This is a genomic window from Chitinophaga sp. Ak27, from assembly GCF_012726295.1.
Classification (GTDB): Bacteria; Bacteroidota; Bacteroidia; order Chitinophagales; family Chitinophagaceae; genus Chitinophaga.
In genome coordinates this window covers 57,672-115,342 of sequence record NZ_JABAOB010000010.1, presented here as the reverse complement: position 1 = coordinate 115,342, position 57,671 = coordinate 57,672, and the positions used below count along the sequence as shown (strand labels likewise).

Annotated in this window: 48 protein-coding genes (2 of these 48 cut by a window edge); 27 read left to right on the top strand and 21 right to left on the bottom strand. The window is 46.5% G+C overall.

Going from position 1 to position 57,671, the window contains the following annotated elements; all coding sequences use genetic code 11:
* Positions 1-1,401, top strand: partial view of a PAS domain S-box protein gene (locus HGH90_RS27280; protein ID WP_169192343.1) — the 3' portion only. The gene continues 1,035 nt to the left of window position 1, outside the view; the window shows 1,401 of its 2,436 coding nt (coding positions 1,036-2,436); the start codon falls outside the window, past its left edge; it ends in the stop codon at positions 1,399-1,401.
* On the opposite strand, the gene HGH90_RS27275 is transcribed toward HGH90_RS27280, so the two are convergent.
* Positions 1,393-2,271, bottom strand: coding sequence for a fructosamine kinase family protein (locus HGH90_RS27275; protein WP_168767210.1), 879 nt, complete (start codon positions 2,269-2,271; stop codon positions 1,393-1,395). The two genes, HGH90_RS27280 and HGH90_RS27275, sit on opposite strands and share 9 nt — an antisense overlap.
* Positions 2,272-2,286: 15 nt before the next feature.
* Between HGH90_RS27275 and HGH90_RS27270 the strand changes: the two genes are divergently transcribed.
* Positions 2,287-3,375, top strand: coding sequence for a DUF3810 domain-containing protein (locus HGH90_RS27270; protein WP_169192342.1), 1,089 nt, complete (start codon positions 2,287-2,289; stop codon positions 3,373-3,375).
* Here the strand turns inward: HGH90_RS27270 and HGH90_RS27265 are convergent.
* On the bottom strand, positions 3,372-4,319 hold the full coding sequence (locus tag HGH90_RS27265) for an arginase (RefSeq protein ID WP_145672811.1): 948 nt from the start codon (positions 4,317-4,319) through the stop codon (positions 3,372-3,374). The genes HGH90_RS27270 and HGH90_RS27265 overlap by 4 nt on opposite strands.
* Before the next feature lie 237 nt (positions 4,320-4,556).
* Here HGH90_RS27265 and HGH90_RS27260 point away from each other — a divergent pair, with 237 nt between their 5' ends.
* The 4 genes from HGH90_RS27260 (at position 4,557) to HGH90_RS27245 (ending at position 8,562) form a co-directional block, all read left to right on the top strand.
* Entirely contained in the window at positions 4,557-5,696 is a 1,140-nt protein-coding gene (locus HGH90_RS27260; RefSeq protein ID WP_168767208.1) for an acyl-CoA dehydrogenase, read from the top strand.
* A 126-nt stretch (positions 5,697-5,822) separates the two neighbouring features.
* Positions 5,823-6,512: a YggS family pyridoxal phosphate-dependent enzyme gene (locus tag HGH90_RS27255; RefSeq protein WP_169192341.1), complete on the top strand. Its 690-nt coding sequence runs from the start codon at positions 5,823-5,825 to the stop codon at positions 6,510-6,512.
* 4 nt (positions 6,513-6,516) lie between these two features.
* Positions 6,517-7,761 carry a peroxiredoxin family protein gene (locus HGH90_RS27250; RefSeq protein ID WP_169192340.1) on the top strand — a complete coding sequence of 415 codons (1,245 nt, stop codon included), beginning with the start codon at positions 6,517-6,519 and terminating at the stop codon, positions 7,759-7,761.
* A 498-nt stretch (positions 7,762-8,259) separates the two neighbouring features.
* Positions 8,260-8,562 (top strand): YtxH domain-containing protein, encoded by a 303-nt coding sequence (locus tag HGH90_RS27245; RefSeq protein ID WP_168767205.1) that lies wholly within the window; start codon positions 8,260-8,262, stop codon positions 8,560-8,562.
* 93 nt (positions 8,563-8,655) lie between these two features.
* Here HGH90_RS27245 and HGH90_RS27240 read toward each other — a convergent pair whose 3' ends face one another.
* On the bottom strand, positions 8,656-9,378 hold the full coding sequence (locus HGH90_RS27240; protein WP_168767204.1) for an SRPBCC family protein: 723 nt from the start codon (positions 9,376-9,378) through the stop codon (positions 8,656-8,658).
* A 230-nt stretch (positions 9,379-9,608) separates the two neighbouring features.
* Between HGH90_RS27240 and HGH90_RS27235 the strand changes: the two genes are divergently transcribed.
* Positions 9,609-10,463 carry a DUF1080 domain-containing protein gene (locus tag HGH90_RS27235; protein ID WP_168767203.1) on the top strand — a complete coding sequence of 285 codons (855 nt, stop codon included), beginning with the start codon at positions 9,609-9,611 and terminating at the stop codon, positions 10,461-10,463.
* 250 nt (positions 10,464-10,713) lie between these two features.
* Positions 10,714-11,934 carry a DUF4272 domain-containing protein gene (locus tag HGH90_RS27230; protein ID WP_169192339.1) on the top strand — a complete coding sequence of 407 codons (1,221 nt, stop codon included), beginning with the start codon at positions 10,714-10,716 and terminating at the stop codon, positions 11,932-11,934.
* Between the two features lie 110 nt (positions 11,935-12,044).
* Here the strand turns inward: HGH90_RS27230 and HGH90_RS27225 are convergent, their stop codons facing one another.
* Positions 12,045-13,790, bottom strand: coding sequence for a DUF885 domain-containing protein (locus HGH90_RS27225; protein ID WP_169192338.1), 1,746 nt, complete (start codon positions 13,788-13,790; stop codon positions 12,045-12,047).
* A 206-nt stretch (positions 13,791-13,996) separates the two neighbouring features.
* Here HGH90_RS27225 and HGH90_RS27220 point away from each other — a divergent pair, with 206 nt between their 5' ends.
* Positions 13,997-14,707, top strand: a complete 711-nt coding sequence (locus tag HGH90_RS27220) for an RNA ligase family protein (RefSeq protein WP_169192337.1) — start codon at positions 13,997-13,999, stop codon at positions 14,705-14,707.
* Positions 14,676-15,800, top strand: a complete 1,125-nt coding sequence (locus HGH90_RS27215; protein WP_248277077.1) for an ATP-binding protein — start codon at positions 14,676-14,678, stop codon at positions 15,798-15,800. The genes HGH90_RS27220 and HGH90_RS27215 overlap by 32 nt, the downstream gene beginning before the upstream one ends.
* A gap of 69 nt (positions 15,801-15,869) precedes the next feature.
* Here HGH90_RS27215 and dcd read toward each other — a convergent pair whose 3' ends face one another.
* A complete protein-coding gene (gene dcd, locus HGH90_RS27210; RefSeq protein WP_168767199.1) occupies positions 15,870-16,406 on the bottom strand; it encodes a dCTP deaminase in 537 nt (178 codons plus the stop codon).
* Positions 16,407-16,527: 121 nt separating this feature from the next.
* Here dcd and HGH90_RS27205 point away from each other — a divergent pair, with 121 nt between their 5' ends.
* From HGH90_RS27205 to lpdA, 7 genes are all read left to right on the top strand, one after another.
* Positions 16,528-17,148, top strand: a complete 621-nt coding sequence (locus tag HGH90_RS27205; protein ID WP_169192336.1) for a 4'-phosphopantetheinyl transferase family protein — start codon at positions 16,528-16,530, stop codon at positions 17,146-17,148.
* A 33-nt stretch (positions 17,149-17,181) separates the two neighbouring features.
* On the top strand, positions 17,182-17,676 hold the full coding sequence (locus HGH90_RS27200) for a shikimate kinase (RefSeq protein WP_168767197.1): 495 nt from the start codon (positions 17,182-17,184) through the stop codon (positions 17,674-17,676).
* Position 17,677: 1 nt separating this feature from the next.
* Positions 17,678-18,070, top strand: a complete 393-nt coding sequence (locus HGH90_RS27195; protein WP_169192335.1) for a DUF423 domain-containing protein — start codon at positions 17,678-17,680, stop codon at positions 18,068-18,070.
* 13 nt (positions 18,071-18,083) lie between these two features.
* Positions 18,084-19,496 (top strand): alpha/beta hydrolase family protein, encoded by a 1,413-nt coding sequence (locus HGH90_RS27190; RefSeq protein WP_169192334.1) that lies wholly within the window; start codon positions 18,084-18,086, stop codon positions 19,494-19,496.
* A gap of 105 nt (positions 19,497-19,601) precedes the next feature.
* Positions 19,602-22,253 carry an FtsK/SpoIIIE family DNA translocase gene (locus HGH90_RS27185; RefSeq protein ID WP_169192333.1) on the top strand — a complete coding sequence of 884 codons (2,652 nt, stop codon included), beginning with the start codon at positions 19,602-19,604 and terminating at the stop codon, positions 22,251-22,253.
* A gap of 134 nt (positions 22,254-22,387) precedes the next feature.
* On the top strand, positions 22,388-23,047 hold the full coding sequence (locus HGH90_RS27180) for a LolA family protein (protein ID WP_168740942.1): 660 nt from the start codon (positions 22,388-22,390) through the stop codon (positions 23,045-23,047).
* Positions 23,048-23,207: 160 nt separating this feature from the next.
* Positions 23,208-24,614: a dihydrolipoyl dehydrogenase gene (gene lpdA, locus HGH90_RS27175; RefSeq protein ID WP_169192332.1), complete on the top strand. Its 1,407-nt coding sequence runs from the start codon at positions 23,208-23,210 to the stop codon at positions 24,612-24,614.
* 71 nt (positions 24,615-24,685) lie between these two features.
* Here the strand turns inward: lpdA and HGH90_RS27170 are convergent, their stop codons facing one another.
* Together HGH90_RS27170 and HGH90_RS27165 are read right to left on the bottom strand one after the other, a co-directional pair.
* Entirely contained in the window at positions 24,686-26,902 is a 2,217-nt protein-coding gene (locus tag HGH90_RS27170; RefSeq protein ID WP_169192331.1) for a DUF6055 domain-containing protein, read from the bottom strand.
* Between the two features lie 364 nt (positions 26,903-27,266).
* Positions 27,267-30,074, bottom strand: coding sequence for a S8 family serine peptidase (locus tag HGH90_RS27165; RefSeq protein WP_169192330.1), 2,808 nt, complete (start codon positions 30,072-30,074; stop codon positions 27,267-27,269).
* A 553-nt stretch (positions 30,075-30,627) separates the two neighbouring features.
* Here HGH90_RS27165 and HGH90_RS27160 point away from each other — a divergent pair.
* On the top strand, positions 30,628-31,452 hold the full coding sequence (locus HGH90_RS27160; RefSeq protein ID WP_145672769.1) for a M57 family metalloprotease: 825 nt from the start codon (positions 30,628-30,630) through the stop codon (positions 31,450-31,452).
* A 102-nt stretch (positions 31,453-31,554) separates the two neighbouring features.
* Here HGH90_RS27160 and HGH90_RS27155 read toward each other — a convergent pair whose 3' ends face one another.
* Together HGH90_RS27155 and HGH90_RS27150 are read right to left on the bottom strand one after the other, a co-directional pair.
* Positions 31,555-31,722 carry a hypothetical protein gene (locus tag HGH90_RS27155; protein ID WP_168767190.1) on the bottom strand — a complete coding sequence of 56 codons (168 nt, stop codon included), beginning with the start codon at positions 31,720-31,722 and terminating at the stop codon, positions 31,555-31,557.
* A gap of 12 nt (positions 31,723-31,734) precedes the next feature.
* On the bottom strand, positions 31,735-32,796 hold the full coding sequence (locus HGH90_RS27150; RefSeq protein ID WP_169192329.1) for a sensor histidine kinase: 1,062 nt from the start codon (positions 32,794-32,796) through the stop codon (positions 31,735-31,737).
* 166 nt (positions 32,797-32,962) lie between these two features.
* On the opposite strand from HGH90_RS27150, the gene HGH90_RS27145 reads away from it, so the two are divergent.
* A complete protein-coding gene (locus HGH90_RS27145; RefSeq protein WP_211172692.1) occupies positions 32,963-35,125 on the top strand; it encodes a S46 family peptidase in 2,163 nt (720 codons plus the stop codon).
* A 90-nt stretch (positions 35,126-35,215) separates the two neighbouring features.
* On the opposite strand, the gene HGH90_RS27140 is transcribed toward HGH90_RS27145, so the two are convergent.
* Together HGH90_RS27140 and HGH90_RS27135 are read right to left on the bottom strand one after the other, a co-directional pair.
* Positions 35,216-36,109: a class I SAM-dependent methyltransferase gene (locus tag HGH90_RS27140; RefSeq protein ID WP_169192328.1), complete on the bottom strand. Its 894-nt coding sequence runs from the start codon at positions 36,107-36,109 to the stop codon at positions 35,216-35,218.
* A gap of 25 nt (positions 36,110-36,134) precedes the next feature.
* Positions 36,135-37,682: a methylmalonyl-CoA mutase gene (locus HGH90_RS27135; RefSeq protein WP_169192327.1), complete on the bottom strand. Its 1,548-nt coding sequence runs from the start codon at positions 37,680-37,682 to the stop codon at positions 36,135-36,137.
* 22 nt (positions 37,683-37,704) lie between these two features.
* Here HGH90_RS27135 and HGH90_RS27130 point away from each other — a divergent pair, with 22 nt between their 5' ends.
* Complete coding sequence (locus HGH90_RS27130; protein ID WP_168767186.1) at positions 37,705-38,688, top strand: M23 family metallopeptidase; 984 nt, start codon at positions 37,705-37,707, stop codon at positions 38,686-38,688.
* 3 nt (positions 38,689-38,691) lie between these two features.
* On the opposite strand, the gene HGH90_RS27125 is transcribed toward HGH90_RS27130, so the two are convergent.
* From HGH90_RS27125 to HGH90_RS27105, 5 genes are all read right to left on the bottom strand, one after another.
* Positions 38,692-39,216 carry a hypothetical protein gene (locus HGH90_RS27125; RefSeq protein ID WP_168767185.1) on the bottom strand — a complete coding sequence of 175 codons (525 nt, stop codon included), beginning with the start codon at positions 39,214-39,216 and terminating at the stop codon, positions 38,692-38,694.
* A 147-nt stretch (positions 39,217-39,363) separates the two neighbouring features.
* Entirely contained in the window at positions 39,364-40,557 is a 1,194-nt protein-coding gene (locus tag HGH90_RS27120) for a pyridoxal phosphate-dependent aminotransferase (protein ID WP_169192326.1), read from the bottom strand.
* 213 nt (positions 40,558-40,770) lie between these two features.
* On the bottom strand, positions 40,771-42,045 hold the full coding sequence (locus HGH90_RS27115; protein WP_168767183.1) for a hypothetical protein: 1,275 nt from the start codon (positions 42,043-42,045) through the stop codon (positions 40,771-40,773).
* A 239-nt stretch (positions 42,046-42,284) separates the two neighbouring features.
* On the bottom strand, positions 42,285-43,019 hold the full coding sequence (locus tag HGH90_RS27110; protein WP_168767182.1) for a hypothetical protein: 735 nt from the start codon (positions 43,017-43,019) through the stop codon (positions 42,285-42,287).
* 30 nt (positions 43,020-43,049) lie between these two features.
* Complete coding sequence (locus tag HGH90_RS27105) at positions 43,050-44,267, bottom strand: serine hydrolase (RefSeq protein ID WP_169192325.1); 1,218 nt, start codon at positions 44,265-44,267, stop codon at positions 43,050-43,052.
* A 214-nt stretch (positions 44,268-44,481) separates the two neighbouring features.
* On the opposite strand from HGH90_RS27105, the gene secDF reads away from it, so the two are divergent.
* Positions 44,482-47,637: a protein translocase subunit SecDF gene (gene secDF / locus HGH90_RS27100; RefSeq protein WP_168767180.1), complete on the top strand. Its 3,156-nt coding sequence runs from the start codon at positions 44,482-44,484 to the stop codon at positions 47,635-47,637.
* Positions 47,638-47,728: 91 nt separating this feature from the next.
* Here the strand turns inward: secDF and HGH90_RS27095 are convergent, their stop codons facing one another.
* The 5 genes from HGH90_RS27095 to nusB form a co-directional block, all read right to left on the bottom strand.
* Complete coding sequence (locus HGH90_RS27095; protein WP_168767179.1) at positions 47,729-48,031, bottom strand: HesB/IscA family protein; 303 nt, start codon at positions 48,029-48,031, stop codon at positions 47,729-47,731.
* A gap of 75 nt (positions 48,032-48,106) precedes the next feature.
* Entirely contained in the window at positions 48,107-48,703 is a 597-nt protein-coding gene (gene coaE / locus HGH90_RS27090) for a dephospho-CoA kinase (protein WP_168767178.1), read from the bottom strand.
* Positions 48,704-48,811: 108 nt separating this feature from the next.
* Positions 48,812-49,156: a preprotein translocase subunit YajC gene (yajC, locus tag HGH90_RS27085; RefSeq protein ID WP_247680038.1), complete on the bottom strand. Its 345-nt coding sequence runs from the start codon at positions 49,154-49,156 to the stop codon at positions 48,812-48,814.
* Positions 49,157-49,185: 29 nt separating this feature from the next.
* Positions 49,186-49,629 (bottom strand): DUF1573 domain-containing protein, encoded by a 444-nt coding sequence (locus tag HGH90_RS27080; RefSeq protein ID WP_145674869.1) that lies wholly within the window; start codon positions 49,627-49,629, stop codon positions 49,186-49,188.
* Positions 49,630-49,666: 37 nt separating this feature from the next.
* Positions 49,667-50,596, bottom strand: a complete 930-nt coding sequence (gene nusB / locus HGH90_RS27075; RefSeq protein WP_168767177.1) for a transcription antitermination factor NusB — start codon at positions 50,594-50,596, stop codon at positions 49,667-49,669.
* 356 nt (positions 50,597-50,952) lie between these two features.
* On the opposite strand from nusB, the gene groES reads away from it, so the two are divergent.
* From groES to HGH90_RS27045, 6 genes are all read left to right on the top strand, one after another.
* A complete protein-coding gene (gene groES, locus HGH90_RS27070; protein ID WP_079473337.1) occupies positions 50,953-51,234 on the top strand; it encodes a co-chaperone GroES in 282 nt (93 codons plus the stop codon).
* A 54-nt stretch (positions 51,235-51,288) separates the two neighbouring features.
* Positions 51,289-52,926: a chaperonin GroEL gene (groL, locus tag HGH90_RS27065; protein ID WP_168767176.1), complete on the top strand. Its 1,638-nt coding sequence runs from the start codon at positions 51,289-51,291 to the stop codon at positions 52,924-52,926.
* Positions 52,927-53,055: 129 nt separating this feature from the next.
* Positions 53,056-53,541, top strand: coding sequence for an FKBP-type peptidyl-prolyl cis-trans isomerase (locus HGH90_RS27060; RefSeq protein WP_168767175.1), 486 nt, complete (start codon positions 53,056-53,058; stop codon positions 53,539-53,541).
* 65 nt (positions 53,542-53,606) lie between these two features.
* Positions 53,607-54,083, top strand: coding sequence for an FKBP-type peptidyl-prolyl cis-trans isomerase (locus HGH90_RS27055; RefSeq protein ID WP_168767174.1), 477 nt, complete (start codon positions 53,607-53,609; stop codon positions 54,081-54,083).
* Between the two features lie 170 nt (positions 54,084-54,253).
* Positions 54,254-55,681, top strand: coding sequence for an L-serine ammonia-lyase (locus HGH90_RS27050; protein WP_169192324.1), 1,428 nt, complete (start codon positions 54,254-54,256; stop codon positions 55,679-55,681).
* A 154-nt stretch (positions 55,682-55,835) separates the two neighbouring features.
* A protein-coding gene (locus tag HGH90_RS27045; RefSeq protein ID WP_169192323.1) for a hypothetical protein crosses the window boundary here: on the top strand, positions 55,836-57,671 show its 5' portion. The gene runs 963 nt beyond the window's last position; 1,836 of the gene's 2,799 nt are visible here — the first part of the coding sequence; the start codon lies at positions 55,836-55,838; its stop codon lies off the right edge, out of view.

Here is a 57,671-nt window from a genome sequence, read left to right as displayed (position 1 = left end):
ATTCTCGATATTTCAAGGATAGAAGCCGGGGAAATACAAGTCAACCAACGCGAATTCAACCTCCGCGAACTGATTCAATCCCTCCGCCATACTTTTGAACTAAAACTGGGACGCCGACCCGTGAAAATTACCGCCGAACTGGATGCCAGCCTCAATACCTGGCTCATCGGCGACAACGTACTACTGAACCAAATACTACTCAATTTGTTAGGAAATGCAGAGAAGTTTACCAATGAAGGTGAAATTGCTATCAAAGCCACCCAGGAAAGCTGGCTGGATAACAAACTCTGGATACGGTTCCGCGTGGCAGATACAGGCATCGGTATCCGGAAAGATAAACTGGAACTGATCTTTAAAAACTATAAACAGGCAGAAGGAGATATCCGCGAGAAATATGGCGGCACCGGCCTGGGCCTCGCCATCGCCAAACAACTGGTGGAATTCCAGGGAGGCGCCATCGCCGTGGAAGAACTGCCTGGTTTTAATACCTGCTTCAGTTTCAATATCCCCTTTATGGATAGCCGGCGTCCACTCACCACCACCAACGCCGGAAAACTAAGCAGAAAGCTCTTGCAAAGATCCTTCGAACACGCCCGGGTACTTGTCGTAGAGGATAATCAAATGAACCTCCGATATATCATGAGCCTGCTCGAAAAATATAAAATCAATTACCAGCTCGCTACCAACGGGCCAGATGCTACCTATTTTCTGGACTCCAGGCAATACGACCTTATCCTCATGGATATCCGTATCCCGGGAACGAACGGACTGGAACTGGCGCAAAAAATCAGACTGGACGAACAACAACCTAATGTGGCTACTCCCGTTATCGCCACCACTGCCGTAGCCATGGAAAGCACCGCTACAATGGCCAGAGAAGCGGGAATAACCGATATTCTCACAAAACCGTATACGCCAGACCAGCTATTACAGATTTTTAATAAATATCTCAACGAAGACGAAACAGAACTTATAATGGAAGAAGTGCAGCACCTAAGTGGGTTTGAGTTTAATAGCGATTTGGACGTAAAATATCTCACAGATCTCTATGAGGGTAACATTTCCTATGCAGCCGACTTGTTCGAAATCTTTATCAGAACTATCCGCGATGAAATCAGAAAAATTGATGTACTGGTCGACCACCGCGACTGGGAACAAATGAAATTCCAGGTGCATAAACTGAAGCCCAACTTTGCCATGGTAGGCCTCACCTGGATTAATGCCAAAATGCAGGAGCTGGAAAATCAACTCCGCTTCAACCAGGAAACATACAGGACCGAAATCACCCAGCTATTTACCGAAATCAAGGAAGACCTGGATAAATACTACCCGCTGGTGGAAGAAGAATATCATAAAATGCGCGACTTTATCGACACACTCCCCGGTGAAACATCAATATGATTGCAAAATCTCCCGGATACTGTTGTAGTAATTACCGCCAAACAATAACAAATGCACCATTAAAGGATATAACTGGCAAATGCCTATTCGTTGCTGCCATCCCGGCGATAATGGATAGGCCGCCTGATAAGCATAATAAAAACGGGTATCAAATCCACCGAAAAGCCGGGTCATCGCCAAATCCATCTCCCTATGCCCGTAATATACCGCCGGGTCAAATACACAAACTTTCCCCTTGCTGCCTACCATAAAATTGCCCGACCATAAATCCCCATGCAATAAAGCAGGCGCTTCTGCCGGAAATATATGCGGCAACTGCCGGCATAAGGTTTCCACCTGCTGTACCATCTGCTTATCTACGATCTGCTGGTCATATGCCATCCGGATAAGCGGCAACAGCCGGTTAAACGCGTAAAACACGGCCCAACTGCTGTAAGGCGTATTGTATTGCTTTAAACTTCCAATATAATTAGGCCCGTTATAACCAAAATGAGGCTGCGTTACCTTGTGCTGCCGGGCCAGCGATACCGCAAAATCATCCCAGAACCCGCTAAGCGCCTGCCCCTTTGTTAAAAATTCCAGCAACAGGTAAGCCTGTCCATTCACCCGCCCGTAACCCAGCGGTTTCGGTGTGTCCAGCGCCTGGGCCGACTGCAACTCCAGTAAACCTGCGTATTCCTGCGCAAACATATCCGGGAAACGCACGCCATCATTCATCTTCACAAAAAAATATCCCTCGTTGGTGGCTATACGAAAAGATTTATTAATATCACCTCCATGAACGCTTTTTGCCTCATTTATATGTATTTTTACCTTCAATTGCTCGGAGAGTGCCGTACTCAACTGCATTTGTAGAATTTCATCTATCATGTTCCGCCACATTATATGGAAACAAAAATCCGGATTAAAAAGAAAATCATCCGTATTGTACTAACACTTACGGCTATACTGTTGTTAAAAATATTATTTGCCTGGAGTAATCATTTTAACGATTTCTACTTCCATAGGTGGTATAAGTGGAGTAGCTTGGCTTTCAGACATGTAACAGGTATAGTTCCATTCAGCATTGGCGATGTAATATATACTGCCTGGATTATTGGAGGAATATTTTATTTGTTAAATCTATGTTATAAACTCGTTCGCCTCGCCTGGGAAGATACCGGTATGCTGGTACTGAAAGGCATTCATTTCCTGCTAAAGGCCTACCTTTTTTTCCTCGTGTTATGGGGAGGCAACTATGAACGGAACCCGCTCACTGCCGACACCGGCGTTGTGACCACCCGCTATAATACACAACAGCTTTACCAACTTTCAGATACACTGCTTCAATTGGTCAACCTCGAAAAAGCCAATACCGGCGACACGATGGGGGTAATGAAGGCAGATACTTCCGCTACCCCGGTTTTCCAGCGGGCAATAGCTGCCTATGCCGCAGCTGCCCATACCTGGCCCGCCCTGCAATACGAGGCGCCCAGCATTAAACCTTCCTTGTATGGTAAATGGCTGAACTATACAGGGGTAACCGGTTACCTGAACCCCTTTACGGGAGAAGCCCAGGTAAATACGACGGTGCCCGCTGTATTGGTGCCCTTTATTACCTGCCATGAAATAGCCCACCAGCTGGGATATGCACCGGAAGAAGATGCCAATTTTGTAGGATACCTGGCGGCCACCAGTATTCCGGATAGCCATTTCCGTTATGCCGCCCATTTCGATATGTTTATGTACAGCGTGCGGCAATTAGCCTATCACGATACCACCCTGGCCAAAAATATCTGGAGCCGGGTGGTGCCTGGTGTGAAAGCCGACCATAAGGCCATCATCCGCTTCTATGAAGCGTATACCGGCAAAACCGATGAATTCTTTACGGCGGCGTACGACCGCTATCTGAAAGCTAATAAGCAAGACAAGGGTATTCGCAGTTATAGTGAGGTAACGGGTTGGTTGATCGCCTACTTTAAAATAAAGCCCTAATTCATCATCAGTACGTTTACGCTACGTTGCAGGATATTAAAGGCTATCTCCGCCATCAGGTTTTCACGGTCGAGGGTAGGGTTTACTTCGGTAATTTCAAAACAACAGATCTTACGGTGCTGCATGAATTTCGCAATCAGGTCCTCTGCCTCCCGCTCTCTTAATCCATTACTTACCGGCGTGCCGGTACCTTTGGAAATGGATGCATCCAGGCTATCCACATCAAACGATACATATATATACTCGCAGTCGCTCAGGTAGCGGAATACCGATCGTGAAATGTTTTCCGGCCCTTTGCGGCGTACCTCGCTGGTGGTAATCACCTTCATCCCGTATTGTTTGATCAGGTGGTCTTCTTCCTTTTCAAAATCCCGGAGGGAAATGAATACAATATCTTCCGGCAGTACTTTGGGAGCTATTTTACCGATGTTTTTAAGCGCATTCCACATTTTGGCGGTATTCTCGTCGATATCATGCACTTTACAGTCCATATTATCTTCTGCAATAGCGGTGGCCAGCGGCATCCCATGCATATTGCCCGATGGGGTGGTATAAGGTGTATGCAGGTCGGCATGGGCATCTATCCAGATCACGCCCAGCTTAGCTTTGGGGTGGGCCATCTTCAAACCGGCAATAGTGGCGCCTGCGGTGCTGTGATCGCCCGATAACAAAACCGGGAACCAGTTGGCTTTTACCGTTTCACACACACTTTTGCTGATACGCTCATACATATTGAAAGTGCCCTTGATCCGCTTAGCATAAGGGGATTCGATGGGCTCAAATAATAGTTTATTCTCCGTTTCAATTGCTTCGGTGGGGAAGTGCACAAAAAAATTGCTCATGAAATCCAGCGCCGCAATCTTAATCGCATCTACTCCTAAACTGGCGCCCCTGGTTCCTGCTCCGATTTCTGATTTTACTTCTATTATTTTAATATTCTTCATAAAAAGATCATTATAGGCAAGCTACAGGATTTTATGTGAACGCCCAAAGCAGTGGACAGTGCAATGGTGAAAAAGTTGTATATAATATCTGAACCAAATCCAATACAGTAGAGGTATTGTAGCGATTTGTTCAATATTTCCCCGAATATGGTTGATAACATTGAATTTTAATCGCGTCATTTTTTTAGGTGCTGATTTATAAATAATTTGGACACTATTACCTATAAAATTATAACCATGGATTTTCAATTGACGGAAGAGCATCTGATGATACAGAAGGCTGCTCGCGATTTTGCCATCAACGAATTGTTGCCCGGTGTAATAGAAAGAGATGAACACCAGAAATTCCCGGCCGAACAGATAAAGAAACTGGGAGAACTGGGGTTCCTGGGAATGATGGTAAGCCCTAAATATGGGGGAGCGGGACTGGATGCAATCTCTTATGTATTGGCCATGGAAGAAATTTCCAAAGTTGATGCTTCCGCTTCTGTGGTTATGAGCGTAAATAACTCCCTTGTTTGCTGGGGGCTGGAAACTTTCGGCACCGAAGAACAAAAACAAAAATACCTGGTTCCCCTGGCCACTGGCCAGATTATCGGAGCCTTTATGCTGAGCGAGCCGGAAGCAGGTTCTGATGCCACCTCCCAACGCACTACCGCCGAAGATAAAGGAGATCATTACCTGCTCAATGGTACCAAGAACTGGATCACCAACGGTAACTCCGCCAGCGTATACCTGGTAATGGCGCAAACCCACCCGGAAAAAGGCAGCAAAGGGATCAACACATTGATTGTAGAAAAGAATATGCCCGGCGTTACTATCGGTGCCAAGGAAAATAAACTGGGTATCCGCGGTAGCGACACGCACAGCGTGATGTTCCAGGATGTAAAAGTGCCCAAGGAAAATAGAATAGGAGAGGATGGCTTTGGATTTAAGTTTGCCATGAAAACCCTTGCAGGCGGCCGTATCGGCATTGCTTCCCAGGCTCTGGGCATCGCCAGTGGCGCCTATGAACTGGCGCTCAAATACTCCAAAGAAAGAAAAGCATTTGGCAAGGAAATATCCCAGCACCAGGCCATCCAGTTTAAGCTGGCAGATATGGCCACCCGCATTGAAGCTTCCCGCTTGTTATGCCTGAAAGCTGCCTGGGAGAAAGACCATCACCTCGACTATACGCTTAGCAGCTCTATGGCTAAGGTATTCTCTTCCGAAACAGCCATGTGGGTAACCACTGAAGCCGTGCAGGTGCATGGAGGATACGGCTACGTAAAAGAATATCACGTAGAACGCCTCATGCGCGACGCCAAAATAACCCAGATCTATGAGGGAACATCAGAAGTACAACGGATCGTTATCAGCCGCGGTATACTCGCGTAGGAGAGCAGAAAGCAAAAAGCTATTGAAGCGAATTATATAAGCGAATATTTAAATATTTATCGCGCTGATCATTCGCTTCAATAGCTTTTTGCTTTCTGCTTTCAGCTTTCTGCTTACTTTTGCAAAATGGCTATTAACTTAAAAGCGTATCAGGAGGTTCTTTCCCAGCTATCATTATACCAGGCAAAACTGGTGGCCGTATCAAAAACAAAACCCGTAAGTGATATAACGGCTTTGTATGCAGCAGGGCAAAGGATCTTCGGAGAAAACTATGTACAGGAATTAACCGAAAAACAGGCAGTATTACCGGCAGATATTGAATGGCACTTTATTGGTCACCTGCAATCCAATAAAGTCAAATATATCGCCCCTTTTGTGCATACTATCCATGCGGTAGACAGCCTGAAACTGTTGCAGGAAATCAACAAACAGGCCGCTAAATACCAGCGGGTAATCCATTGCCTGTTACAGGTACATATCGCAGCAGAGGAAACCAAATTTGGTATGGATGAACAGGAGTTACAGCAACTGCTTCAAACCTATGCGGCCAACCCGGCAGCTTTTTCGCATGTACGTATTTCCGGTATGATGGGTATGGCTACCAATACTACCAATGAAATGCAGATCCATAAAGAGTTCCACCAGCTCCACCAATTATTCGGATCAGTTAAATCCACTTATTTTAACCACGAAACGTATTTTAAAGAACTGTCCATCGGCATGAGCGCCGACTACCCCATCGCCCTGCAGGAAGGGAGCACGATGGTACGTATTGGCAGCCTGCTCTTTGGAGAAAGGAACTATTCACAAAAGTAAACGTATGAAGAAATTATGGATCTACCTGGCGGGTATCGGACTGGCGGCCTGCAATGGAAATACCGCCAAACACCTGTCTAATGGCGTATGGCAGGCGAAATTGCACCGTAAAGACGGCGCAGATATCGTATTCAACTTTGATGTAAGAGATAGCATCGGTAAACCGGTGTTATTCGTGCTCAATGCCATGGATAAACTACTGGTAGACGATGTAAAGCAACAAGGTGATTCCGTGTTTATCAAAATGCCTTTCTTTGACTCGGAGTTTAAGGCAAGGCTCAGCTCCGACAGCGCATTGGAGGGTGTATGGATCAGGCACCTGGCCGACAAAGATGTGAGCATTCCCTTTACAGCAGCGGCAGGCAACGCCGACCGGTTCCCGGTAAATAAGCCGGCTGCAGCGAATGTCACCGGCCGTTGGGCAACACAGTTTGTATCTTCGAAAGAGAAAGACAAGGCACCGTCTACCGCCATCGGCGAATTTAAACAGGTAGGTAACCTGGTACAGGGTACTTTCCTGACAACTACCGGCGACTACCGCTTCCTGGAAGGCGTAGTGGATGGCGATACCCTTCGCCTCTCTACCTTCGATGGTTCCCATGCATATCTCTTTACGGCACAGGTAGGGAATGACAGCATCTCCAATGGCCGCTTCTATGCCGGAATTGGCGACGGCCTCGAATACTGGTCGGCTGTAAAAAACGACACCGCCCGCTTACCCGACGAAAAGACCATTGCTACCATGAAGCCCGGCCATGAACAGCTGGATTTCAGTTTCCCCGACCTCAACGGCAATAAGGTAAGTCTCAAAGACGACCGCTTCAAGGATAAGGTGGTAATCATTACCCTCATGGGTTCCTGGTGCCCCAATTGCATGGATGAAACCGGATTCCTGAGCAAATGGTATGAGAAGAATAAAGACCGCGGCGTAGAAGTGCTGGGCCTCGCCTACGAACGTACCCCCGATTTTGAAAAATCAAAGAAAAGCCTGGAAGGTTTCCTCAAACGCTTCGATGTAAAATACCCGGTGCTTGTTACCGGCGTTACACCGGCAGATCCTGAAAAAGGAGAGAAAACATTGCCACAGCTCACTGGTATCAAAGGATTTCCTACCACCATCTTCATCAACAAAAAAGGTAAGGTACAGGAAGTACATACCGGGTTTTCTGGCCCGGGTACCGGTGAACACTATGAGCAGTTTCAGGCCGACTTTAACCGTCTCACTACCGATATGCTCAACGCAAAATAGGTAGCGGGAATAACGGCAATTTCCCCCGTAAAAATGGATGAGGGAGAATATTTGATTAAAATATAATATAGACGCCGAAAAGCGTAAATCCTCTCTGGTAGTTGATCTCCAGAGAGGATTTACTTTTTAAGAAAATTTATTATTTCATTTCTTTCAAAAAGGTTTGAAAAATACCAGAATGTAATTATTTTACTGCTCCGTTTGACTTTTATAAATTCCATTATCTAATACGCTTATCTTATCCACCTGCCGGGACAATGTCAACTCTGAGATTGTCCTGGATAGCGTTTCCGACGATGTTTTACGTTATTAAAAACTTATTTTACACTTCTTTCGGCAGGTGGTTTCTTCTCTTTATACTTCTCATACTATAACATTTTCTTAAGAACAACGCACGCAAGGTGTGCCATTAATGGCCTGATATTTGGAAATTCCGTCTCACAGTTCGGGATGAACCATGCACGCATTTCATTTGTTTAACCATAAAAATCCAATACTATGTCTACAACAAAATTTTTAGCAGGTGCTATAGCGGGATTAACTACCGGAATCGTCATTGGTATGTTAACGGCCCCGGATAGCGGTGATAAAACCCGCAAGAAAATTAAGTCTACCGCAGACGATTGGCGGCATAAAATCAATGGTTTAATCGGGCAGGAGAAAGAAGACTTATCTGAATTAAAAGAAGTCTTTGAACATGAAATCACCGGACTGCAGGACGATGTACGTCAACGCGTGCTAAAACTGATTAATAAAAGCCAAGGTGCTTTTAACCGATTTAAGAAGGAAGCATTGTCATAAAGATTTTTGCGATAAACAGCAGCTGTTAAAAAAATGAAGCGGAGATAAACAGGTAAGTCCTTTTATCTCCGCTGCGTTTTTTTAGGAATCAACTCAGGTGAGTACTTCCCCGGTTTCCATATAATTTTTGAACCGTTTGATATCCCCGACAATCATATTTTCGAAAGCAGGATTGAGCAACCAGGCCAGGCCAGAACCTACATACCCGGCAGGAGGGCGGTAACTGATCATCACGTCTACTTCAGTACCACCATTATAGGTTTCATGGAAAGTAACCCTGCCCGCTGTGGCAATGGATGATCCGGGTAAGGAACGCCAACCCAGCAATTGACCCGGTACCTCTTTCACAATCTCTGCATCCCACTCCAGCGTGCCAATACCACCAGGGCCTTTTACGATCCAATGCGAATGGAACGGGTCTTTTTCTTCTACCGACTGCAAATGCCGCATAAATACCGGCAAATTATTCAGCTGACGCCAGAAATAATATACTTCTTCCTTGGGGTTGTCGATCGTAATGGTAGTCCGGATATTCACTGCGCCAATATGCTTATCAGCTTTCCGCTTACCCAGCAACCCATTTACCAGGTCGTTGCCGCTGATGCCCCTGTAAAGCAGGTAACCCGCGCCGAGCAACTTCAGCAAACTTTGCATGGGTTTCTTATCTACCCTGGCAATGGCATTTCCCAGCAACCAGGCTCCTGTAAAAATGGATACAATTCTGCCTTCCGGCGTTACGTTGATGATGTTGGAACCATCGTATAGGGTTCCCCCCTGAGGTGGTGCAATGTTGTGTGCTTGTTTTAAGGCATTCATATATACAGTTTGGGGAACTACCAGCGAAAACCCTGCACATTTGTTTAGCTGCTAATAAATAGTTGACTGTTAGGGAGATAAATATATACGAGCCCTGTTTCGACCTGTGGCACATCGGGTACGGTGCGTATTTTCTTACACACTCTTAACAGGTATTTTAACCGGCATTCCTATTCGCCTTGTATTTCTCTGGCCGATCGTTTATCTTAACTCATTAAATAAAAGAACATATGAAAAAAACATTGACCGCGTTATTGTTGTTAGCTGGTCTCCAAAGCGCCGCCCAGAAAGAAATAGCACCTAATAAGTGGCTGAAACTCTTTAATGGGAAAGACCTGAAAAACTGGGATGTCAAAATAACCGGGCATGACCTGAATGATAACTTTGGCAATACTTTCCGGGTAGACAGCGGTATGCTTAAAGTAAGCTATGATCACTACGATGATTTCAACGGACAATTTGGACATATCTTCTATAAAAAGAATTTCTCCGCCTACCTGTTGGTAGTAGAATACAAATTTACCGGCGACCAGGTGAAAGGCGGACCGGGATGGGCTTACCGCAATAGTGGCGTAATGTTACACGGACAAACAGCCGCTAGTATGACGAAGGACCAGGATTTCCCCATCTCCCTGGAAGAGCAACTGCTGGGTGGCAATGGCACCGATCCGCGCTCTACCTGTAACCTTTGTACACCAGGAACCAACGTGGTAATGAATGGTAAACTCATCAAAGAACACTGCATCAGCTCTACTTCCAAAACCTATCACGGCGATCAGTGGGTACATATTGAAGCCCTGGTACTGCGCGATTCTGTGATTAAACATATCGTAGAAGGAGATACGGTCATCGTATATAATAAACCCCAGGTAGGCGGTGGCTCAGTGTCACACGCGAAACCCGAGTTACTGCAGGAAGGCCGTTTACTGACAGAAGGATCTATCTCCCTGCAAAGTGAAAGCCACCCCGTTGCTTTCAGAAAGGTAGAACTCTTCGACCTTTCTCCCTATATGAACGATCCCGTTAAACTAAATAAAATACTTCACCAGCTGCAAAACCGTAACAAGACAAAGCAGGGAAAGTAATAATATTCATTTGAAGACGAGGCCTTGGTGGTCTTGGCGGTCTGGAACGCCGGGGCGGTACACATGCTGCTGCCAAAAGTAATAAACAGACAGTCACGACTGGCAAGGTTTTGTTTTTCATATGTCCTAAGTTTATGATGAAGAAAATAAAATCCGCCGTTGTTTTCCTATCTACCTTTATCAAATAAAGGCAAATCCAATACCATTTATGCCCGCTTATGGCTAACTTTGTGCCCTCGAAAAGAATAGCATGGAAAATTGTACCCTCTACACGCATGAAACAAACATGCAGCAAGTGTTAACCCACCTGCAAACACATTTCGGAGAAAAAGGAGTGAAGATAACCGGCCCCGCCCATCAATGGGAACAGTTAATGGTTACCACCGGGAAAACACTCTTCCGTAAAGGCAATAGCCTCACATTTACTTATCGTCAGCGGGCTATCCCAGGCTACCAGCTGGAACACAACGATGACCCGGTAGTCACTAACCTGCGCGGTATGTACGGATTTGTACAAGGACTGCCTGCCGATAATTCGAAATTGAAAGAATTGCTGTTGGCAAAAATAGCCACGCTGAATACTGAAATCGGTATTGTGGGTGACCCGGCTTTCACCGAAGAAAACAAAACCGTAATCCTGGAGCTGGCCCAGAAGCTGGATGGCATTTTCTTTAGTGGAGATACCACCATTTTTAAAACAGACGTACAAGGCTTTTGGGATAAAACCGGGGCATTGTTGCTCGATGTAAATGGCCGCTCTACTGCTACAGCGCTCCCGGTAAATATCGATGCTAAATATTTTGACGGCGAGCGAACGGCTTCAAACCAGGCATTGGCGCGGCGGGAGCGCAATATTGCGCAACTTAATGCCATGAACGTGCCGACCATTGCATGGCTACCAGCCATTGAAGACGAGTTGACCGTGCAACTGCGCACCACCCGCGAAGTAGCTATCCGCGCAGCCATATTGGCGGCTATTAATACAGTGGCTTTTGGTTATATAGAAGCGCCGGAAATTATCGGTTACCTGCAACGTTACCACCTCTGGGAACACACCACGGCTGGTGAAAAAGCCTTCCTGGCCGATCCGCAGGAAGAATTAAGAAAAAGAGAAACCTGGAAATGTGAAGATATCTGGGTGCTGCTATGGGCATTGAAGAAAATACCGGCACTGGGGGAAATGGATGCACTCTGTGATCTCAATATGGTGCCACAGGACGTATTCCCATTCCGCGGACCCGACGTAGATCCGGCGGCCTTTTTAGATGCAGCAACGGAACTACGTTCGGCAACTGAAATACTCGATGCCAACGATCTGTATTACCGCGCCGATTGGGCCTGTGTGAATGCCCGTGTAAAAAAAGAGCCCTCGCCGCTACCACCAGGCCTGATTTATGAAAGACATTATGCGCTAAACTGGTTGATTACCTACAGGAACCAGGAGTGGGACGATGTTAGCTGCGATACTTGATAGAGCGGAAAGCATAAAGCAAAAAGCTATTGTGAAGAATGACCAAAGCGAATTTTAAATACTCGCTAAGTTCACACGCTACAATAGCTTTTTGCTTTATGCTTTCCTCTCTACATTAGCTGGCGAATATATTTAACTGGTGCACTACCATAACTCAGGAATTTTTCATTAAATGTTTTCAGGTTGTAGTCCTTGCCCTGCAACTTTTTATAAGCATCCCGCAGGTCCATGATTTCCTTGTACCCGGTGAAGTAGCTGGTCAGCTGTACACTGGTAACACTCACCCTTTTCCATTTTCCTTCCGCTTCAGCTGCCTGTTGGAAAGCTTCTTTAGTCAACAGGTGAATGGCGTCTTCTTTACTCATATCTTTCACGTGAACGCTGTAATCCAGTATCGTATTACATACCGTGCGCAGGTTCCATTTGTACCACATCAGCCACATTTCCGGCTCATCGTGGCCATAGCCATTGTCGAGCATCATTTGCTCGGTATACACAGCCCATCCTTCAATCATAGCGCCATTGCCCATCAGTGATTTAATGAGACTGGGTGATTGGTTGGCATATACCAGCTGGGTATAATGCCCTGGTATGGCTTCATGGATATCCAGGATTTGCAGGATGTATTTGTTGTACTCGCGCAGGTAACTTTCTGCTCTTTCTTTAGGCCACCCTTCCAGGCTGCCTACATTGTAATAAGTATTGCCACCCTTGTCGTACGGGCCGGGGGCACTGATGGAAGCACCGGCTACACCGGCCATATATGCAGGCTCTTTACGCACCACCAGTGGTTTGGTGGAATCTAAATACAAGAGGTTTTTTTCCTTGATAAAGCTTATCAGCACGGGTATTTGCTTTTCAATGGCCGATTGAAATTCTTCCGGCTTCACGTGTTGTACGGAAAGCGTGTCTATCATACGTCCTACCAGTTCGAGCGAATCCGCCGGCATGGGCGCCCGTCCAAAATATTTCGGCCACAGCTGGCGGCTGATCTTTGTCATTTCGCCATGTACAAAAGCTTTCCGCTGTAGCGCTGCTTCATAGATGGCGGTGGCGCTGGAAGAAGATTGTATATCGAATTTAAATTTCTGTTCGTATAAAGCCTTGCCCAACCGGAAGCTCCGGGGATGTTCTGGTTTCAGCGCTTTCAGCCAGCCTGCATAATCATGGATGGCTTTGGAAGCTGCTTGGGCGCTGGCCAGCATAGTGGCCTGTTCTGCGGCGGGGATACTGGTTTTCTTCAGGGAATCGGCAAAGTCTTTCTCAAATACAGACGCTCCGCCATTGTTTTGATCGATGGCCAATGCGGTGAGTTCAGGTACCGGATCTTTCACTCTTTTCTTAGCTGCTTCGTAATAGGCCGGTACCTGCTGTAACCTGGCGGCAAAGCTGCGTAACCGCGATTCCAGTGGTGCATAGTTTTCGTTCAGTATAAATGCGAACGTGCTGCTTACATTGTAGCCAGCGGGGTCCCACTCGTTGCTCTTCAATTCATTCACGGACCATTGAACGGATTGCAGGTAATTTTGGATGAGCTGATAATCGATTTTGTTGGCATCGTTTAAAGTGGCCAGGTCAAAAGATTTCAGGGAATCCAGTTGTTGTTGTGCAAAGGCCAGTTGTGCCTGCGTAGCGGAGCTGTCAGGAACGATTAAAACGGAGTCGTACTTGTGGTAGCCTACACTGGTAGCCCAATCGGGATTGTGTTTCCACAAGGCGTCGATAAACCGTTGTTCATAACTGTTGAAGGCGATGTTGGCTATACTATCTATGCCATTTTTCTGGCTTCCGCCACCGCCGTTGTTACACGACGCCAGGGCTGCTGCTGCAGTAGCGTAAAGGAGGAGTTTTCTCATGGTGTTAGCTGGTTGTTGTGGGTGCCTGGTTGTTTCAAAGCTGACGTAATATACTATTTAATTATTTTCTTTATTTTTGCGGCTCATTGATTAAACACGATTAACACTTGAGCCATGTAATGTCACAGGCATATTAATTTATTCCTTTAGCCGTTCCGTTCCGGAACCGGCCTGTGATACGATTGTTTAATTCAAACCCTGATAACATGGCAATTTCTCAAAAATATGGCCGTACCTGGCATTATCCGTTTTCGCCCGGCACTACCAGCGATGACCGCATTCAACATGGCTACTGGCCGCTGTTGCAGCAAATCCCGGTGCTGATTCACACGGAAAAACTGGATGGTGAAAATAATTGTCTTTCCCGCCACGGTGTCTTTGCGCGCTCACACGCGGCGCCCACCACATCGGCATGGACGGAAAGCATACGCCGCTATTGGCAAAGTATTAAGAATGACCTGGGCGACCTGGAAATTTTCCTGGAGAACCTGTACGCAGTACATTCTATCGAATACCGTCACCTGGATCACCATTTCTATGTATTTGGTATCCGTGAGGGGCACCGTTGGCTCAGCTGGGAAGAAACCAGGTTTTATGCCGCTATGCTGAACTTACCGGTGGTACCGGAAATAAAGCGGGTAACCCCGCCGCCTGCACGAAAAGATTTCGAACAGGATATCATGGCGCTGGTGAACGGCCGTGGTACCTTCGAACCCTACGATGTGCATACCAGTCAGCCTACTACTATAGAAGGGATAGTATCACGCAATGCCGATGAATACGCGGTGAGCGATTTTGCAAATAATGTGTTTAAATACGTCCGGAAAGGGCATGTTAAAACCGACCAGCACTGGACCAGGCATTGGCGCCGTGCTAAATTAAATCATGAAGGAGGTAACTATGTGGCAATTAAGTGAACATAAAGACTGGACCCGGCTGGAGCAGGACTTCGAATGGGTAAGGGTAATGCAGGAGGTGCCACAGGATGCCCGGCATCATGCCGAGGGGAACGTGGCCGTACATACGCAGATGGTGCTGGCTGCCCTGGCGGAACTGCCCGGTTACCAAGCGTTGTTGCCTGCAACCCGGGAAATCATGTGGGCGGCCGCCCTGCTGCACGACGTGGAAAAATACAGCACTACGGTAGTGGAGCCCGATGGTAGTATCACCTCGGCAGGACATGCCCGCAAAGGAGAAGCACGTACCAGGCAAATCCTTTACCGGGAAGTGCCTGCACCGTTTGCCATACGCGAACAGATCGCCAAACTGGTACGCTATCACGGCCTGCCGCTATGGGTATTCGAAAATCCGGATCCCCGGAAAGCTGTTATCAGCGCCAGCCTTGAAGTAAATACCGCCTTGTTGGCATTATTGGCCAGGGCCGATGCCCTCGGGCGTTATTGCACCGACCAGGAGGCACTGCTGTATAAAGTAGATTGCTTTGAAGAGCTGTGCCGGGAAAACGATTGCTGGGGACAACCCCGCGCTTTTGCTACCAGCCAGGCGAAAATGCATTACCTGTATAAAACAGGCAGCTCGCCGGACTATGTACCGTTTGAACAGCCGCAAACATCGGTGATTATGATGAGCGGCCTCCCCGGTGCGGGAAAGGATACCTATGTACGGCAACATTTCCCGCACCTGCCGGTCATCTCCCTGGATGATATCCGGCAAGAGATGAAAATAAAGCCCACCGATAAAAGCGGCAATGGTACAGTGATCCAGGCCGCGAAGGAATCGGCCAGGATATATCTCCGTAACAAACAACCCTTTGTATGGAATGCGACCAACATTACCCGCCAGATGAGGGAACAGTTAATGGGATTGTTTAGTATTTACCAGGCAGAGGTAACGATTGTATATGTAGAGGTGCCCGCAGCAAAGCTGTTACAGCAAAATAAACAGCGGGAGGCAGTAGTGCCGTTGGCGGCCATGGAGCGGTTGATCAATAAGCTGGAAGTACCGGCCATTACAGAAGCGCACCACGTGAAGATCATAGCTGTGGAGTAATGCGCCCAAAGAAGCGGAAGGCAGAAAGCGTAAAGCTTTTTGCTTTACGCTTTCTGCCTTCCGCTTTACTTAAAATTCGTTGCGCCACATCATGCTTTCAACCGGCTTTACCGTGCGGCCATTATATTTGGCGTTGCCTTTCCGGTTGTAGAGTGTTTCTACTTCTCCTTCCACCACAAAATAAATCAGCTGGCCAATGGGCATACCGGCGTATATACGCACCGGTTGGGCGCAGGAAATTTCCAGGGTCCAGGTATTGCAGAAACCCACATCGCCTTTACCGGCGGTAGCGTGGATATCGATACCTAAACGGCCTGTGCTGGACTTACCTTCCAGGAAGGGAACATGTGCATGTGTTTCGGTATATTCTTCTGTTACGCCCAGGTACAGGGTGCCTGGTTGTAAAACATAGCCTTCTTCAGGTATTTCGAAATGCTCTATTTCATTGTGTTTCCGCGCATCCAGCACCCGGTCTTTATAGGTAGCCAGGTGCTTGCCCAGGTGTACATCATAGGAATTGGTACCCAGGTATTTCCGGTCATAAGGAGCAATAACGATAGTGCCTTTTTCAATTTCCTCCAGGATCCGTTTGTCTGACAAAATCATCTTAGTCGTTTGGTTTTAGTGAGCTGTAGTGTTAGCTTTTGATTTTCAGCTGTTAGGGTTTCGTTAAAGACGAAGCGCCAAAAACTGTTTTTTCTGCTTTTTTGCTTTAATTTGGCAAGATATGCCATTAATACGAACGATACAAATTGAACCGGAAACCAGGCTGGGAGTATGGAAGATCACAGAGACAGAAGACTTTTTCCGGCAGCAGGTAAATATCAGTCCCGCTATCCATCACCCGCATAAACGGCTGCAGCATTTTGCGGGAAGATACTTACTGGTAATGCTTTTTCCGGAATTTCCAGTGCACGGTATTATGGTTACAAACAGCCGAAAGCCAGTGCTGGCCTGCAATAGCTATCATTTTTCCATTTCCCACTGTGGCGACTATGCCGCGGCTATTGTGAGTACTAAAGCGGCGGTAGGCATAGATATTGAAGAAGTGAAGCCCAAAATTGAAAGGGTATCACATAAGTTCCTCGGCCAGGCAGAAAGATCGTTTATAGACCCGGCACATGACCTGGCCCACAAAACCATCTGCTGGAGCGCCAAAGAGGCCATGTTTAAATGGTATGGCCTGGGAAGTGTTGATTTTAAAGAAAATATGCGGCTGCATCCCTTTGTTTATCAACAGGCTGGTTTTATTACTGCCGATTTTAACAAAGAGGATACAAATACCCGGTTATATTTGCAATATATTATGGAAAATGACCTATGCCTGGCATGGACTAATCCTGCGTGAGGAAAGGATTTATTAAGCACTGTTGCGTTATTTATGAAGATATATTTACTAGGTTTTATGGGCGCCGGCAAATCCTACTGGGGGAAACAGCTGGCAGATCACTGGCAGCTTCCTTACTACGATTTGGATGAAGTAATTGTAGAGGCAGAAGAAATGGCCATTGCCGACATCTTTGCCACTAAAGGGGAAGATTATTTCCGGGAGCGCGAAAGTGCACTGCTCCGGGAATTGTCTGAACAGGAAAATTTCCTAATCTCTTGCGGAGGTGGTACTCCCTGTTTCCAGGAAAACATGGACTTTATGAATGCACATGGGACTACCATCTGGATCAATCCTTCCCTGGAAACCATGGTAGAACGGCTGGAGCGCAAAAAATCCAAACGCCCGCTGATTGCCGACCTGGAAGGTGAAGACCTGGTTGGATTCGTGGAAAAGAAACTGGCAGAGCGACTGCCCTTCTATCAGCAATCACAGCACATCATTTCATCGGATAATATTTCATTGGATACCTTTACGCAAAATTTCTAGTATGCATAAGAGTTTTTTAGTTTGGGCGGCAGTATTAGGCGCATTGGCAGTTGTCTTAGGTGCATTTGGTGCACATAAGCTGAAAGAGCTGGTGCCTCCGGAAACTGTATCTACTTTTCAGACTGGCGTTACTTATCAGTTTTATCATGTTTTTGCGTTATTAGCTACAGGAATTCTTTTTGCACAACTCCCCGGCGGCCAGTTGGAATGGGCAGGAAGATGTTTTATTATTGGCATACTCCTGTTTTCTGGATCACTATACCTGCTTACAGTATTGAAAATGACAGGTAATGTTGGATTAAGAGGTATTGGTATTCTCACCCCCATTGGTGGTGTATTCTTTATAGCAGGTTGGATTTGCTTGCTGTCAGGCATTCTGAAATTAAAAGCATAAACAGGAGCTTTGTATGTTTAAAGGTTTTTGGGTGTTAATACTGGGTTGCCTGGTAGGTTCAACGACAATGGCACAGGATAACCCGGCGATGACCGGTAAGTGGTATGGGGTCTTTAAACTGTACTATGGCGAAAAGAAAAGGGTGATAGTCGATTTGCAGCCCGATGGCGCCGGGTACACTGGGCATCTACAGTTGCCCGACCTGCCTGAGTCAGAAACGCTGGATATCGAAACGGTCGTATACAGGAAAGACACGCTGCTATTGCGTATTAGTGAAGTTGGATTTGCCTACTCCGGCGTATGGGATGCCGTGAACCGACAATTTAAAGGCATCGCCAGTTTTGGAAATGATAAAGGCGCACTGGACCTGGGAAAGAAGGAAGTGACGAAGGAAGAGCTGTATCACCGGCCACAGGAGCCTAAACCACCGTTTCCTTACCTGACACAGGAAGTCAGGTTTAATAATATCAAGGATAAAGTATCTTTATCAGGAACCTTTACCCGTCCGGCAGCTCCCGGGAAATACCCGGTAGTGGTGATGTTAAGTGGCTCCGGGCCGCAGAACCGGGATGAAGAAATTGCCGGGCATAAACTTTTCCTGGTATTGGCCGATTATTTTGCCCGTAATGGCATAGCTTCACTGCGGTACGACGACAGAGGCGTGGGTAATTCCACCGGTGTGTATGATTCCTCGTCCATTTACGACTTCGCTCACGATGCTATTACAGCAATGGGGTATCTGAAAACGAGGACGGATGTGGATGTAGCTAATATAGGACTGCTGGGACACAGTGAAGGCGCCATGATTGCGGAAATTGCAGCGGCCAACAACCCACTGGTGGCATTTGTGATATCTATGGCCGGTCCGGGCCTACCCGGACGCGAACTGGTAGACCGGCAGCTGGCCATTAAAAGTAAACTGGCGGGGGATAGCGACAGTGCCATTATTGCCAGTCAGAAACGGCTGAAGCCCTATTGGGACCTGCTGGCCAGCGATCGTGACCTGGCTTCCCTGAAACCAGCAGCTGAAGCCATGCTCAGGAAATTATACCAGAGCTCCAGCGAAGAAGAGAAAAAACAGCTTACGGAAGACGAAATGGTACAATCTACCGCTATGACGCTAACACCGGAAGCTATTTCTATATTGCGCTTTAAACCGGCCGAATACCTGAGGCAGATCAAATGCCCGGTTATGGCCATTAATGGTACAGAAGACATACAGGTAGATGCCACGGCTAATCTGAATGCTATCAGCCGCTCTTTAAATGAATATGGTAATCTGCTGACGACAATACGTAAATTTGATGGACTAAACCATCTGTTCCAACGTTGTAAAACCTGTAGAGAAAGTGAATATGGAGAACTGGAACAAACCATTGATCCCCTGGTGCCGGCATTTATTACACACTGGATCTTACAGTTGTAATTGACCACCCAGGTAATCCCAAATTGAAGTTACACTGCTGTCACCGTTTAGTATCAGTCATTATACTGAAGGCTCGCAGCTGGCAGTAACAGCTAAAAGCTAATTATGTCCAGGAATAAACTGAAAACCGAAAAACCGGAAAACAAGAAACCGAAAGGCGCCGCACCTAGTCCCGATGTGTTGAAGAAAGACAAGGAGCCTGAGGTAAAAGTAAAAGAGCTCGTAAAAGATGAACGTACCCACAAAGTCATGGGGGTATTCTTCCTCTTACTGTCTGTTTACTGCTTTATTGCATTCACTTCTTACCTGTTTACCTGGGAAGACGACCAGGATAAGATATTTCATTATTCTACCCGGGAATTATTTTTCGGAGATGTAAAAGTCGATAACCTGCTGGGCCGCCTCGGCGCTTATGTATCGCACAACTTTTTCTTTTATGGGGTGGGTATTGCAGCCTACCTGTTTTGCTATTTCTTCTTTATCATTGGCATCAACTTTATCGTAGGCCGGCGCGTATTCCGCGTTTGGCGCAATGTAAAGTATATTCTCTTCGGCCTGCTCTTTATCAGTATGGCAATGGCGTTTGTTGCCGGTGGTAATAACTTCCCCTGGGGAGGCGCCCTGGGCGATGCCCTGAATAAATGGACTACCGGTTTTGTAGGCAAAACCGGTACAGCGCTGTTACTCCTGGTAGTGGGCTTTTCCTGGTTGATCTGGAAATTTAATTTCAGCTTCAAATGGCCAGAGAAGAAAATCAAACCACCGAAACCCATGCCGGCAGCTACTCCTGTTGCGCCCGTACCACAGGCAGCCACTACTGCTACGCCGGTAGCCGCGAAAGAAGATCCGCGAAAAAATGGACTCAAAGATAATGGGGTGATGGTGATCCCGCCACACCTGGAAGATGAAGAAGATGAAGAAGGACTGCCACCATTGCAACTGGTAGAAAAAGAAGACATCACCGTTATCCCTTCCCATGCGCCCTACATGCCGCCAGCAGCGGCTCCTGTAGCAATGCCCGAATCGGAAGAAGCATTTGACGATGAATTATCTCTCGAAGAGGAAGAAGAAGAGGAGGAAGAAGACCCCGGACCACTACTGTATATAGAAGAAAAAGTAGAACCACCGCTTCCACCGCTGAAGAAAAAGAATGAGCCGGGTGAAGTAGCCTTCGAAATAAAACCCACCTACCAGGACGAAGAAGATGAGGTAGAAGAAGTAGTACCTTCCCGCCCCGTGGAACCTGTTGATCCTTTTGATCCTTCGCTGGACCTGAGAGACTATAAATTCCCTACGCTGGACCTGCTGGAGAATCATAATGCCGATAAGGTAATTGTTCAGGACACTACAGAACTGGAGAAGAATAAGAACCAGATCATCGACACGCTCAAGAACTATGACATCTCCATACAGAAAATCAGTGCTACCGTAGGCCCTACAGTTACCCTGTATGAAATAGTACCGGCTGCCGGTGTACGTATTTCCCGGATTAAAAACCTGGAAGACGATATCGCGCTGAGCTTATCGGCATTGGGTATCCGTATCATTGCGCCTATTCCGGGCAAAGGTACCATCGGTATAGAAGTGCCTAATGTGAAGAAGTCGATCGTATCGCTGAAGAATATGCTGGCCTCGGAAAAATTCCAAACCAGTACTATGGACCTGCCTATTGCCATTGGTAAGAAAATCGACAATGAAAACTTTATTGCCGACCTGGCTAAAATGCCTCACTTGCTGATGGCAGGTGCCACCGGTCAGGGTAAATCGGTAGGTATCAATACGCTGCTGGTATCGCTGCTTTATAAAAAACATCCTTCCCAGTTAAAGTTTGTATTGGTAGATCCGAAAAAGGTAGAACTTTCCCTTTATAAACTTATCGAGAAGCATTTCCTGGCGAAACTGCCAGGTGAGGATGATGCCATCATTACCGATACCAAAAAAGTAATCCATACCCTCAATGCGCTTTGTATTGAGATGGACCTGCGCTACGACCTGCTGAAAGAAGCAGGCACCCGTAATATCCGGGAGTATAACGGTAAATTCACCCAACGGCGCCTGAACCCGCTGAAGGGGCATCGTTACCTGCCATTTATCGTCCTGGTAGTGGATGAGTTCGCTGACTTGATTATGACGGCCGGTAAAGAGGTGGAAATGCCGATTGCCCGTTTGGCGCAGCTGGCCCGCGCAGTGGGTATCCACCTGATCATTGCCACCCAGCGCCCGTCGGTTAACATTATTACCGGTACCATCAAGGCTAACTTTCCGGCCCGCGTGGCTTTCAAGGTGTCGTCTAAAATCGACTCCCGCACCATCCTCGATATCGGCGGCGCCGAGCAGCTGATAGGACAGGGAGATATGCTCGTGTCGTTCAATGGCGAGCTGGTGCGCCTGCAATGTGCATTCGTAGATACGCCAGAGGTAGAGAGCGTGGCAGAATTTATCGGCAACCAAAAAGGCTACCCCGATGCCTTCCTGTTACCGGAATATGTAGATGACAAGGATCCCGACGGCAAGGAGCTCAGCATCGCCGACCGCGATCCGCTGTTTGAAGAAGCTGCCCAGGTAATCGTTACCACCCAGCAGGGATCTACGTCTTTGTTGCAGCGCCGCATGAAACTGGGCTACAATCGGGCAGGCCGCCTCATGGACCAGCTGGAAGCTGCTAATATCGTAGGCCCCAATATGGGAAGCAAGGCAAGGGAAGTGCTGGTAAGGACCGAAAGTGAACTTCAGGAAATCCTTAATAATTTGTTATAATATATTAAGGCATTCGGAATTTATTACCCATTTTCAGGAAATATATAGACTTTTGCACCCTGTAAAAGAACCAACAAGGTTATACCGGCATGGCATTTGCCTAGCCAGGGTAGCACAAACTAAAAAAAATTACGATGAAGAAATTTGTATTAACAGGAATGTTGTTGAGTGGTATCATTTTCAGCGGCATGGCACAATCTAAAGGAGCTTCAGACCCCAAGGCAAAGACTGTTTTAGATGGTGTTAGTAATAAATTCAAGTCATTAAAAACAGTAGTAGCCAATTTTATATTAAAAGTAGAAGGCGCCAATAACAGCGTAACCGATTCAAAAAAAGGAACCGTATACCTGAAAGGAGCTAAATACAAAGTAACCTTACCGGGACAGGAAATTATCAGTGATAACAAAACTTCCTGGACTTACGCTAAAGATGTAAACGAGGTAACTGTCAACAACGTAGATCAAAGCAGTAGCGCCATGACGCCCGCCAAGCTGTTTACCAACTTTTACGACAAAGATTATCTGTACAAGCTGAACGGTGAAACTACCGAAAAAGGTAAAGTGCTGCAGAATATTGAGCTGACGCCCACCGACAAATCCAAGAACGTTTTCAAAGTGATTGTGTCTATCGACAAGAAAAACCAAAGCATTGCCAAAATGAAGGTTTTTGAAAAGAATGGCAACCACTACACTTATGAAATCACCAATTTCACGCCTAACACCAATTTGAGTGACGCATTGTTTAGCTTCGATGCTAAAAAATATCCTGGCGTTGAAGTAGTAGATCTCCGATAACATAACGCATAAAGCAGAAAGCAAAAAGCTATTGTGGAGGATGACCTTAGCGGGTGTTAAAAATCGCTTTGATCATCCTCCACAATAGCTTTTTGCTTTTTGCTTTCTGCTTTCCGCTTATTTCTTTACCTTTGGCCAGTTCAATTTAAAATTAAACAATATGGCATACGACGTAATCGTAATTGGTAGTGGGCCCGGCGGATATGTGGCTGCTATCCGTGCTTCTCAGCTGGGATTTAAAACTGCAGTAGTGGAAAGAGAGAACCTGGGTGGTATCTGTTTAAACTGGGGCTGTATTCCAACCAAAGCTTTATTAAAAACTGCACAGGTATTCGAATATACCCAGCATTCAAAAGACTATGGTATCACAGTAAGTGATGCAAAAGTAGAATTTGATGCGGTCATCAAACGTAGTCGCGGTGTTGCCGATAAAATGAGCAGGGGCGTTCAGTTCCTGATGAAAAAGAATAAGATTGATGTGTTAATGGGCAATGGTAAATTAAAAGCCAAAGGCCAGGTAGAAGTTACCGACAAAGACGGTAAAGCTACTGTATACGATGCTAAACACATCATCCTGGCTACCGGTGCACGTGCACGTGAACTGCCAAACCTGAAAATTGACGGTAAAAATGTAATTGGTTACCGCGAAGCCATGGTACTGCCTCAGCAGCCTAAATCCATGATCGTGGTTGGCTCCGGCGCTATCGGCGTTGAATTCGCTTACTTCTATGCTACCCTCGGTACCAAAGTAACCATCGTTGAATTCCTCCCCCGCATTGTACCAGTGGAAGATGAAGATATCTCCAAAGAACTGGAAAAAATATATAAAAAGAAAGGTATCGATATCATGACTAACGCCTCTGTTGAAGCGGTGGAAGCCACTGGTAACGGTGTAAAAGCAAAAGTAAAAACCCAGACCGGCGAAATTACCCTGGAAGCAGACGTGGTACTGAGCGCGGTAGGTATCGCTGCCAATATCGAAAATATCGGTCTGGAAGGACTGGGTATCAAAACCGATAAAGGCCGTGTACTGGTAGATAAATACTACCAGACCAATGTTCCGGGCGTTTACGCTATCGGCGATATGGTTCCTGGTCAGGCACTGGCACACGTAGCTTCTAAGGAAGGTATCGTTTGCGTAGAAGCCATCGCATACAACGAAAAGAAATATGCGCACAAACCAGAAACGATCGATTACATGAACATCCCAGGCTGTACTTATTGCGCGCCTGAAATTGCTTCTGTAGGTTATACTGAAAAAGCGGCTAAAGAAGCTGGTTACGAAGTGAAAGTGGGTAAATTCCCATTCTCCGCTTCCGGTAAGGCTTCTGCTGCCGGCGCTACTGAAGGCTTCGTAAAAGTAATTTTCGATGCTAAATACGGCGAATGGTTAGGTACCCACATGATTGGCGCCAACGTAACTGAAATCATCGCTGAAACAGTAGTAGCTCGCAAACTGGAAACTACTTACCAGGAAGTGCTGGATTCTATCCACCCGCACCCAACTATGAGCGAATCTGTAAAAGACGCCATAGAAGTAGCTTACGGCGAAGCCATTCACCTGTAATAATACATTGTAAATACAGCAACAGCCGTTCTGATCTGATCAGAGCGGCTGTTTTGCTTTATCGGTTGCCGTTATTCAGCTACGACCAGCTTCTCTATGGCTGTTTTATTGCCTCCTGTGGCCCGCAGATAATATACGCCACTGGCCTTGCTCCAGTCTTTCACCCGCAAGGTAGCGGTTCTGCTACGCTGCAGGTCTTTTACATGTACCGGCGCACCCTGGTTGTTGTAAATAATCAATTGCACATTACTGTTGGCAGCAAATCCCTGTAGGGTAATGGTAAACTGGTTGCTCACCGGGTTAGGGAAAATATGTATGCGGGTATCGCCGGTACTGCTGCCCGTTTTAGCGAATGCCGGCATTAAAACGCTGCTATCCAGACTAGTATTGAGGGTACCATTACAAGACGGGGTGCTGCTCCAGGCCATCTGTGCATTAGTAAACTGGGTCCAGGTGCTGTTGATGTCCACGTTAGAAGTATCGCCGGCGCCTTTGCCGTCGCAATCATTACGTCCATTATTCGGATGAGGTACCTGCAGGTAGGTACCGTTGGTAGCACAGCTGCCGATTTCTGCGTCGCCGCCCGTTACCACGGAATTGCTGAAGGTAACACCCCATTCCAGCGCATCGCCTTTCACGTTAACATTACCGGAAACGGTACAGTTGGTGAGCACGGCATTGTCGGTAATTACTGCACTGCCAGTATAGGAACCTCCGTAAATGCTGGCATTGCCGCTGATGGCAACGGTATTGCCTACGATGGCATTTTCTACCCAGGCGTTGCCGGTAATCTGGGCTGAACCGGTGATGTTGGAGGTACCCAACACTATGGCTTTGGGGCCCACATAAGCCGTAGATGCCACGCTGGCGCTGTTGGCAACCCATCCACCTCCGTTCGCATGTGTGTGCCCGTTGGTTTTGTAGGCAGCGCGGAAGGTGCTCTGGTAACCTTCAGGTACGGCGTTGGCTATACGGAGCTCATAAGGATAACGCCTGATCTTGGGCCATCCGGGTTCCCATACGTAACTGGTGTGGGTAGTAGGCGCCCCCATCACCACCAGGTACAGCTGACTCTCATTACTGTTCATCGTGAAACTGATCTCGCTTTCGTTGGCCGTAGCAGTGGCGCCATACCGGGAAATGGTGCCGTCGGCCAGGGTGGCTACAAAGCCGTATCGCCAGCCAGCTGTGCTGTTGACCTCCGTATGCCCTTTGAATTTCACAGTTACGTTACGGCCACTACAGGTCGTATACAGGGGAATGATATTATAACCATAGTCTTGCGGAGCACTGGCATCATCAATCTTATATCTCCCGGTGCTGGCGCTTATTTGTTGCAGCATGGTGTATAAGCGCCAGATATAATGCGGTTCCTGTGTTTTGAGGCGATCGCGCTCCGCTTTATAGATAGCCCCGAAGTTATTGACAGTGTAATCGCACGCCACTTCTCTTTTGGCGTAATCAAACATAAAATTGTTGAGCTGCGCCTGTGTCCAGCTTTTTAACCGCCGGTAGGTCATCAGCGGGTGTTCGCCGGCGGATGAACTGGTACGGATAGATTCTTTCCATAGCCGGTTTACCATGGTAATACCATCTACCTGTTGCATATACCACAACATTTTAAAGGCATCGTAATGATGGCGTGTAGAGCTGTAATGGAACATGCTGGTAGCCATCCACCGGGGAAGATCGTCGTTCGCAAAACGGGGATACATTTGTGTGCGCATAAAGTTGGCATGGGTTTCCCAGAAGAAGCCGGCCGGCTCATAATCATTGAAACCGCAGTTGGGGTTTTCCTGGATCGCAATCATGGCCTGCAAACTGTGTGTGAGTTCGTGACTGGTAACCCCGCCATCGCGGGTGGCATTCGGATGCACCCACATAGCGCCAATGGTATTGCCATAGGCACCGCCAAATGCCCAGCCACTGGGCCCTCCACTGCCCCAGGTATCATTCATTACAATAATGAGTTTATACTTTCCCAGGTTCTTGGTAGCGGTATCAGAACAAAAGCCGATTTGCGCAATGTATTTGGTGTAAATTTTTTCCAGCGTATCGCAGACTGCTACGGGATTAAAAGCCAGGTTGGGATCACTGTAGGATGCGGGATCTGTGCCTACTACATTTCCCCAGAATACAACAAAGTTGGCCGACTGGTAACTTCGAGACCAGGACCAGGTGGAGAGATAAGGATCAGTGCTGAATTCTGGTGGAATATAGACCGTTTTTTGAGCGGATAGCATCGTAGTCATGAACAAACAGGCAAGAAAGGATAGAACTTTTTTCATACGTTAATTGGTTTGTGTGGTTTGGAATTATAATTCAGAAAATTGGTTGATATAAAAGGGGATACCTGCCACAGTAAGGGAGTCGGGTGCACGGGTCTTTGCCGGATAATTTACAGGGCTATTGATTCTTTGACACGCGGTTTTTCGGATCTTTCCCGGTGAAATTGTTTAAATAATTTTAACTGTCTTATTGACAATTAAAATTAAAGATTCAGCATAATTATTTTCTCTCTGATCTTAACTTGTTATTGACGGATTTTATCCTGCGGCGATAAGGTTGCTCATGGCTGTTACAGGAGGCGGGACGACACAAATAAGGCTACTACGGCTCATTGCCGGAGACGGAGGATGCCAGAGATGTTTGTTAGGGTTGCTTTACAAACTGCCTGGAGAAAATCCGTTTGTTGTCAAGGTAGATACTGCAGTTATAAACACCATTAGCCAGTTGCTGTAAAGGCACTATCTCCTGGGTGTCTTCCAGGTTACGCTGCAGTACAATACGCCCGCTCATATCTGTGATAACCATTTTTCGGCTACGGGTTTCTTTATCGAGGATGTATAGCTGAGCGGCAGCGGGATTGGGAAACAGCAGTATATTATTGTTGATCAGCATTTCCACGGCAACAGGATCTGAGTAAATAAATTGGCCGCCAGTGGTTTCCAGTTTTACGCGGTAGCGCTGTAATCCTTCTGTGACGCTGTTGTCGAGATAATTGAAATTGAGTGCGCCCCCCATGGATTGCTCTCCCAGCGGAAGCCAGCCCCTGGCCGATAGCCGTTCCCAGTAAATTTTTTTGAGATGATAATCACTACCCAGTGTGAGCGACAACAACACTTTGTTATCGGTAGTTTTATCTGCCAGCAGGGTTTCTATATAGCAGCCTACACCTTGCTGACTGTAATTAAGGGCATAGCTGCGCATGCCCGTCCACCCGGCCGCAGCAACGGGACTTACAGCAAAGTATAAGGACTTCACCGCCGATTTGGTGATGAACGCAAAGGTATCACGTGTTTGGCTATACGGGATTAATTGTTCATTGCCCAATGTGTATAACTGGTAGCCCACTGCATTCGGTTGTGCATTCCAGTACAGCAGTACACTGTCGTTGCAGTTGAAACCAGTATGTATAGTGAGAGTGGGTGATATATAACAAGGCGCACTGACAAACGATGTATCCGTTAACGTTAATTTCAGCCATACCTTGCTGAATAGTTCCGGTACGGGCCAGTTGTATAGTCCTTGTTGTACCGGTACCTGTTGAGCAATAGGAAGCCAGCTGCGGCCGCTGTCGGTACTAAAGGCAATATCACTGTTACCACTATACGTAGTTTGCCATTGCAGCGGCAACGTTTGCCCGGCGCCTAATATAGTTCCGGGAGCTGGGTTTTGCCACTGGAAAGTTTTTACAGGCGTAAATTCATACGCCAGGTAAAAAGGTTGTGTACCGGTAGGTATCCGCATGCCTTTTACAGTGAGCTGCATGACGCCGCTGGCTGGTTGCAGGATGCTGATTTGTTCTGTGTTATTGATACTGTCGCGGCCCCGTTTTGCCGGCAATGCGAGGGAGTCGGCCAGGGGATAACTATTGAGCACCCATGGTTGCCAGGTTCGCCGGTCGGCGGTTACCGCTGTCAGATCCAGGTCGTTTATAAGCGCTTGCGGCGCATTTACGGCGGCGGGTGGATCATTCCAGCAAAGGGTTACTTTTAGCTCCTGTATGCCCTCCGGAACGGTGATCTGGAAGGTGCTTTCCTGTTGGTTGCCTGCTTTCCCCTGGAGTACCCGGTGATCGCGGATTGTTTGTAAGGCGGCCAGCGCATGCAGGTTGCCATAACCGCGATCATAGGCTGGGAGCAGCCCGGCAGCCCGTTGGGCACTATTAATGATCACGGCTTTCACGAGGGCGGATGACAGGGGAGTATTGTATTGTTGACGCCAGGCATCCTGTAACAATGCCACAACACCCGAGGTAAGGGCTGCAGCGCCGGAGGTCCCATCCTGGCCATAAGCAGTAATGTCGGGTTTGATACGTCCGTCGTAGGCCGGGCCCCGGGAGCTGAGCGACATCATATTTAATGCATCGTCTGTACCGCCTGCTACAATTACATTTTTGGCCTGCTTGAAATTGCCGGACAGGTTAGCATAATTCGCCAACCCCTGGTACCGGCCGGAAGTAGCGGCCTGGGTGCCTATATTACCGGAAGAGTACACATGTACAATCGTATCCGCTTCGTGGATCTGTTGATCATATGCTACGGCTTCTGTCCCATAATAGTTTTCGATGGCAGTACCATAAGAGTGATTTTGTACGGTGATATTTCCTTGTGTATAATAGTTGTTGTCATCCGGGAGCAGGCTGCTGTTAAAATCTGCGCTGCTAAGTTTTACTTCCGGCGCTACGCCCAGACCTTTATCGCCGCTATTGCCGGCGCCGCCGATCAGCGTAGCCATAATCAAAGCATGAGAGCTGTTTTGTGACGATGCATAAGAAGAGGAAAGATACCTGCCGAGTAAATCAATATCTGTTGTGTCGAAACGGTCTTCTTTAACGGAAACGGCTACACGCTGTCCGCGTATTAGGGGAAATTGTTGCTGCGCGATGTTAATGCGGTTAGCGGTAAGATTACCGGTGTTAATGATAATTTCTGTGGCAGGACGCCTGATGATATCGGCAAAGGATATAGCAGGTTGACTGATAAATACGGGCCAGTCTTGCTTCTTTACTTTCACTACGGCGGTGCTGTATTGTGCAGCATAATGTTGTATGCTGGCATAAGGCAAATGACTGTCCGAAATAATACAGCGTACCTGCATCATAACGCTGTCCTGTGGCCTGGCCTTTTCTACTTGCACCAGTAATGCAGCGCTGGCCTTATAGGCATGGCTGGCCCGGTAACAATACACTACCATGCTGTCGGCCGGCAGTTGTTGTAAAATGTAATGTACACGCGTAATCGATTGCAGGACCCCCAATTGCTGCAGCGTAGAGACTTTGGGCGTTATTTTGAATTTTACGAGAAAGGGTCCGTTTAGGTGTGATACGGTAACAGTATCGCCGGCATATCTTGCAGGTATTGTATCTGCCATCATTTGTTGCTGTGCAGCAACGGGGTAACAGGCGTACAGCAGCAAAGCCAGTAAGGGCCATATTTTCACGGTTATTAACTTCATGCGGGGGAGGGCAACAGGTACTTGATTTTGGTTTATTGTTGCCGCTTAAAGCTAGTGCATTTTACTTGTGCAACACAATTTTTTAGACGGTTCCCTGCAAAATATTTTTTTTAAATTGAACGAAAGTTGTAATATTGAAAGAGGAAATCCTAAGTAATAAATTCAACAAAATCTGAGCAACGATTGGTAAAAACCATTTCACATTTTAATCAATCTGTAGAGCAAATTTGAGCAAGTCTGGATGGCCGGAAACACCCGGTGACAATGAATCATAACCCAATCATTAAAATCTAAGGTAATGCCCTTAAAGGCATGTAGCTATTGTATGCATCCAAAAAGAGAGCACAGTCTTACTGAAGTTTTTTTGGAGAAATAAATATAGCTGAAGCAATTGCATTTGCGGCAAGGGGAACGCTATTTTTAATAGTTAGCACCCCTGATGTTAACTCGCTGTAGATCATTGCTGATATTTAGTTCGGTAGTAATTGCCCGTTTGCAGAAACAGGCAAAACGGATATTTTTTTCTTAACCAAAAATCCAAAAATCTGAATTTATGAGAAAACAATCAATTCCTGCTCTCTGCTGCATGGCAGCAGCATTTGTATTTGCGTCCTGCCAGAAGAATGGCGCAAAGCAGGAGGTGCAGCCAAACCCCGTGTCTGCAGAAGTGTTGGCCCAAATTAAAGCAAATGGCTTCAGCACTGATAACGTGCAGAAAACAGAAGATGGTTACCTCGTGGAAGGCGACATCCTGCTCACTGCCGATCAGCTGAAGGAAAAAGTTATTAGTCCTGTTCTCAGGGTAGCTAATACGGAACAGTATCGTACAAATTACCTGGTAACCGCGCTGCCCCGCGTGATTACAGTAAAAGTTGTCAACCTGGGAACAGCCTTTGTTGCCGGAACAGATACCGCTATTGCCCGCTACAACAGGTTAAATCTGCGCGTTAAGTTCCAACGTATTACCAGCGGTACACCAACTATCACCATTAAAGGATTTAACCAGGGCCCCAGTGGTGGCTATATCACCCTCGGATCTTCCGGCTTCCCTACCAGCAGTGGGAATCCTTATGGTACTATCAAGATGAACACTAACCAGTATGCTTATGGATCCAATCCTAATGTACTGTATGTGGGTTCTGTCATCCAGCACGAAATAGGCCACTGTATCGGTATGCGTCATACCGACTATATGGACCGCTCTTACAGCTGTGGTGGCAGCGCAGTAAATGAAGGAGATGGTGGCGTAGGTGCTATCAATATTCCTGGCACACCTACCGGACCAGATGCTAACTCCTGGATGCTCGCCTGCTCCAATGGTGGCAATCGTACCTTCAACGCCAATGATGTTATTGCCCTAAATTATCTGTATCACTAAGCACCGCATTGATCCGTGAGCTAACCTGTCAACAGGTATGCCGGTTCTTCGGATGGCGTGTAAAGAAAGTCTAATAAGGGGAAGCATTTCCCAAATTACTTTCTATATGCGCTTACTGGAACCGGCATATCTATATTCCGATACATTCTGCCGGTTTAACGGCGTGCAATTCAAATCCATCGACAGCTGTTGTTTATAGACGGTTGCAAAAACAATCAGGGGATTGAAGGTTAACCCTCTGGCCAGTTCCAGCCCGTTGATATCTGGCATGTAAATGTTTTGTTATACCTGTAACTGTAAAGAAATGGCGTAGGCGCCGTTGTCTTCCCGGATGTCCAATTCATACCTGTCGGGATACAGGTGGTCGAGGCGCTGCCGGGTATTGGCAATACCGATACCGGTGCGTTGCATATCATCGGTTATCCTGAACAATTTATTACTGCAGAAGAAATGAATATGTTTTTCCGAAGTATTCAACAGGATATTGATTTCTGAAGCTTCGTGGTTGCTTACGCCGTATCTGAAAGCGTTTTCCAGGAAAGGAAGCAATACCAGCGGTGCAATACACTTAATGCCCGGGGAGCCGGTAACGGCAAAGTTGACTTTTGTTTTACTGGTAAGGCGAAGCTTTTGTAAATCGATATAGTCCCGCAAACAATCAATCTCATTTTCCAGCAATACATACTCGTGCCGGGTATCTTCTGTTACATACCGCAGCATGTTGGATAACTTCATGATACTTGTGGCGGTATGATCGCTGCGTGTTATGGCCAACGAATAAATATTGTTGAGGGTATTAAACAGAAAATGAGGATTGATCTGGGCTTTAAGAAAAGATAGTTCTGCCTGCGTTTTACGGGTTTCCGCGTACAGCGCACGTTGTTCGGTTTGCCGCCATCGCTGCGTAGTTTCTATGGCAATGCTCAGGGCAATGGTGAGCAGGAACAGGAAGTCGCTGACAATATCTATCCGCACCGGCGGATGCCCTTCCTGTTCCATGGGAGCCGGTGGATGCCAACCGGCTTCCATGGAAAGATGATGTGGAAACCGGCTGAACAAATGATCGAAAGGCTGCATGTAATTGACCATGATCAGCATCAATCCCACCGCGAGGAAATATAGTACATATAACTTCCTGAAATACAAGCGCGGAAACAGGAAAGTAGTATGGAAATAAAACAACGCTACGTAGGTTACCAGGAATACCAGGTAATCAGCTGAAAATAAGATAGAAAGTGCCTTACGGTCGCCCGTTTGCCCACTGATAAACAGCAGGGGTAAACTCAGACATATAAGCCACCCTGTAATGTGAGCTATTACTACCGAGAATTTTAACCGGAACATTTACGACAGATAGATATCTGATGAAATTGGGGCAATCCGCTGAGATAAGAAACCGTATCTCTGTCAACAGCAGGTTTATATCGATGAATACGGGAAACATCGGGTTATCTTTTCCTGCCTCCCCGAATTATAGTAAATTGCCTCTTTTATAAAAAGAATATCAGATATGTTGCAACGAATCGTGAAACCGGTGCTGTTGTTAGTACTCCTTGTACTCACAAAATGCACCTATGCTACAGAAGGGATGTGGCTGCCGCAGCTGCTCTCCGGCCTTAATGAAAAGGAGATGAAAGGAATGGGAATGAAAATTACGGCCGCAGATATTTATAATATCAACAAAGGCAGCCTGAAAGATGCCATTGTAAGCTTTGGCGGATTTTGTACAGCAGAAGTGATTTCAGAACAGGGATTGCTGCTCACCAATCACCACTGCGGTTATGATGCTATTCAAAAGCACTCTTCCCTCCAGAATAATTTCCTGGAAAATGGTTTCTGGGCTAAGTCGGCGGTAGAGGAATTGCCTAACCCCGGTTTGTTTGCCACCTTCATTGTACGTATCGACGACGTTACCAAAGCTGCCCTCCAGGATGTAAAGCCCGGAATGAGCGAAAGAGAGCGCCAGTCAGCGATAGATAAACGTTTAAACGAAATTAAACAAGCTGCCCGCCGAGAGAGTTGGCAGGAAGTGATGGTAAAGCCTTTTTACGAAGGCAACCAGTATTTCCTGTTTGTAACCGAAACCTACCGTGATGTAAGGTTGGTAGGAGCTCCTCCGTCTGCGATCGGGAAGTTCGGTTCCGATACCGACAACTGGGTATGGCCGCGTCATACAGGCGATTTTTCGATGTTTCGCATTTATGCCGGGAAGGATGGTCGCCCAGCTCCTTATTCAAAGGATAATGTGCCTTTAAAGCCGAAATACGCCCTCACCATTTCCCTGAAAGGTTTAAAACAAAATGATTTTACCATGGTGCTGGGTTTCCCCGGCCGTACCACGGAATATCTCCCTTCGGAAGGGGTTAAACAAACCGTGGAAGTGCTGGATGCCGCCAAAGTGCAGATGCGTGATGCCGCCCTCAAAATAATGGATGGATATATGCGCAAAGACGAACAGATCAAAATTCAGTATGCTGCCAAATACGCCGGTACTGCTAACTACTGGAAAAAATGGATGGGAGAGATGCAGGGCGTAAAACAAACCAGGGGGATTGCTAAGAAACTGCAATATGAAGACACCTACCGCCGGATGATGGAAGCGAATCCAAAATGGAAACAATCCTACAGCGGCATACTCGACTCACTGAACGAATACTATCGCCAGATTCAGCCTTATGCACAAACGCGCGACTACTACAGCGAGCTGGTAAAAAACGTGGAAATATTTACGGTAGGAGACCGCCTGATCAATTTCCTGAATGATGTACACGAAAGGGGAGAAGGACAGTATGAAAGCATGCGCCAGCAATTCCTGGAATCGATGCAGTCTTTTTATCAGAACTATAATGCCAGTGTGGACCATGATATTTGCGCCAGCCTGATCGACCTGTATGCGAAAGGTGTACCGGCTCCATACGCCGGCAATGATTTTGCCCGTATCTGGCAGGAAAATAATAAAGACGGCCGCGCACTGGCGGATAAGCTGTATGCGGCTACCAGCCTCACTTCTCCCGAAAAATTAAAAGCCTTTATACAGCAGCCCTATAACACCGTGATCGCTCAAATGTGGTCCGACCCGGCTACTCGCCTGGTAATGGCTACCCGTAAAGGTTTTGTGGATAATGTGAGCAAACCGCTGGCCGATATCCAGGCCTACATCAATAACCTCCAGCGTACTTATATGCAGGCGCAAATGGACGTGATGGGCAGCAAGAAGAATTTTTACCCCGATGCCAACAGTACCCTGCGTGTTACCTATGGTAAGGTAGATGGCTATAACCCCCGCGATGCCGTACACTATGATTTTTATACCTATCTCGATGGAGTAATGGAAAAGTACATTCCCGGTGACTACGAATTTGATGTGCCGGCACGCCTCATTGAATTGTATAAGAAAAAAGATTACGGGCGCTATGGTGTAAACGGCCGCATGCCGGTGTGTTTTATAGCGTCTAATCATACTACCGGCGGTAACTCCGGCAGCCCCGCGCTGGACGCGCATGGGCGCCTGGTAGGCCTTAATTTCGACCGTACCTGGGAAGGCACCATGAGCGATATTAACTTTGATCCTTCTATCTGTCGCAATATCATGGTGGATATCCGCTATGTATTATTTGTGATTGATAAATATGCAGGATGTAACCGGTTAATACAGGAAATGAAAATTATTTAGAAAAGCATGAAGCATAAAGCTATTAAGGCGAATGAACCTGGCGAACATCTAAAAATCGCATTGGTCATTCGCCTTAATAGCTTTATGCTTTTAGCATTTACACTCGTATACAATAGAGCTGCAGCGATCTACTGTTTTCAATCCTTTTCGGTAGGAGCGGAAGCCGTGGAAGAAACCCTGGAACAGGCGGCTTTTACCGGTTTTATATTTTTCACTCAGCAGGCTTACATAAAAACCATCAAATACCATGGGATGTTTCTTTACCAGCCTGATCTGGTGTTGTGCCAGTAAACTTTCCATCGAAGCAGGAGAGAAATGATACAGGTGACGGGGTACATCATAGGCCGCCCAGTATGCTTTGTAATAATCTGCGTCAACGGAAGTATAGTTGGGAACGGCTATCAGTAAAGATCCGCCGGGTTTCAGCAGGGTACGGATATGGTCGAGGTAACGATGCAGTTCGTGTACATGTTCCAGTACATGCCACATCGTAATGGCATCGTATTGCCCCGCCGGCAAGGTGTATAGTGATTCGATGGGTAGTGCGGTGATATTATAGATATCTTTGGCATTACGGCGGGCATTTTCGTCGGGCTCCAGGCCGGTGACGGTCCAGCCGCCCTGTTGCATATAATGCAGGAACGCGCCGGTACCACTGCCTATATCCAGCAGGGAGCCGGTTTTAATGCCGGCGGCACTGCGCACCCAATTTTGTTTGGAGCGCAGGGTAATTTTCCTGACGCTGTGATACAGCCGGTTAATCAATCCCGTTTTGGTTTCGGAATGGGAAATATATTCCTGCGATTGGTAATAGCGGCCAATGTGGGCGCTGTCGGGCACATTTTGCGTAAAACGGCCGCCACAGCCTCCGCAATGGAAGATGTTAAAGGATTCGTTGGATACAGTGTAGTCTTTGGCAGTAAGCGCTTCGTGTATCTGTGAAGAGCCACAAAGCGGACAGTTGTTGTGATAGATTAAACTCATTTGAATGTTGAATACGCTGATATAATTATTTATACTCTCCCCATACTTCTCTCAGTACATCTGATATTTCACCCAGTGTACACAGGTGTTCTACGGCTTCGACTACCAGCGGCATCAGGTTTTCGCTGGTGCCGGCAGCCTGGCGTATGCGTTGCAGGACATTTTGCACCGCTGTGTTATCCCTCCGTTCGCGCAGTGATTGCAGGCGTGCTGACTGTATCACGCGGATACTATCGTCGATACGGAATACTTCCGGAGTCACATGATCAGCCGCTGTAAATTTATTAACCCCGATGATTATTTTCTCATTATTTTCAATTTCCTGTTGATATTTATAGGCGCTGCGGGCTATTTCATCCTGGATAAAACCTTGTTCTATAGCGCTGACAGCGCCTCCCATAGCGTCAATTTTCTGAATCAGCTCCCAGGCTTTGCCTTCCACTTCGTTGGTAAGCGCTTCTACGTAATAGGAGCCGGCCAGCGGATCAACTGTATCGGCCACGCCGCTTTCATAGCCAATGATTTGTTGGGTACGGAGCGCGATACGGGCGGCTTCTTCCGTGGGTAACGATAACGCCTCATCGTAGCCGTTGGTATGCAGCGATTGGGTGCCTCCCAGCGTAGCTGCCAGGGTTTGCACTGCCACTCTTACAATATTATTCTGTGGTTGCTGAGCGGTGAGCGTACTGCCCCCGGTTTGCGTATGAAAGCGCAGCATTTGTGCCTTGGGATCGGTAGCGCCCAGTTCCCGGGTGATATGTGCCCACATGCGGCGGGCTGCCCTAAATTTGGCTATCTCTTCAAACAGGTGGTTGTGCGCGTTAAAGAAAAAGGAGAGCCGTTTAGCAAAAACGTTAATGTCCAGTCCCTTTTCCTGCGCAGCTTTTAGATAGGCTTTCCCGTTAGCCAGTGTAAAGGCAAGCTCCTGTACCGCATTAGCACCTGCTTCGCGGATATGATAGCCGGAAATGGAGATCGTATTCCATTTAGGCACTTCCTTGCTGCACCAGGCAAAGATATCCGTAATCAGCCGCATAGAAGGCTGGGGTGGATAAATGAAGGTGCCTCTTGCAGCATATTCTTTCAGGATATCATTTTGTATGGTGCCGGAAATTTTCTTCAGATCGGCGCCCTGCTTTTTGGCAAGGGCAATATAAAGCGCCAGCAGTATAAACCCTGTGGCATTGATAGTCATCGAGGTGGAAATCTGTTCCAGGGAAATACCTTTAAACAATATCTCCATATCCTCCAGCGAATCTATGGCTACACCTACCTTGCCTACTTCTCCCTCTGCCATTGGATGATCCGAATCGTATCCTATCTGGGTAGGCAGGTCGAAGGCGACACTCAATCCCATTACGCCCTGGCTCAGCAGGTAGTGATAACGTTTATTGGATTCTTCCGCCGTGCTGAAACCTGCGTACTGCCGCATAGTCCATAACTTATCACGGTACATACTGGCATGTATACCCCGGGTAAAAGGAAAGCTGCCGGGTCGTTCTTCCATGGCTACCGGCTGTGTATACAGCGGCGCAATTACAATCCCCGAATCGGTTTGAATGGTCTTTTCCATAGTGTCTATAACTAGCGTTGCAATGTTACATAATTATTATGGTACTTCGCCGCTGAGAAAAATATTGATAATTTGTGTCAAAGTTTGGCTGGCCATTATGATCATTTATTGTTTATTAGGTATTACCCTTGCCCTGGCTTTATTTAGTTTATTCCTCGTTTGGAAAGCCGGCAACCGCCCGCTGCGTGGTACTTACAGCTACCTGCTGCTCGGCCTTTCCATGGGCTTATTTCTCTATTTATTTGGTACCTGGATATATTTTTCCATTTATACCAAATATGTCTTTGGCATCCTCTTATTATTATGTATAGCCGCCTATACACTTCGGAAACATGATCATTCGGCCCGGCCGCTGCCCCGGTGGAAACATTATAGCAACCTGTTGTTTACAGGGCTGTTTGTTTTACTCGATATCGGTTACTTTACCGGTACTACGGGGCGCCCTCACACGGTAGAGCTGTCGTTTCCTTTCAAACCAGGTAATTACTTTGTACTGCAGGGTGGCAAAGGTCTGCCTACTAATGTGTTTCACTTTAGTCTCCGTGGCGCTATCTATGCCATGGATATCGTAAAATTGAATCCACAGGGAGGACGCGCCACGAAGATCTTTTCCCGCCAGCTCGACGACTACGGTATTTTTGGGGATACAGTATATGCACCCTGTGATGGACTGGTGCTGCGGGCGGAGAGCAATAACCCCGATAATATTCCACCTAATATGAGCAGGGGACCCAAAAATACCAACCAGGTATTACTGGAAACCCCGGGTTATTATGTTTTCATGGGCCACCTTAAGATGGGAAGTGTATGTGTAACCGAAGGACAGTATGTGAGACAGGGAACCGCATTGGGTTGTGTGGGCAATTCGGGCTTCAGCACAGAGCCCCATCTGCATATACAGGTGCATGCAAAACAGGCCGGCATCCCCTGGTACCGGGGAAAGCCGCTGTATATCTTATTTAATGGGAAAGGCTATCTGCTGAATGAAGTAATTAACGCGAAATGACCGTTATCTCATTACTTTCTTAGCTTCTGCATTGATAATCTGCGACGTGAGTTCGGCAGGAGATTCGCCCGCCTGCATAAACACCTCCAATATCTGTTTGTTTAACTCTATGGCCGGCGCATCCTGTGGCAATTGCACCGCTACCTGGTTAATAACGGAGATCGTTTGTTCTTTCAATGTTTTTACCGCTTCCCAGGTCATCGCCGATACGTAAATCTGTTGGGTGATGTTATGCTCGTACTCAGCTTTGATATTCTGCACCATCGCTATCTGCATGTCTACAGCGCTGAGCCCCGGCTGATAAATACGTCCGATCAGGCTCTGCGGCGTAATCCGGTCTACATACAGTGCCATCCGTTCGTAGGCTTGCAGTTGTAATGGTAGCACCGCGGCATTTACCGGGGGCTGCTTTTCATCTGCGGCCGCACCGGCAGGCTTATTCTTTTTGAAAAGGTCTTTTATGGTCGGATATACAATGGCTATTGCTCCAGCGGCAATGGCTATGTATAGTAAATTATTCAACTCCATCGTTACACGTTATAAGAACAAATATATATAATATATTTATATATTGGAACCCCAACTCATTAATTTACAAAAGATAATCCTGATGTATATTCCTCTCAGTCAGAAAGGAAGCACATCAGGATTATCATAAAATAGTAGTTATTTTTTTTACGCCAGTTTGGCCAGCCAGGTTTTCATTCTTTCCACCCCCTTTTCCAGCTTATCCATGCTGGTAGCATAAGACAGGCGGATACAGTTAGGTTGCTGGAAAGCTACGCCGGTAACGGCAGATACATTGGCTTTATGCAGCAGGTACATACAAAGGTCATCAGCGCCTTTGATATGTGAATCTTCAAACGATTTATTAAAATACGCACTCACATCGGGAAACATATAAAAAGCGCCCTCGGGATCATTTACTTTTAATCCCGGAATGCTTTTCAGCGCCTCATGCATGAAGGCGCGGCGTTTTTTAAATTCCGCCACCATTGCTTCAGCGGTGCTGAGATCTCCCGTGAGGGCAGTTACAGCTGCCCGTTGGGTAATAGAGCAGGTAGCAGAGGTAAATTGACTCTGAATTTTATCGCATGCTTTGGCAATATCCAACGGTGCGGCCATAAAGCCCAAACGCCAGCCTGTCATGGCAAATCCTTTACTCAACCCATTGATGATTATGGTCCGGTTAATCAGATCGCCAAACTGGGCAATGCTTTCATGTTTGCCTACATAATTGATGTATTCATATATTTCGTCGGAAATGATAAATATCTGTGGGTGTTTGGCGAATACGGCTGCCAGTCCTTCCAGCTCCGCTTTGGAATATACGGACCCGGTGGGATTGCAGGGGGAGGAGAACATAAACAGCCTGGTTTTAGGCGTAATGGCTGCCTCGAGCTGCGCAGGCGTAATTTTATAATTGTTTTCAATGCTGCAAGGCACAAACACTACCTCTCCCTGGCAGAGGCTCACCTGCTCAGAATAGGTAACCCAGTATGGAGTAGGAATAATTACCTCATCGCCCGGGTTTACAATACTCAGCACCGCATTTGCCAGGCATTGCTTGGCGCCGGTGGATACTACAATCTGTTCTGGCGTATAGTCAAGACCGTTATCTCTCTTAAATTTATGAACAACTGCCTGCTTTAATTCCGCAATGCCTGCCACCGGGGTATAGTGAGTAAATCCTTCATCAATCGCCTTCTTGGCGGCTTCCCGGATATGCGCCGGCGTATCAAAGTCGGGTTCTCCGATGCTGAGGTCCACGATGTCTATACCCTGGGCTTTTAACTCACGGCTGAGTTTAGCCATTTTAATTGTCTGAGGCTCGGAAATCCGTGACAGCCTGTCTGCTAATTGATTCATATCTTAACATTGTACCGCGACAAACCTACTGAAAAAAAGTAGATAATACATGGAAAGATCGTGCGGGGCTGCCATACAAACGCAGAACGGGCCGTAATCACGGCCCGTTCTGCGTTTGTTGAAACTTAAAATATTTATATATGAATATCACGGAAAGGCTGCTCCGGCTTTTTTTCTCGTGGTACCCCTGCCGGCAGCTATTTCAGAAAACATCTAGAAATTGATGTCGAAAGTTTCTCCTTCTACATTTGCGGTAACTATGGTGAGCTGATTGGGGTTAGTAAATGGCCCATTCCCTGCAGTTACATGATTCCAGTGATAACCAGGACTTGATTGTAGATTACTGCCGTTATATTCATTGATATCGTTAAAGAAATAACTCGGTGCTGCCGGGTGTTTCCGCATGTCCACATAATAGGGGAGCTGAGGGGGGATGCCTGGAGGCCCAAGAATACTATAAGGGTCTGGATGGTTAACAAGCTTTTCAGAGATAGCCAAAATCTCGTGCCCTTCTATATCATCGTTGTAATAGGTTTCATACCATCTATCTGCCACGCCATAGTTAGTGTAGCGACATGTGAAGGTTGGGCTGAAACCATCCGAGCCTAACTTTATTACTATGGAACCATTAATAACGACGTCTGTTACTTTTGCCCGTTGCCAAAAAAGAAACTGTTTCCTCATACCACTATAGTGGAGCTCTGTAAATGCGTAAAGAACACCTCCTTTCCTTATATTTACCAGCCACACTGAATAAGTGAAGCGTCGGCCGCTTGATTGTAACTGATACTGATCTGTAATTCCATTGGTGACTGCGCCTTCCTGGGGATTAAAACCATTCAAAGAAAGCCATTTATACCCTGGCGTAGATTCTGTTGACGCTTTACTTTTGGGGTAGTAGTCTACTACATATTCAGGAGTAGAAGTCGTAGCTCTTATGCTCAGTGCATTTCTAAATGATTGAAGGTCAGTGTGTTTTAAGGTGATTTTTCTGTCCCGGTCAAACTTGATAATTTCTTCTCCAATTTTCACCAAGCCATTTTGATTAATAATTTTAGATGTTTCCCAGTCAGGGCTATTGACATAATACTCGTCGACAGCCTTCCAGTAGAGGGATTTTCCATATTTTTCTTTGACAAGATGGAAGCCGGTAGTATCTTTCATTGATTCAAACCGGGAAATTTCCTTGTCAAATTTTCGAAAGCTGGATGCCATCGAAATAAATGAATGATTAGCATCAAATTGCTGTTGATCTCCTTCGGTCAATGTACGGGAATTGGCGATAGCGTTTTTGAAGGAAGCTTCATCCGGAAATGTTAGATAATTTCCATACACTAATTTTATCTGATTTTCAGCTTCAGGACTTTGCGGTGATAATCTTTGTTCTGATTTCTTGCTACAACTGGTTAATAAAAAAAATGGAACCAATAAAATCGGGAACAAGGATCGATGCTTATGCCAAGCAGTGCTTGTGATTGTGGGTTTCATGTGGGTTACTTATTTAGTCAGAAAATGTGGGGTACTCCTTAAAGGTAGTTTTAATAATCGATGATTAGGATGACTATCTATTGCTTGATAAGGATTTAGGTGCCTAAGGATAATCAATATTAAGAAAAGCAATGTCCAAATGGAAAAACGGAAATAGTCAATATAAGTTGTTAGCTGGGAAAAGAAAAAGCCTTCCAATAGCATGACTGCTATTGGAAGGCCCCTTCTATATAGAAAATTTATTGATAAAGACTAAAGATAGCGTCTACCACAGGTTTATCAACACCCGTACTGCCGGAATTGCCTGCATAATAAATAGTGTACACTTGGCCAGCATTAAAAGAGCCCACTTTTAGTTGACTAGAGTTGGCAGTGGCCAGCGTTACATCTGTTCCTGCCTTCTTAATAGTAACCACATTATTGACACTGAAGTTGCTGAACTGTACGAATTTGGTGGCAGCGTAAAGGTCACTGATTCCCATTGGATTTCTATTACTGTCAATTTTCTCACCGCCAATATAAAAATCGATTTTATCAGTGCCATTTGATAGGTTCAGACAGCGGATGTTAATTTTACTGCCGTCTGCTGAGCTAAAATCTGAAAGTATGTTAACAGATTTTACAGGATTGTCAAAGGCAATATAGGTGTAATAGCTAGTAGAATCAAAGTTGGCTGATAGGCTGGTGATAATGCTATCGCCTTTTTTATTTTTTAATTCGAGTTTATGAACACCACCATAAACACCGTAACGATAGTTGGTATTGAAGCTAATGTTAGTATTGTCGTTGCTTACTCTTTGATCATTATCGTAAAATGAAGCAAAAACAGGGCTGTTGGAAACATTCAATATGTTAATCTGCGCCTGTGGCCTAGGAGGTGTAACATTATTATTACTTTTCAGACAGGACGAAAATCCGGCTATTCCGGTCAACAGGGCAACGGCGGCCCATACGCGATTTTTCTTGGTTAGCATTTTGCGCTCAGTTTTTAAAGTTGTGTGTTATTAGTCAGATATTTTTTCATCGTTTATAAACCGGAAGCGGGAAAGATCGGGCAATACAGCTTTTGGCCGCGCTTTTTCCGCTTCGTAAATAACTTCTCCCAGCGTACGGAGAAAGGGTTTACCCGTTTTTTCAAAAGCCTGTTGGTCATCTCCCAGGATACCCGTCGTATTAACAAAAATGCTGGCGGACAACAGAAACTCTGTGCCATTGGCAAAATCCACAATATAGGCAGTATCAGTTAAAAATCCGCACGCCCAACCAGGTTTGTTAAAGATCCGAATGTCAGTTGGTATCCTGGAGTGCCGGCTTCCTCCAAAAAGCAAAAACCGGGTATATGCCTGGTGGTATTGCTTTGGGTTGTAGCGTGGATCCGTTGATTCCTCCGGGTATTGCGACATACACCGATATAAAAAACTATAATCTTTGCTAGTTAAACGGAAACGTTGCCGTTTTGTTACAGCCTCCGGAAAAATTATGCTGCATAGTATATGATGCAGGTCGGCGAGGGGAAGTTTATTACGGTGAGAGAAGTTCATGGGATAGGGCTCCAGCTGGTCCAGGTGGTTGTAATGACTGTTGCCGGCAAAATCCGTTCTCGCGGAAAATGCCAGGGAGCTATGTTGGGCCGCCTGCCGGTAAAATACTTGTTCTCCTACCCGGAACAAGACGGCATTGGTATGCCTGTTGGCTTCTTCATAGAGGGGAAGGCCTACCCGGTGCCGGATCTGTACCCGGTCGTACCCCATTTCCCACAGGCGCCGGTTAAAGACTTCCTGCCCGATCAGTTCATATAGCCGGTTGAAGGCATCGTTGTCGCTGGTAAGGAAGATTTTTTTAATATAATGTCCCACGGAAGGCAGGCCTGTAGCCGCGGAAAGGTCGCTATCCACCCCCGTATTGATGTCCGGCAGCGGTTCGGTAAACATGGGCGTGGTCCTGTCAAGGCCGGGGACATGCAGATCACGGAGCTTTTCCAGGGCCAGGGCGGCAGCGGGTAACTTAACTGTGGAAGCAGGGTAGAAGTAGGTATCCGGGGAAACCCCATACCGGTACTCGGTAAAATGTGGTACCTGGGCTACATCCCTGTCTATCCGGGTAAAAATTACCTGTAAACGGTACTGCTCAGGATCGCTAAAAACCTCGCCCAGCCGCATTTTTTGACTTTTCAGCAAAGCTTCCAGAAAATTATCTGTTGTCGGATAATGTGGCGTTTGCATATATTTGTCGTTGTTATTGATTGTAAAGCAAAGGAATAATATTAAAAAGACCACAAACCAGGATCTGCAGATTTACAAAAAAGTATGCCAACCAGCCAGCAAACGCAGGCGCATACTGATTTTGCGCGTCTTTTAACAAGGGCTTTAATATATCGATTTAAATTCTATCTTTGCAACTCTTAAAATTTTTTTTTATAAACCCGAAACAAACAGTATGCAACTTAAAGGACTGGTAAGATTTTTTGCCATCGCACTGATCCTTATCTCTTTGTACCAATTGTCCTTCACGTTTTTAGTGCGGAACTATGAGAAGAAGATAGAGCAGCAGGCCGAAAACGATGTGGCCAAGCAATACCCTACACCTGAAAAGAAATATCCAGGCAGTCAGGAACTGCAGAGTTTCTACTCAGATACACTGAAAGGGTTTATTAAACAAAGGAGACAAGAGATTTTGGACAGTACCAGCAGCACGAAGATTGCAGGCTTCCCATGGAATGTCAACTACACCAAGGCTAAAGAAAAAGAACTGAATCTGGGGCTGGATCTCGTGGGTGGTATGAACGTGGTACTGGAAGTAAACGTGGAAGACGTGATCCGCGCTTTATCCGGTCAATCCAAGGATGCTGCATTTAACAAAGCGCTGGAAAGAGCCAATGAGCTGAAAAAATCTAACCAGGCCGATTTTGTTACGTTGTTCGGACAAGCATACGCCGAAGTAGCGCCTCAGGGTAAACTGGCTACCATCTTTGCCAATGCCTACCAGAAGGATATCAACTTCAACTCCTCCAATCAACAGGTGCTGGACATGATCCGCAAGGAATCACGGGTCGCTATCAAAAATACCTATATCGTACTGCAAAAACGTATTGATAAATTCGGGGTAGCACAACCAAACATCAGCCTGGACGAGAATAAAGGGCTGATCTCCGTGGAACTGGCTGGTGTTGATAATGCCGCCCGTGTTCACAAATACCTGCAGGCTACTGCTAACCTCGAGTTCAGGGAAGTGTATAAAAACAATCCGGAGTTTATCCAGAATGTACTCACCCCTATGAACGAGGCGATTAAAAATACCCTCAACACGCATGCTCCTGCAGCCACTGCCAGCACAGATACTACTGCAAAAACACCCGCTGCTACCGCTGCCAACGAAAAGGCCGATACCAGCGGAAGCCTGAATTCTTACCTGTCAAAAACCGACACCAGTAAGAATGCCAGCAAAGAACTGCAAATCAAAGAACAGCAGAAGCAAAATCCGCTGTTCATGGTACTGTTCCCGAACGTAGATATGCAAACCGGTTCCGTTTATCCGGGTCCATCTATCGGAAGAATCTTACCTAAAGACACTGCAACCTTTAACCGTTACCTGCAAATGCCTGCTGTAAAAGCAGTATTGCCTAAAGATGCGGTATTTGCATACGGTCCTGAAAATAAAGAAGATAAGCACGGCCCGATCGCGGTTTACGTACTGAAAGTAAACCCCGCTAATCCTGCTCCCCGTGTAGGTGGCGAAAGAATCGTGGATGCCCGCCAGGATATGGACCAGAACAACCAACCGGAAATCAGCATGACCATGGACAACGTAGGTGCCCATGAATGGAAAAAGCTGACCGGCGAACTGGCCCCTACCAATCCTAAAGATCCAACCACCCTCAACTATGTAGCCGTAGTATTGGATAATATCGTTTATTCCGCTCCGTCTATCCAGGGTGAAATCGCAGGTGGCCGCTCTTCTATCAGCGGTAGCTTTACCATTGAAGAAGCAAATGACCTGGCCAACATCCTGAAATCCGGTAAAATGCCGGCTCCTGCACAAATCGTACAGGAACAGGTGGTAGGACCTACCCTCGGCGCTGAATCTATCGCTGCCGGTGCTAAGTCTTTCATGATCTCCTTCGGAATCATTTTCGTACTCATGCTGGTGTATTACAACTCCGCCGGCTGGGTAGCTAATATCGCGCTGGTGCTCAACCTGCTGTTTACCTTCGGTATCCTGGCTTCTATGGGCGCTACGTTAACAATGGCCGGTATTGCCGGTATGGTACTCACCATCGGTATGGCCGTGGATACCAACGTAATCATCTTCGAAAGAATCAAGGATGAACTTACCCATGGTAAGTCCTACCATGATGCCGTGGCAGATGGTTACAAGCGTTCTTATGCGCCCGTACTGGATGGGCACGTTACGTCCCTGCTTACCGCCTTCATCCTGTTCTACTTCGGTTTAGGCCCGGTACTGGGCTTCGCCACTACCCAGATCATCGGTCTGTTCCTGTCCCTGTTCTGCGGTATCCTGGTATCCCGTATGGTAACCGACTTCTGGATGAAGAAGAAAAGACACTTCGAATACTTTACCCCTATTTCCCGTAAAGTATTTAAACACGCTGCTTTCGATTTCGTAGGCAAACGTAAATATGCTTATATCATCTCTGCTATTGTAATGGTAGCTGGTATTTCTTCCTTCTTCCATGGCTTCGACCACGGTATCGATTTCTCCGGTGGCCGTAGCTACACCGTTCGTTTCGAACACCCAATGAACAGACAGGAAGTGGCAGACGTACTGAAAAAGGAATTCGAATCTGAAGTATTCGTTAAAACCATCGGAAGTACTAACCAGTTAAGCATCACTACTTCTTATAAGATCGAACAGCAAAACCTTGCTGTAGATAAGGAAGTAGCAGATAAATTATACAATGGCCTGAAGAAATTCTACGATAACGGCGTTACACAGGATGTGTTCAACAATCGTTATGTAGTAGGATCTCAAACGGTATCGCCTACCATTTCGGACGACTTACGCGCTGGTGCTGTAAAAGCAACAATACTGTCTCTCGTGGTTATCTTCCTGTATATCCTGTTACGTTTCAGCAAATGGCAGTACTCTATCGGTACTATCTTCTCCCTGCTGCACGACGTACTGGTTACACTGGCAGTGTTCTCCTGGTGCCGTTCTTTTGTACCATTTACCCTGGAAATCGACCAGCACTTCATTGCGGCGATCCTGACAGTAATTGGTTTCTCCATGAACGATACCGTGATTGTGTTTGACCGTATCCGCGAGTACTTCAGAACCGGAAACCATGGACGTAACAGGGATGTAGTGATCAACAAAGCGATCAATGATACCCTGAGCCGTACCATTATGACTTCGCTGACAGTGTTCCTGACCATCCTGATATTGTTTATCTTCGGTGGTGAAGTAACCCGTGGTTTCGCCTTCGCTATGTTGATTGGTGTGATCACCGGTACTTACTCTTCTATCTTCGTAGCTGCTCCCGTACTGGTTGACTTCGACAAGAAGAACCAACTGGCTAACGAATCAGACGCTGTAGAAGTGACTGCTCAGAAAGCATCTCCTGCTACTAAATAAGTGAGATAACTGAAACAATGTTTGATAAATAAAAACCTCCTGGTCATCCAGGAGGTTTTTTTTATGTGTGTCAGGAAAATAAAAGATAGGATCAGCTGCCAGGTTGCCTGAATACGAAGCCTGTAGCCTCTTCGCCTTGCTGATAGTCTATTTCCATACCCATCAGGTACATGCCATGTGCTTTCTTCATAATAACCGGGATACCATCTACTTCGAAGAGGTCATCGTCTTCCATCCGGGCGTCAAATCCCAGCATATAAGCCATACCGGAACATCCGCCTCCCTTTACGCCCACACGTAGGAAAGGGGCTTCGGTAGCGCCCTTCAACAGGTCTTTTATGATGGCTGCAGCCTGTGCAGTTAGTTGTATGGGAGATATATTCGCCTTACTCATCTTTTCATCCATATTTTTATCAAAGTTAGGGAAACGGCCTGCGCGGGGTAGCACCCGGTATACCCAAGGTAACCGCTAATGGTTGGCAGCCAGTGCCAACAGCTGTTCATGCAGGGCCAGTACCTGGGGAATGACCATTCGTTGTTCATCGTTATAAATCACGTAGTCGCTCAGGCGCATTTTGATGGTTTCATCAATTTGCTTGTTGATACGCGCCAGTACTTCATCGCGGGTAACGTTATCACGCTTCATCACACGATGTATCCGCAGCGGCTGGGGAGCAAAAACGCCGATGATCTTATCAAGGTGATGGAAGGATTCTGTTTCAAATAACAGGGCCGCTTCCTTTAGTACATAAGGGGCATGTTGCTGCTGCGCCCATTGGTCGGAGTCGCGTATGGTGGCAGGGTGAACCAGCGAGTTGAGTAATGCCAGCTGCCGCTTATCGTTAAATACGATATTGCCCAGGTATTTCCGGTTTAATACGCCATTTTCATCGTATACTTCTGCCCCAAAATGGGCTTTCACGGCTGCTATCAGCTCGGAATCCCTGGTCAGGATATCTTTTGCCCTTTCATCGGCATAATAAACAGGAATGCCTAATAGTTCAAATATTCTACTAACGGTACTTTTCCCGGAGCCGATGCCGCCGGTGATGCCTATCTTTAACATGCCTCAATTTAAATAAAAATAGGAATTACCCCATATGAATTACGGAGTTGCGGGTAGATATTACTATCTACTGCAACTCCGTAATAATATGGATAAATCCGTAATGTCTTACTTGGTATCAGCCGCTTTTTGCTGAGCTGAAGTATATTCCATGCTGATGGCAGAACGTTCGATAACGAAATTGGTTCCTGGACTAACTTCCATTAATATGGTGTTGTTATCGTTAATTTTCTTCACTTTTCCGTGTATACCGGCAATAGTAACGATTTTATCTCCTTCCTTCAGATTATCAATAAATTGTTTCTGCAGTTTGGCTTTCTTAGTCTGTGGGCGAATCATGAAGAGCCACATAACGAGAATCATACCACCAAAAAACAGGAACGAAATCATGGAGCTACCTCCACCTTGGGCTCCTGCCTGAGGTGCCATTAAAGAAATGTTCAGGATGTTCATCTATAATTGATTTAATAGTTTAATCTGGGCTACTTGGTAATAATATTACACTGAATTTTAGGACCTAGTACATAGCCATCATTATTATTGATTTTAACAGAGATTTCTTTCTCCGTATAACCAGATTTACCGTGACTGTCGAAAATGACTTTCATATAGCCCGATTGGCCTGGTTTGATCGGTTCTTTGGGCCATTCCGGTACGGTGCATCCGCAGCTGGAAATAGCATCTTCAATGAGCAATGGGCTGGTGCCTGTATTCGTGAATTTAAAGGAATACTCTACTTTTTCACCTTGCACAATCTCTCCAAAGTTGTGTACCTTTTCTTCAAAAGATAGGGCAGCGGATTGACCAGCTTCATTTTTTTGCGCACTACCAGCGGTTCCGGTCGCGCTGGCATTGTTTTTTGCGCTGTTGTTGCAAGCCGCTATCAGCAGGCTTCCACAGGCGAGTAAACAGAACAGTCTTTTCATGGTGTTGCTATTTTTAGGTAAAAATAACTTTTCCCACTTACTTTTTGGGACGGTCCTGTTTCTGCACTAACTGCTCTTTTTCCAGGTCTTTCAGGATATTATCAAGAATACCGTTGATAAACTGGCCACTTTGCGGAGTGCTGTATGCTTTTGCCAGGTCAATGTATTCGTTGATAGTAACCTTGGTAGGAATAGTCGGGAAATAGAGAAATTCACATACACCCATTTCCATCAGCAACATATCTACCGCGGCAATACGCTCAGAATCCCAGTTTTGCAGTTTAGGCTTGATCAGCTCCAGGCAGTACTCTTTTTTGTCGATTACTGTCAGTAGCAATTCCCGGCCATAATCCAGTTTCTCTTTACTGATCAGTTGGAGGAAATTGAAAAGATGAGGCTTGTTGAAATAGTTATTTATCAGAATCCCCATCATTTCCTCGTCATCACCCCAGTGGAGGAAGGTATCTTCCATGTGCTGGGCAAATAATTCACTTTTTGCCAGTATTTCTTTATAAATGAACTCCAGTATTTCCTTTTCTCCGGCTTTAGTGCGACTGTTATCCGCGATATAAGCCTTGTAGGTATCGGTAGCCACTAACTGGTTGTATAGTTTTCTGAGCAGATCGTCATCCGTATGCAGCTTCATTTTCCACTGCTCCAGGTTGACCTGGAAACCCTTATCATTGACTATCTGGAAAATAAACTCATTTCCTGCTATTTTGGTATTTACCTGCAGGTCCTCGGCAGAGGGTAAGTGTTTGGAGGCACGGGCAGCCGCATCAATTTCTGCATATTGCGCTACCTGTACTACTGAATTAAGTATGTAGGTAAAGATCTGGCAGGTTTGATCCAGCTTCTCATTCAAAAGTCTGGTAGCCGTACCTGGCTTAATGCTGCTTTGCTCCATCGTTTCCAGGGCATAAAGTGTTTGCATCACCTTTACCCGGATGTTTCTTCTACTGATCATCGTATAAAAAAGAACTGGTATAAGGGCGCAAAATTAGAGAAAAAAATTCATATTTGACATCCGGAGGAATTTTGCCCGCAAAGGCGTTAAGCAGGTAAGCAACAACGGAGTTTGCCTGGTTTTTCTCACAGGAGATGACGCTGGCGATGTGCCTTATATGCTTCGTTTCTTTGCCACTTGGCGGCTTTGTAAGAGTAATACTGTCATTTTTTCGGGTAACCTGTCATGATTTGTCAGTATCCGCGCCAGTCCCGGTGCTACTAACCTGTAAATTTGACCCGAAATCCGCCTTGGCACAATTCTCGTGGACGGGAAGAGCATAAAAAATTAAACATCTTTTTTAAATAAAAACTACTATGGCTAAACAATTAAGTATTAAACCTTTAGCTGACAGGGTAATTGTGAAACCTGCAGCGGCAGAAGAGAAAACAGCTGGTGGTATCATTATCCCCGATACTGCAAAAGAAAAACCCGTAAGAGGCACTGTAGTGGCTGCCGGTCCTGGTAAAAAAGATGAGCCGATCACTGTGAAAGTTGGCGATACTGTTCTGTACGGTAAATACTCTGGTCAGGAGCTTCCTATCGAAGGCGAGGATTACTTAATCATGCGTGAATCCGATATCTTGGCTATCGTTTAAGATAAAGCCGGATAATGCATTAATTCCTAAAAGAAAAATCTACAAAAAAGTATTATGGCAAAACAAATTTTCTTCAATATAGACGCCCGCAACAAAATGAAGAAGGGCGTGGACGTACTGGCTGATGCCGTTAAAGTAACCCTGGGACCTAAAGGTCGTAACGTAGTTATCGAAAAGAAATTCGGTGCTCCCGGCGTAACTAAAGATGGTGTTACTGTTGCGAAAGAAATTGAACTGGAAGACGCTATCGAAAATATGGGTGCGCAAATGGTAAAAGAAGTAGCCTCCAAAACTGCTGATCTGGCAGGTGATGGTACTACCACTGCTACCGTATTGGCACAGGCTATCATCGGCGAAGGTTTGAAAAACGTAGCTGCCGGTGCTAACCCAATGGACCTGAAACGTGGTATCGACAAAGCTGTAAAAGCAATCGTGGATAACCTGAAAAAACAATCTGAAAGTGTTGGTAACGACACCCAGAAAATTGAACAGGTGGCTTCTATTTCCGCTAACAATGATAGCGAAATCGGTAAACTGATTGCCCAGGCAATGCAGAAAGTAACCAAAGATGGCGTAATCACCGTAGAAGAAGCAAAAGGTACCGACACTACTGTAGAAGTAGTAGAAGGTATGCAATTCGATCGCGGTTATCTGTCTCCTTACTTCATTACCAACAGCGAAAAAATGCAGGCTGAACTGGCTAACCCTTACATCCTGATCTACGACAAGAAGATCAGTACCATGAAGGATATCCTGCACATCCTGGAAAAAGTAGCTCAGCAAGGCGCTCCATTGGTAATCATCTCTGAAGACCTGGAAGGTGAAGCACTGGCTACCCTGGTGGTAAATAAACTGCGTGGTACCCTGAAAGTTGCTGCTGTTAAAGCTCCTGGCTTTGGCGACAGAAGAAAAGATATGCTGCAGGACATTGCTACCCTCACCGGTGGTATCGTTATCAGCGAAGAACAAGGTTACAAACTGGAAAATGCTGACCTGACTTATCTCGGTAAAGCAGAATCTATCACTATCGATAAAGATAACACTACTATCGTAGGCGGTAGAGGCGAAAAAGACGCTATCCAGGGCCGTATCGGACAAATTAAAGCACAGATCGAAGTAACTACTTCTGACTACGATCGCGAAAAATTACAGGAACGTCTCGCTAAATTAAGCGGTGGTGTGGCTGTACTGTACGTAGGTGCCGCTACTGAAGTAGAAATGAAAGAAAAGAAAGACCGCGTTGATGACGCATTACACGCTACCCGCGCTGCTGTTGAAGAAGGTATCGTACCTGGTGGTGGTGTTGCTTACATCCGCTCTATCGAAGCCCTGGAAAATCTGAAAGGCGACAACGAAGACGAGCAAACCGGTATCTCTATCGTTAAACGCGCTATCGAAGAACCATTACGTCAGATCACCGCTAACGCCGGTATCGAAGGTTCTATCGTAGTACAGAAAGTGAAAGAAGGTAAAGGGGACTACGGTTTCAACGCCCGTTCCGAGAAATACGAAAACTTACTGGCTGCAGGTGTAATCGATCCTACTAAAGTAAGCCGTATCGCACTGGAAAACGCTGCTTCTATCGCTGCTATGCTGCTGACTACCGAATGCGTAATCGCAGACAAACCAGAACCTAAAGCTGCTGCTCCTGCAATGGGTGGTGGTGGCCACGGTATGGGTATGGATTATTAATCTGTATTATTACTATACAAAAAACTCCTGCAGGTTTGCCCTGGCAGGAGTTTTTTTATTCCCGCCACAGCGATTGTAACATTTTCCGACAAATCGCCGTTTAATACACTGGATAGTAAATAGAAGCGGATGAATACAGCTGTAAAACTTATGATAGGTGCATGCCTCCTCCTAACAATGGGAAGCTGCCTGAAAAAAGATAATATGTCGCAAATGCCCCAGGCAGACGTCCGGGCCGAAAGTGTTATACAGGATTATCTAAGTTCACATAACCTCACCGCCCAGCGGGATGTATCCGGACTGTACTACCAGATTCTTCAACCCGGGGACAGTGTTCACTTTGTGAAGGCCACCTCCATAGCTACTGTCATCTATACCAACCAGCTACTTACCGGCGAAACAGTAGGTTCCTCTTTTGGTCCGACCGACTTCGATCACCGGGAACTGAAAAACCATATTCCCGGATGGCAGATAGGGCTTCAGAAAATTTCCCTTGGCGGTAAAATCAGGTTATATATCCCACCCGCCCTGGCCTATGGCTCCATCGGCATCCCTGGTATTATTCCCCCCAATGCGGTATTGATTTCAGACCTGGAATTAGTAAGTATCAGATAAAAAGCATTTATTGCAAACTTGTTATTTTGTCACCTTTATTTATTTATAATCGAAACCGAAATTGTATGAAGAAAGTTTTTCTGTTGGGAGGATTGTTCCTGCTTGCGCTGGTAGCCTGTTCAAAAAAAGATAATACGCCACCTTACGACTGGGGAGTACAGTATAACATCGATTCTGCCAAAATCGTTGCCTATATTGCTGCGAATAATATTCCCAATGTCCAACATGAACCAGGTGGTATTTTTTACCAGGTAATCACCCCGGGCACAGCCGACAAGCCCAATGCAGCGGCTTATGTAACAGTAGACTATGTAGGTACCCTGCTCAATAAAACTACTTTCGAAAGCAATCAGAACGTCAAGTTCGGTTTAAATGAGGTGATCCAGGGCTGGACCGTCGGTGTACCTAAAGTAGGAAAGGGCGGGGAAGTAAACCTCTTCCTGCCTTCCGGGTATGCTTACGGGCCAAGCGGCAAAGGGGCTATTCAGCCTAACACAGTATTGATCTTCAACATTAAGCTGAAAGATTTTACAAACAGATAAGGAAGAAGCAGAAAGCTTAAGGCAGAAAGCAAAAAGCAAAAAGCTATTATAGAGAAGAACTTAGCGAGTATTTAAATTCGCTTTAATCATTCTCCATAATAGCTTTTTGCTTTCTGCCTTAAGCTTTCTGCTTCTTTTTCCGTTAATTTTACAGATAAATCAATTAACTAGTGGCACACGAATGTATTTCCGTATTCGATATTTTTAAGATAGGTGTTGGCCCATCAAGTTCACATACCCTGGGCCCCTGGAGAGCAGCGCTTCGCTTCCTGGCAGAACTGGAAAAAGATCATAAATTACCAACTGTCAGTAAAGTACAGGTATTATTATATGGCTCGCTCGCTAAAACTGGCCATGGACATGGTACCGACATCGCCGTACAACTGGGGCTCTCCGGAGATGACCCCGTAACGTTTGATGTTAACCAGATCAACCCTAAAATGGACGATATCCGCCGCCACCGCAAAATGTTGCTGGGCGGTAAATATGAAATAGACTTTGATCCTGTAGAAGATATCGACTTCCTTTTTGAAGAATCATTACCCTTCCACCCAAATGCCATGACCTTCCTGGTTACTTTCCGGGACGGGGAACAAATTGCTTCTACCTGGTACTCCATTGGTGGTGGCTTCGTGGTACAGGAAGGCGAATCCGGCAGCAGCGCCGAACAGGTAGACCTACCATTTCCAATTGATACGGCCCGCCAATTACTGCAATGGTGTATCAAAACAGGTTACAGCATTTCCGAACTGGTCATGGAAAATGAACAGGCCTGGCGCTCAGAAGCAGCTACCCGCGAGGGGTTGCTCAAGATCTGGCGCGTCATGCAGGAATGTACTTTCCGCGGATGTCATACTGGAGGCGACTTACCAGGTGGCCTCAAAGTAGCCCGCCGCGCTGCTTTGCTCAATAAAAAACTGTTACAGGGACGTACCTACAGCGACTATAGCTCCTGGATCACCGCCATCCGCGCAGGTGGAGAGCATTTCAGCTATACGCTCGACTGGGTAAGCTGCTTTGCGCTGGCCGTAAATGAAGAAAATGCCTCTTTTGGCCGGGTTGTAACGGCTCCCACCAACGGCGCTGCAGGCGTAATTCCAGCAGTACTCCAATATTTCATCGCTTTCTGCGACGGTTTCCACGAAGAGAAAATCCAGCAATTCCTGCTTACCGCCTCTGAAATAGGCAGCATCTTTAAAAAACGCTCTACTATTTCGGCCGCCATGGGCGGATGCCAGGCGGAAATCGGCGTTTCATCTGCCATGGCCGCCGCCGCCCTCACTGAATGCATGGGAGGCTCCCAACGCCAGGTGTTGATGGCCGCAGAAATAGCCATGGAACACCATCTCGGACTTACCTGTGACCCAATCGGTGGATTAGTGCAGGTGCCCTGCATCGAGAGAAACACCATGGGCGCTATTAAAGCGATCACCGCTTCCCAGCTGGCCCTCCAAAGCAATCCCGAACTGGCAAAGGTATCCCTCGATGCCGTAGTAAAAACAATGTGGGAAACCGCACAGGATATGAACTCCAAATACAAGGAAACCTCCGATGGAGGCCTGGCTGTTAATATTCCTATCAGTTTACCAGAGTGCTAACCCAGTACAACCAACGATGATAAATTACGAATGGCAGATATAAGCAGAGATATAAACGAATGCTTGTGGTTATATAAGGAAAGAACTATATTTTCGTTTATACATTATTACAACTGTTTAGATCCGTTATTCGTAATTTAATTTATCACTTTTTATGCGTGCTATCCTTGCCATTACGCTGATTTTCCTCTCCTTTTCTCTATCAGCACAACAATTCGGAGGAAATCCGCCTTCGCTTAAATGGCAACAGATCAACAACGATACCGTCAGGGTGATCTTCCCCAAAGGCATGACTGCCCAGGGCGAGCGCGTAGCCAATATCGTACATTACCTCAACCGCTATACACGTAACTCTATCGGGCCGCTGGAAAGGAAAGTAAACATCGTTTTACAGAACCAAACCATGCAATCCAATGGGTATGTCCAACTCGGACCCTTCCGATCTGAGTTTTACCTGACGCCATCTCCTTCTTCCCTCGACCTGGGCTCCCTGAACTGGGAAGAACAACTGTCGGTACACGAGTACCGCCATGTACTACAGAACATGAATTTCCGCCAAGGCATATCTAAGGTGTTTTCTATTCTCGGTGGCCAGCTGGGACAAGCCGCTATTACCAACATTGCCGTACCCAACTGGTTCTGGGAAGGCGATGCCGTAGTGGTGGAAACTGCACTCACCCCACAGGGCAGGGGAAGGCTCCCGGGCTTCTTCGATGGCTTCCGCGGACTGTCGCTGGCAGGTAAACATTACGCCTATATGAAAATCCGTAATGGCTCGTACCGCGATTTTGTACCGGACCATTATCCATTGGGATACCTGATGACCAGCTATGGCCGCGAACATTATGGCACCACTTTTTGGAAAGAAACTACTACAGACGCTGTGCGCTTCCGGGGACTTTTTTACCCCCTGTCACATAGCCTGAAGAAACGTACCGGCTATAATATTACCGGCTTTTACCGGGCCATGCTCAAAGAATACCAGCCCCTGTGGAATAACTATGCCACCCGCCCCGATACCACGGCGGCTAACGGCATATTACCCGTGGCAAAACCAGTGACGAACTATAAATATGTATATGCCGCCGGCAACAACGAATGGATAGTACTTAAAGATGCCCGTAATAAAGTACCGGGATTTTACCGGATAAATGCGGCTGGCCAGGAGCGCCTGTTGGTAAGGCCAGGCATCGGGTACGATGATTTTTTCAGCTACCGCAATGGCCGCATTGTATGGGCCGCCGCCCGCTTCGATGCCCGCTGGGGATGGAAAGACTTCTCCGTTATCCGTATCTGGGATAACGTCAGTGGTCAAACGAAAACTATCTCCGGCAGGGGAAAGTTCTTCTCTCCGGATATCAGCGAAAACGGGCAGCTGGTGATAGCAGCGGCTACCTCGCCCAATATGCAATACAGCTTACAACTGATTAATGCCCAAACCGGTAAAGTAGAAAAGCAACTGCCCAATCCGCAAAACTGGTATTATACCTATCCGCGCTTCGCCGCTGGCGACCAGGCGGTGATCAGCGCAGTACGTAACAGCAAGGGGGAGATGGCGCTGGTACAGCAATCGCTTTCCACCGGGGAAAGTTCTGTACTGACACCTTTCAGCTACACCGCCCTGGGTATCCCGGTAGTGAAAGCCGATACCGTTTATTTTACGGCAGGATATAAAGATGTGAATAACGTATATGCCATCACGTTATCAGACCGGAAGATATATGAAGTAACCGACCGGGGAAATAGCGCCATGCACCTGGCTATTGACCATAACAGGGATAGCCTCGTTTTCAGTGAGTTTACCATTAAAGGATATAAATTATACCACGCTGCACTGAACGAAAACAACTGGAAACAGGTATCCGGTGAAAGCCGAAGCGTGTGGCTGCATCCTGAGTTCAAAGAAGGTGGCAACATCCTGGAGATCGTGCCACGGGATTCGCTGCCGGTAAAGAAATATGCACAGTTTACCCATCCGTTTAACTTCCAC

Excerpts from the sequence above, each read along its gene's own strand:
- HGH90_RS27275 (WP_168767210.1), bottom strand. The coding sequence starts at position 2,271 with ATGATAGATGAAATTCTACAAATGCAGTTGAGTACGGCACTCTCCGAG.
- HGH90_RS27270 (WP_169192342.1), top strand. The coding sequence starts at position 2,287 with ATGGAAACAAAAATCCGGATTAAAAAGAAAATCATCCGTATTGTACTA.
- HGH90_RS27265 (WP_145672811.1), bottom strand. The coding sequence starts at position 4,319 with ATGAAGAATATTAAAATAATAGAAGTAAAATCAGAAATCGGAGCAGGA.
- HGH90_RS27260 (WP_168767208.1), top strand. The coding sequence starts at position 4,557 with ATGGATTTTCAATTGACGGAAGAGCATCTGATGATACAGAAGGCTGCT.
- HGH90_RS27255 (WP_169192341.1), top strand. The coding sequence starts at position 5,823 with ATGGCTATTAACTTAAAAGCGTATCAGGAGGTTCTTTCCCAGCTATCA.
- HGH90_RS27250 (WP_169192340.1), top strand. The coding sequence starts at position 6,517 with ATGAAGAAATTATGGATCTACCTGGCGGGTATCGGACTGGCGGCCTGC.
- HGH90_RS27245 (WP_168767205.1), top strand. The coding sequence starts at position 8,260 with ATGTCTACAACAAAATTTTTAGCAGGTGCTATAGCGGGATTAACTACC.
- HGH90_RS27240 (WP_168767204.1), bottom strand. The coding sequence starts at position 9,378 with ATGAATGCCTTAAAACAAGCACACAACATTGCACCACCTCAGGGGGGA.
- HGH90_RS27235 (WP_168767203.1), top strand. The coding sequence starts at position 9,609 with ATGAAAAAAACATTGACCGCGTTATTGTTGTTAGCTGGTCTCCAAAGC.
- HGH90_RS27230 (WP_169192339.1), top strand. The coding sequence starts at position 10,714 with ATGGAAAATTGTACCCTCTACACGCATGAAACAAACATGCAGCAAGTG.
- HGH90_RS27225 (WP_169192338.1), bottom strand. The coding sequence starts at position 13,790 with ATGAGAAAACTCCTCCTTTACGCTACTGCAGCAGCAGCCCTGGCGTCG.
- HGH90_RS27220 (WP_169192337.1), top strand. The coding sequence starts at position 13,997 with ATGGCAATTTCTCAAAAATATGGCCGTACCTGGCATTATCCGTTTTCG.
- HGH90_RS27215 (WP_248277077.1), top strand. The coding sequence starts at position 14,676 with ATGAAGGAGGTAACTATGTGGCAATTAAGTGAACATAAAGACTGGACC.
- dcd (WP_168767199.1), bottom strand. The coding sequence starts at position 16,406 with ATGATTTTGTCAGACAAACGGATCCTGGAGGAAATTGAAAAAGGCACT.
- HGH90_RS27205 (WP_169192336.1), top strand. The coding sequence starts at position 16,528 with ATGCCATTAATACGAACGATACAAATTGAACCGGAAACCAGGCTGGGA.
- HGH90_RS27200 (WP_168767197.1), top strand. The coding sequence starts at position 17,182 with ATGAAGATATATTTACTAGGTTTTATGGGCGCCGGCAAATCCTACTGG.
- HGH90_RS27195 (WP_169192335.1), top strand. The coding sequence starts at position 17,678 with ATGCATAAGAGTTTTTTAGTTTGGGCGGCAGTATTAGGCGCATTGGCA.
- HGH90_RS27190 (WP_169192334.1), top strand. The coding sequence starts at position 18,084 with ATGTTTAAAGGTTTTTGGGTGTTAATACTGGGTTGCCTGGTAGGTTCA.
- HGH90_RS27185 (WP_169192333.1), top strand. The coding sequence starts at position 19,602 with ATGTCCAGGAATAAACTGAAAACCGAAAAACCGGAAAACAAGAAACCG.
- HGH90_RS27180 (WP_168740942.1), top strand. The coding sequence starts at position 22,388 with ATGAAGAAATTTGTATTAACAGGAATGTTGTTGAGTGGTATCATTTTC.
- lpdA (WP_169192332.1), top strand. The coding sequence starts at position 23,208 with ATGGCATACGACGTAATCGTAATTGGTAGTGGGCCCGGCGGATATGTG.
- HGH90_RS27170 (WP_169192331.1), bottom strand. The coding sequence starts at position 26,902 with ATGAAAAAAGTTCTATCCTTTCTTGCCTGTTTGTTCATGACTACGATG.
- HGH90_RS27165 (WP_169192330.1), bottom strand. The coding sequence starts at position 30,074 with ATGAAGTTAATAACCGTGAAAATATGGCCCTTACTGGCTTTGCTGCTG.
- HGH90_RS27160 (WP_145672769.1), top strand. The coding sequence starts at position 30,628 with ATGAGAAAACAATCAATTCCTGCTCTCTGCTGCATGGCAGCAGCATTT.
- HGH90_RS27155 (WP_168767190.1), bottom strand. The coding sequence starts at position 31,722 with ATGCCAGATATCAACGGGCTGGAACTGGCCAGAGGGTTAACCTTCAAT.
- HGH90_RS27150 (WP_169192329.1), bottom strand. The coding sequence starts at position 32,796 with ATGTTCCGGTTAAAATTCTCGGTAGTAATAGCTCACATTACAGGGTGG.
- HGH90_RS27145 (WP_211172692.1), top strand. The coding sequence starts at position 32,963 with ATGTTGCAACGAATCGTGAAACCGGTGCTGTTGTTAGTACTCCTTGTA.
- HGH90_RS27140 (WP_169192328.1), bottom strand. The coding sequence starts at position 36,109 with ATGAGTTTAATCTATCACAACAACTGTCCGCTTTGTGGCTCTTCACAG.
- HGH90_RS27135 (WP_169192327.1), bottom strand. The coding sequence starts at position 37,682 with ATGGAAAAGACCATTCAAACCGATTCGGGGATTGTAATTGCGCCGCTG.
- HGH90_RS27130 (WP_168767186.1), top strand. The coding sequence starts at position 37,705 with ATGTTACATAATTATTATGGTACTTCGCCGCTGAGAAAAATATTGATA.
- HGH90_RS27125 (WP_168767185.1), bottom strand. The coding sequence starts at position 39,216 with ATGGAGTTGAATAATTTACTATACATAGCCATTGCCGCTGGAGCAATA.
- HGH90_RS27120 (WP_169192326.1), bottom strand. The coding sequence starts at position 40,557 with ATGAATCAATTAGCAGACAGGCTGTCACGGATTTCCGAGCCTCAGACA.
- HGH90_RS27115 (WP_168767183.1), bottom strand. The coding sequence starts at position 42,045 with ATGAAACCCACAATCACAAGCACTGCTTGGCATAAGCATCGATCCTTG.
- HGH90_RS27110 (WP_168767182.1), bottom strand. The coding sequence starts at position 43,019 with ATGCTAACCAAGAAAAATCGCGTATGGGCCGCCGTTGCCCTGTTGACC.
- HGH90_RS27105 (WP_169192325.1), bottom strand. The coding sequence starts at position 44,267 with ATGCAAACGCCACATTATCCGACAACAGATAATTTTCTGGAAGCTTTG.
- secDF (WP_168767180.1), top strand. The coding sequence starts at position 44,482 with ATGCAACTTAAAGGACTGGTAAGATTTTTTGCCATCGCACTGATCCTT.
- HGH90_RS27095 (WP_168767179.1), bottom strand. The coding sequence starts at position 48,031 with ATGAGTAAGGCGAATATATCTCCCATACAACTAACTGCACAGGCTGCA.
- coaE (WP_168767178.1), bottom strand. The coding sequence starts at position 48,703 with ATGTTAAAGATAGGCATCACCGGCGGCATCGGCTCCGGGAAAAGTACC.
- yajC (WP_247680038.1), bottom strand. The coding sequence starts at position 49,156 with ATGAACATCCTGAACATTTCTTTAATGGCACCTCAGGCAGGAGCCCAA.
- HGH90_RS27080 (WP_145674869.1), bottom strand. The coding sequence starts at position 49,629 with ATGAAAAGACTGTTCTGTTTACTCGCCTGTGGAAGCCTGCTGATAGCG.
- nusB (WP_168767177.1), bottom strand. The coding sequence starts at position 50,596 with ATGATCAGTAGAAGAAACATCCGGGTAAAGGTGATGCAAACACTTTAT.
- groES (WP_079473337.1), top strand. The coding sequence starts at position 50,953 with ATGGCTAAACAATTAAGTATTAAACCTTTAGCTGACAGGGTAATTGTG.
- groL (WP_168767176.1), top strand. The coding sequence starts at position 51,289 with ATGGCAAAACAAATTTTCTTCAATATAGACGCCCGCAACAAAATGAAG.
- HGH90_RS27060 (WP_168767175.1), top strand. The coding sequence starts at position 53,056 with ATGAATACAGCTGTAAAACTTATGATAGGTGCATGCCTCCTCCTAACA.
- HGH90_RS27055 (WP_168767174.1), top strand. The coding sequence starts at position 53,607 with ATGAAGAAAGTTTTTCTGTTGGGAGGATTGTTCCTGCTTGCGCTGGTA.